Raw genomic sequence first — 55892 nt, forward strand, 5'->3', positions numbered from 1 at the left:
TCTCGCGCTCCAGCCGCTCTTTCTTGTCCGCGTCGGAGGGATTGATGTAGAGCGTCATCTCCTCGCCGGCCGCGAAATCCAGAGCGCTTCGTATGCACTTTACAAGAAAGGCATCATAGTCCGCTGTCTTCATAAACTCCCGGACAAGCTCCTCTGCCTCCGCAAAGAGTTTGTCCTTCAGCTCCTGCTGGACCTTGCCCTGCTTCCGCTTCAGATCCAGCTGAGCCTTTGCCATGGCCTGGTTCTTCTGCTGCCTGGCATTGGTGCTCTCCGCCCGCACCCGCGTCTCTGACTGGCGGACAGCCTCTCTTTTGTGATCCTCAAACACCTTTTCAAGGGCCGCCTTATAGGCGCTGATGATCTCATTTCCCTCCGCCCGGGCCTCCTCCATGGAAACTGCCTGTATGTGGGCGATTTTTTCTTCTACTGTCAAGAGGTATCCCTCCTTTGTTTATAGTTTCAGCCCGATGGCTTCCGTGATATAGGATGTGATAAAGTCCTTGCTGCGGCCGGTTCCGTGCCTGTCGGGTATCTCCACAAGAAGGGGCATCTTCCGCTCCAGCCGGAACTTGTCGATCATGTCCGGGAACTCCCGGCCCAGCCTCTCTGTGAGAAGCACAATGCCCACTGTCTTGTCCTGCAGGACATCCTGGAGCGCTCCGTAAAGCTCCTCCCTCTCGTGGACGACCACGCCGTCCACCCCTGCCAGGCGCATACCCGTGTAGGTATCCACATTATCACTGATGAGATACATTTTCATCCTACAGCTGTCCCAGGATCATGAAGGAGATGATAAGCCCGTAGAGGCAGACACCTTCCGCAAGTCCCACGAAGATCAGCGACTTGCCCAGCACGCTGGAGTCCTCGCTGATGGCCCCCAGAGCAGCGCTGGCAGCGCTGGCCACGGCGATACCGCCTCCGATACAGGATAAACCGGTTACCAGAGCGGCGGCGATATAGCCAAGTCCTGTGGCATTGGACGCCGCCTGGGCGGCCGCGTCCGCAGCCTGCACGTCGGCCCCATGGAACATCATGATGCTGCCGATGATGCAGGCGCCGAAGAAGAAAAATATGTTTGTCGCCAGGGCGGCCTTGTAGCGCCCCTTCTTCTTCTCCCCCAGCAGGTAGTACCCGAAGGGGATGATGATACTTAAGATCAGTGCTGCGATGAGAATGAGTCTGGATGCAAGAGTCATAATTAAGCTCCTCCTTTATTTTTGTTCTTTTTCGTATATGGATCAAACGCCCGGCCGCTTCCCTTATAGAAGCGGCTGAACATTTCATAGTACTCCAGACGGAGAACCTGGATTCCGACTACCAGGCCTTCCATCAGACACACAAACAGGTTGCCCAGGACGATGACGACCCAGTTGGGGCTTCCCTCCTCCGCTCCCGCCAGCATCAGCACCACCTCCATCATGGCGGCGTGGCTGACGGCAAAGGCTCCGATACGGACAAAGGAGAGGGTGTTGGAGAAATAGCTCAGCAGCGTCTCAAAGAGCTCGAAAAATCCCTGTACAAGGAACATCACCGCTCCCTCCTCCTGCTTCGCCTTCTTCTTTTTCAGCCTGTCTGTGATGGGCTTTCCAAAGAGGATGAGGAGCAGCGGCAGCCCGAACATGACTGCCAGCACCACCCCCGCCGGCATGCTGTGGCCGGTCATGAAGAGGATGATCACCGCCACCACCGAGGCGTAGAACACAAGTCCCGCCACCCCGTTGGCGTCAAACCAGGTTCCCTGGGTATCGTGCTCCCTCAGGCCGTTGACAATGTGCAGGATCATGGCTATGATGATGATCCCCATTCCAAAGGCCACGGACACAATGAACACCGTGTTCAGCTTGCCCACAAAGGGAAGGGTGGTCATATGGTCAATGGGCCTCAGCCACAGCGGCTTTATGATATCCTCAAATCCAAAAATACTCCCGAACATAAAACCAAAGATCGTGGAGAAGATCCCCGCCGTGGCGATGATCCCCGCCAGAGGCGCCTTTTTGAAATGGTAGATCAGCGCTCCCACTATGACCAGGAGAAGCCCCTGCCCCACATCTCCGAACATGACGCCAAAGATAAAGGAGTAAGTGATCCCCACGAACACGGTGGGGTCGATCTCCCCGTGAGCCGGAAGGCCGTACATCCGCACAAACATCTCAAAGGGCTTGAAGATCTTCGGGTTCTCCAGCTTGGTGGGAGGCTCGCCGAAGTAGCTGTCATGGTCATCCTCCACCACGATAAAGATCTTGTCGTCGTCCTTGGCCTCCTCCATGAATTTCTCCACGTCGTCGTCCGCCATCCAGCCGCACAGGATGTAGTAGTCCTCCTTCTTGTCCGCCACCCTGGCAGCCATCTTCCGGACGTCAAAGTTGTGCGCCAGCTCCTCCAGGCGGTTCCGGGCCGCCACCAGCCGGGGAGCCTTCTCGCCCAGCATCCTCGCGGCCTCCTTGTCTATGTCGTCCATCTCCCTCTGGATATCAAATATCTGCTGCGCCAGATCCCGGCAGGCCTGCTCCGGCGTCCCCTTGTACTGGGGCGGGATCTCGATCCGCTCAAAGTGGAGGGACCGGAATACGGCGTCCACCTTCTGAGCCTCCCCTGGAGAGACAAAATAGGCTCCGTACACGCTGCTCTCGTCCTGCTGCCCCTTCACAAAGATGGCTCCCAGGTCGTTCATGAGATATTTCTCCATCTTCTGGTACTGCTCCGACGGCAGCTTTCCGAACCGGCAGGTAATATACTTAAAGGAAAGGATTTTCCCCAGATCCCCGTCCATGGGCCGGAAGGGCTCAATCACCTTCTGCTTTGCCTGCAGCTCCTCCTGCCTGCGCTTCAGCACATCCTTCCGGGACTGAAAGGTGAGGTACTCCTCGTTGGTCACCCGGATCAGCTCAAATATGTCATCCAGCCCCATGGAGGTATCCGGCGTGATCTTCTCCGGCTCACTCAGATACCCCACATACTGCTGGGCCTTCAGAAGGGCGTCCCTGTAGGGGTTGATCTCCACAAAGGGCCGCAGGTTCTCCACGGTCTTCAGCTCGGAGAGGGCTGACTCGAGCTGGATCTCGTACCTGGACAGATACAGGTCCATCACCCGGTCAATGTCGTCTCTGGGCCCCGATATGTTGATAAATTTCATTTTCACGATCATAATTTGCGACCTCCCACATACTGTAGTGTCTCATCTGGCGAAACGCCGTAGCGGACGCACTCCATAGCTGTTGTCAGCTTCTCCAGCTCCTGCTCCTTCAAAAAGAGGTAGGTGTTGATGCAGGCAATGGAATACGGATTGCTCCTGCGGTCCGTCAGATAGAGATGATACAGGCAGTCCCCATACATTTTTTCTATTGTATATTCATCTGAAAAATGACTGTGCCGGGCGTAGGCTGTCTTTGCAACGGCCTTGTCAAAATCCTCCAGCGTCTCGGCCTCCACCATCTCCTGCACCAGCTCTGTCCGCAGCTTGTAGTGGATGGGTATGAGCAGCGCGTAGATGTCTGCCGGCGCCAGGCTGAAATACTTCTTGGCCCGGTAGATCCACTGAATGTTCAGAAGGTTGATCTTGGAGCCGCAGTCCCTGGTGAAAATCTCCAGCTCTTTCTTTTTCAGCACTTTTTTCCTGCCCTTCCACATCGTCGTAAAATAGTACAGGTTCAAAGCCAGGTCGTAGTCAAAAAGAGTCACCGCCCGCCCGTCCCGCATTTTTTTCAAAGTCTCATAGTACTCCGTGTCACGCAGGTTCTCGATGAGCTCATCCGTGGTCCTGGACCGGATCAGCCTTTCGATGGAAATCTGGGAATACCTGTCAAAAAATTCCTTCTTGTAGTTCAGGTCAAAGGGCTCCTGGTAGTGGTTGATGACAATGCGGAGGCAGTAGTTGATCAGCTCCACCTCATACCGTTTCAGATACAGCCGCAGGAACTTCCTCTGCTCCAGGCTGCAGAACCGGTAAATCTTCGTGTAGTCGTGATAGAGGGAGAGCTGCAGGAGCTTCTCAATATTTCCCCTGTGGATCAGCTCCGGATCCAGGCTCTCCAGCACCTCCTTGTAGGTGGAATTCTGGATCAGCCAGGAGACCACCTCCGGCACGCTCTTCATGGCTGCAATCTCCTCAAAATCCCCCGGTCCCAGAAGCTTCGCCTCCATAGCCCTCACCTTTGTGGCAATGCCGCTGTAAGCAAGTAAATTTCCCATAGGCTACACCTCTGTGATCCGCTCCAGGATCTCACTGGCATACCTTGTGTGGTTTGCCTCATACTCCTGCCGCAGGAGCTGGATAGAGTTCTGGCTTCCCGCCGACTGTCCGTGAAGGAGCCTCTTCTTTTCTCCCTCCAGCTCATCCCGGATCGCCTGCAGCTTTCGCTGTGTCTTCTCCTCCAGTTCCTCGTCAAAGGCCTTCCTCTTCTCTTCGTACTCCTTGTCCAGAGCCGCCTTCTGCTCCTCCGCATGGGAGACAATGGCAGAAGCGGCCTCTTCGATTTCAGTCAATTTGTTGATAACAGAGTCCATAACAAGCCTCCTTTTTGTACGAAATGCCAATTTACCCTAATGGTACACCTTTTGCGCAAAAAAAGCAAAGGATTTTGGAAATATTTCAGTATATTAAAAAAGCGCTGGTTCCATATCTGAAATCAGCGCCTTATCTTTATAAATACACTTTCAAATCCTTTGCGAACTGCTCCTCCAGCTTCACCAGCTTTTCCGCCACGGATCGGCTCTCCCGGGAGGCCTCCTTATACCTGTTGGCTGCCTCTGTGATCCCCTGGACGCCCATATTGCAGCCGTCCATGAGGAGCCCCGCGATCCTGCTGCTGCTCTCGTCCATCATCAGCTTCACGTTGGTAGTGATCCAGGACATGGCCGATGCGGCCAGCCCTGCCGGCGGCGCCCCCTCTCCTTCTTTTGCCAGAAGGGCTCCGCTCTCCTCCTCCAGATCTCTGTGCTTCTTTCTGTAGCCACTGATCAGCTCCTTAAGCTTCCTGTCCTTTACGTGCTCCTGGATCTGATCTATGCTGCCTATGGCCATCTTACACCCCTTGCTGCACTCCTCCAAAAGCTTTCTTGTCTGCTCACCCATACATCCACGACTCCTTTTTATCATATTTGCTTGCCGCACTGTCCCCGGCACCTGTCCTGCCGGCTCCGGCATGCCGGGCCGGCGAAGGTCCCCGATACAGATAGTATGGGCCAGAATACGCCTTTATATACTCTGTGCATGCTGCTTTTTGCCAGACCGCGCAGATTTTATACTTTTTCCGGGCCGGCTTTCCTGTCGGCGCCTTTCCTTTCAGCACCCTCCAGGCTCTCCTCCCGCTTCTCCTCCTTCACAGCCTCCTCCATGGCCTTTTCCAGAAAATCACGCTCCGCCTCCTTGGGCCTTGGGATCAGCCGTGAGGCAAATTTCCCTTCTCCTCTTTTCTTCACATAGAAGTAGCCGATAATGGAAAAGATCACTGCGCCCACAAAGTTGACAAAGAGATCCGCCATGGTGTCATAGAGGCCGATGTCCAGGTATCCGCCCAGCCCCAGGCTTTCCCCGTTCACCGCCGCATCCGTGATATCCCGGATGACGACCGTGTGATTGCCGCCTGTGGGATCCAGCATGACTGTGCTGATGGTATGCAACACAGTATCCTTCTGCATATCCAGCAGAAAGAACTTATCCATGGCAAACTCAAAGAACTCCCACACCACGCCGATGGTCATGGAAAAGCAGAAGGCCACGATGGACACAAAGACCGGAGAGAGCTGGATGGAAAATCTCTTATTCCGGTTCAGTATGTCCACAAGGGAAAAGCCGATAGCCGCCATCAGGAAGCCGTTCACCGTGTGGAGAGCCGTATCCCACTGGGGGATGCGTATGTAGTAGGCCTGTATCTCTCCTAATATCTCCGCCGCAAATATAAAGAGCAGCAGGATGATTTCAAGCCCGGTAGGCAGCTCGATCTTCAGGTTTACCTGTATGAAGCTGGGCACAATGAGCAGCGCCAGCGTCAGGGCGCACAGGAACACATTCTCAAAATTCCGGTTCAGGATCTGCAGCACCATCATGATGATGACAAGGGCCCTGAGGACCACATAGACCATAAAGGAGCTTTTGTGCTCCCGTATCTCCATGTGGAGCGCCCTTCCCATGACTCTCCAGCGCTTTCTCCACCGTCTTTTCTTTTTCATATCCACCTTCTCTTTCCGCCCCGGCTAAAAGTCCGTATCCGGGATCGCGTAGCCGTGGTCCATGGGGCCGCTCCCCTTTCCAAGGTCAAGGCCTGCCCGCAGAGCTCCTGAGATATAGGCCTTTGCCCTGCGGATGCTCTCCTCCATGGAAAAGCCCTTGGCCAGATTGCTGGCAATGGCCGAGGACAGGGTGCATCCGGTGCCGTGGGTGTTGGAGTTGTCGATGCGCTCTCCCCGCAGCCAGACCAGCTTTCCCTGATCATACAGCAGGTCGTTGGCGTCGCTGACCTGGTGTCCCCCCTTGATCAGCACCGCCCCCGGGTACAGCTCTCCCAGCCGGCAGGCCGCCTCCTCCATCTGCTCTTCACTGACGATGGACATTCCTGTCAGCACCTCCGCCTCCGGGATGTTGGGGGTGATCACTGACGCCAGCGGCAAAAGTCTCTCCATAAGCGCCGCCTGGGCATCCTCCTTGAGGAGCCTGCTGCCGCTTGTGGATACCATCACCGGGTCCACCACGATATTGGAAGCCTTCCACTTTGTAAGGCTGTCCCCGATCACCTGGATGAGGGGTACGGAGGAGACCATGCCGATCTTCACCGCGTCCGGAAAAATATCTGAAAAGACACAGTTAAGCTGGCTCTCAAGAAACTCCGGCGTGGACTCCATAATTCCGTACACGCCGGTGGTATTCTGGGCCGTCAGGGCCGTCACCGCGCTCATAGCATACACCCCGTTTGCCTCCATGGTCTTAATGTCCGCCTGGATGCCTGCGCCTCCGCTGCAGTCGCTCCCGGCTATAGTCAGCACACACTTCATTTTTCAATCTCCTTCATCTGTCTGTAGTCTGTAATGTACACATCCGCCTCCGCCCGGATCTGCTCCATCTCCTCCGCGGCGGACTTATCCTCCACGGCCACGGTGTAAAATCCGGCCTGTCTGGCGTTGCATATCCCCTTTAAAATATCCTCGAACACAATGCTCCTCTGGGGCTCTGTCCCCAGCCTTTTGGCCGCCAGGCAGTAGACCTCCGGCGTGTCCTTCCCGTGGGGCGTCTCCGACGAGAGGGCAAAGGTGTGGAAATAGTCGTAGACTCCGTTGTTTTTGAGAGCCGCCTCAAAGAGCACCGGCTCCGAGGATGTGGCCGCGGCGATCTTCACACCTGCCCGATGCAGGTACTCCAGATATTCCGCCGCGTGGGGCTTCAGGCCGATCTCCTTCTCGTACATCCCCCTGGCCAGGGCATACCACTCCTCCATGATGGCCGCCTCGCTCTCCGCCATGGCGTACCGCTCCTTTGTGTAGGCTGCCGCCTGGGGAAAATTCATATTGGTCAGGGCCTTCAGGTAGCTCTCCTCAACGGGAAGGCCGTGGTTTGCAAGAAACCTGCCGTCTACGCTCTCCCAGATCCACATGGAGTCCAGGATCGTCCCGTCCAGGTCAAACACTGCGCCCTCCCACATTTTTCCGTTGTACTTTATCATTCCCTGGTTCCTCTCCTGCCATTCTCGTTTCAACTGCGAAAGCCTTCTGACAGCTCCCTGGCCGCCTTTTCAATATCCTCCGCCGCGATCACTGCCGACACCACGGCCAGGCCGTCAATGCCAATGCCCTTAAAGTTCTGATAGGTATGCTGGTTGATGCCGCCGATCACCACGATAGGAATATCCACAGCCGCCCGGATCCGAAGAAGCTCCTCCCTGGAGGTGACATCCGCGTCCTCCTTTGTACTGGTAGCGTACATGGCTCCCACTCCCAGGTAGTCCGCCCCGTCTGCGGCCGCCTTCACAGCCTCCTCCACACACCCGGCAGATACGCCGACTACTTTGTCCGGTCCCAGGATCCGCCTGACCTCCTTTGCCGGAAGATCGTCCTGTCCCACGTGGACGCCGTCCGCATCCACAGCCAGGGCAATGTCCACCCGGTCGTTGATGATGAGAGGTACCTGGTACCTGTCCGTGATCTTCTTGACCTTTTTCGCGGTCTCATAAAACTCCAGGGACGTGCAGTCCTTCTCCCGGAGCTGCACCACGGTGCAGCCTCCTCTGACTGCCTGCTCTACCGCTTCTTCCAGAGTATCTGTGCTCATAAGGCCCCGGTCCGTGCACAGATATAATGTATAATCGATCTTATCCTTCTTCAATTTCTGCTCTCTCCCTTATACTTTTTTCGTTCAGGCCTCCCACGGCATCCAGGAGGGCTATATGAAAGCTGCCGCATCCTAAATGTCCTGCCTTCTCAAAGGCCGTCTCCCCGGCGATCCCCATGGATGCCAGAGCAGCCACAGCAGCGGGGAAGGCATCTCCTCTTTCTGCTCCGGCTCCGGCAAAAGCCCCTGCCAGGGCGCTGGTCATACAGCCGGTCCCGGTCACCCTGGCCATCATGGAGCTGCCGCCCCGGATCCTGGCCGTCCGTCTTCCGTCAGTCACCACGTCCACCTCGCCGGTCACTGCCACAGTGCAGCCAAGTCGCCTGGCCGCCGCCAGGGCCGCCTCTGTCCGGTCGATCCCCCGGTCCGCCTCGGATACGTCCACCCCCTTTTCACGGGAGGCAAGGCCCGCCGCAAAGGAGACTTCCGACACATTGCCACGCAGGATGTCCACTCTGACCTTCCGGATGAGGCTTTCTGCCATCTCTCTTCTAAGCCGGGAGGCGCCTGCCCCCACCGGGTCCAGGATCACGGGAATTCCTTTTTCATTGGCCCTCCTGCCGGCACGGATCATGGCCTCCAGCTTCCGCCTGGAGGGGGTTCCCATGTTGAGGACAAGGGCGGAGGCCGCAGCCGCGATCTCCTCCGTCTCCTCCGGGTCGTCCGCCATGATGGGGGAGGCCCCTATGGCCAGGAGGATGTTGGCGCAGTCGTTGGCGGTCACATAGTTGGTGATGCAGTGGACAAGGGGCCTTCTCCTTTGCAGTCTGTCCAGCAGCAGCGCCGCCTGCTCCGCCATGGACATACCGCCTCTCTCCCGTCTCTCTTCCCCGTTCATGCCGTTCTCCCTCCTCTTTCTTTTTTCCCGGTTGTACCGGAAAATTAGTTACAGTATAACGCCCGGCCTGTAAAAATACAAGAGCCGGGCGTTGTCATGCAGGAGCTATGCCTGCGTATTCTCTTTTCGCTCTGCGTCGATACATTCCGCCACACACAGCCCGTTGGCAGAGGCCTGCATCAGCCCTCTTGTGATGGATGCGCCGTCCCCCATGGCGTAGAGCCCTGGAAGGGAGGTGCGGAACTGTCTGTCCGTCACCACCTTGTTGGAGTAAAACTTCACCTCCACGCCGTAGAGCAGGGTCTCATCGCTGGCAATGCCGGGCGTCACCTTATCCAGAGCCTCTATCATCTCCTGGATGGCTGTCATGATCCGGTGAGGCAGCACAAGGGAGAGATCCCCGGGCACTGCATCCTTCAGGGTTGGCACTACATTGCTTCGCACAAGCCGCTCCTCGGTTGTCCGCCGTCCCCTCTTCAGATCCCCGTACCTCTGCACAAGGATCTTTCCACCGCTCAGCATATTTCCAAGCTGGGCAATGTGTTTTCCATATTCAATGGGGGACTTGAAGGGCTCGGTAAAATTCTTGGACACGAGGAGGGCAAAATTGGTGTTCCGCGTCTTCATGTCCCGGGACTTGTAGGCGTGTCCGTTTACCACAGCCAGTCCGCCGTCGTAGTACTCTGTGGCCACCTCCCCTGAGGGGTTGGTGCAGAACACCCGCACCTTGTCGTCAAATGTGGGGGTATAGTAGACAAGCTTGGCCTCGTAGAGCTTCTCGTTCAGCTCCTTCATGACCTCGTCCCGGACCTCCACCCGGACACCCACGTCCACTGTGCCGCTCTTTGTCTGGATCTGGTGGTTTTCACACAGCCTTGCAAACCATTCGGAGCCCTCTCTTCCCACGCCGGCCGCGATAGCCCCGGCGCGGTACTCCTGTCCGTCCTCCGTCACAACGCCCACGGCCCGGCCGTCCTCCACCAGGATATCCCGGACCATAGTGCGGAATAAAATCTCCACACCCGCGTCCAGCAGATGCTGCTGGAGCCTTGCGTAAATCTTGTAGCCTTCCTCTGTCCCCAGATGGCGGATGGGACATTCGATGAGCTTCAGATTGGCGCGGATGGCCTTTGTCCGTATGGTGTCAATGGCATCCGGGTCATCGATACCATAGACCTTTTTGTCCGCGCCGAATTTCAGATAGATCTCATCTGCCCTGCGGATCAGCTCCTGTGTCCTGTCATACCCCAGTATTTCCGGCAGGGTGCCTCCCACATCCGGGGAGAGGGACAGCTTTCCATCGGAGAAGGCCCCCGCCCCGGCAAAGCCGGTGGTGATGGAGCAGGGACGGCATCCCACACATTCCTTTGTCACCCGCTTGGGGCAGGAGCGGTCCTCTATGGACCGCCCTTTCTCGATCATCAGTATCTCTATGTCCGGATCCAGCTCTTTCAGGCGGCAGGCGCAGAAGATCCCGGACGGGCCTGCCCCGATAATGATCACGTCATATTTTTTCATAACTTGTCCTTTCCATTGTACAAATTAAATCAATATATATTTTATCAGCAGGATCGCCATGAGAATATACATCAGCAGTGTTATTCTTTTCTTTTTGGCGTTACCACATACGACATTAATTATAACATATGAAATAATACCCATTGCAATACCCTCTGAGATACTGTACATAAAAGGCATAGCGATTATAGCAATAAAACAGGGAATTGTCTCCGTCATATCCTCAAAATCCAGCTTGGTAATAGATGTCATCATCAGAAAACCAACAACAACCAGTGCCGGTGCCGTCGCAAATGACGGGATAGCCAGAAAAACAGGAGACAAGAAAAGTGCCGCCAAAAAAAGCAGGCCCGTTATGATCGCCGTCAGGCCCGTACGCCCTCCTTCTTCTACTCCTGAGGCACTTTCTATATAGGTGGTTGTAGTGGATGTACCAAATACGGCTCCGACTGTTGTAGCAATTGCATCAGCAGTCAGCGCACCTTTTATATGAGGCAGCTTTCCATCTTTGTCCAACAAATCGGCCCTCCCAGCTATTCCGATCAGTGCTCCCAATGTATCAAACATGTCCACAAAAAGAAACGCGGCCATAACAACTAAAAATTCCAAAGAGAAAACCTGCGAAAAATCAAATTTCATAAAAGTAGGCGCAAGACTCGGTACAGAGATACCACCTGAAAAATCCGGCAGCAGGCTGGGAGCGCCTTCACCTGGTGTATATACCCCCGTCAGCTGACAGATAATCCCCAATCCCCAAGTGATCAAAATTCCCCACAGAATATTTCCTTTCACCTTTTTTATCACTAAAACAGATGTAATCAGAATCCCTATCAGCCCCAGTACAACTGTAATTCCTTCACGGTTAAACATTCCCTCATCAATAGAATTTTTAAAAGAGTATATTTTAACAAGAGTCGTGCTATCCACAACAATCTTTGCATTTTGCAGCCCTATAAACGCAATGTAAATTCCTACGCCTACAGAAACCGCATTTTTGAGATTCTGAGGAATTGCATTAAACAAAGCCTCTCTGACATGAGACAAGGACAATATAATAAATATGATTCCTTCTATAAAAACTGCCGCCAATGCCATCTGCCATGTATATCCCATGCTTTGTACAACAGTATACACAAAATAGGCATTCAGTCCCATACCAGGAGCAAGGGCAACCGGGTAATTTGACAGCAATGCCATAGCCCACGTTCCGACAAATGCAGCCAGAGCAGTCGCCGTAAAAACAGCTCCTTTATCCATCCCCGTCTCCGAAAGAAGCGATGGATTAACCGCAAGAATGTATGACATAGTCATAAATGTAGTGATTCCCGCAACAAGTTCTGTCCTTATATTTGTATTATTGTCGCTCAGATGAAAAATTTTATCTAACTGCTTCTTCATTTTCTTCCTCTCTTCCACAATATCTGATAATCTATACAGAAACCAAGGTGCGACATACCTTTTCCTATACCGCACCTTGCTCTGCTATTATTTATCACTGTTAAATCTTCCTGCTGGAATCAAGATACCGATAACCAACAACGCTAATACTGAAATATATATAGCAATTCTCAGTTCCACATACTCTGCCACAAAGCCAAGCATATAGGGGAACAGTGCAGAACCCAGCGCAAAAGCTACACCCACAAAGGAGCTTGCACTTCCGGAATTCTGCGGGAAAAGAGAGCATCCCAACATAATAAACAGGGGAAACAAGGCTCCCGTCAGAATTCCAAGGCCAGCCACTCCTATCTGCCATAGGATCTGCGTTCCGCCCAGAATGGCCACAGCAAGCAGCACGCTTCCGAGGATAGATGTGACCATTATAAACACTGCCGCCTTTATCTTTTTAAAAACAAAAGTATATAATATGCGCCCGATCAGCACTCCGGTCCAGTATAGCGAAATCACACTGCCCATGAAAGCAGCTGAAAATTTCAGATCCTCTGTCAGATAGGTAGGGAACCACATTGTAATGGTTGTCTGGTGTCCCGTATATAAAAATGCCATGATCAGAATTAGAAAATATCTGTAATTGTGAAGCATTTTCCCAAGATGGGCCAGCGAATATGGATTTTTCTCCGCCTTTTCTACAGATGCCGCCTCCTCAATTCCGATATTATCAGGTTCTTTTAAAATAAGCTTTGACGCCAGAAACAATAATGATAATACACCGCTGGCAATCCCTATGATAAGAAATCGGGACGTCCACACATAATCTTCAAGCCGTATTGAGAGCTGTGAAGCAACTGTGGATCCTATGCTGTAAAAGGAAAGCAAAAATGTTACATAACCGCTCTGTTTTTCTGCACACACAATATCACATGTATACCCTGATGTAAGGATATTCAATATCTGTGTTGACATGCCTAGAGCAAATAAAATGATCAGGAGAAAAATATACGGCGGTACCAGACCAATGAGGCAAAGCCCTGCACTCATCACAATGGCCGCAGCTATAATAATATTGCTTTTTTTCGTCTTATCAGAAAAAAAGGCACCAAGTAAAAGAGATGCGAAGCCGCCAATCTGAAAAAACAGATTTATATTTCCCGCCTGTGAATAATTAAGGCCATAATGCTCAATAATATTGGGCGTCAGATTGCCAATAAATGTAGTCGTAACTGCCAATGCAATCATAAAAATAAGCATAAACACATAAAAAGCGTGCATCCTTATCCCATTACTCACAGTTTTTTCCATAGTATCACCTCTTTCTCAATCAGCTATCAATACTGCCATCCATTGTATTCAAAAGGCTCTGTTTCCGGCCTACCCTCCATCCTGTCTTTATCTTCCTTACAAAATTTGATATAGTCTGCCTTTATCTTTTTAAACTCCTCATCCTCAAGCTCTGGTGTAACACAGCTGGCATCTTCAAGGAAATGAATCACATCACGGCCCATTGCTTTCCCTTTCTGGGTATGCATATCATACGCATAATCAGGTATTTCCAGTGTTTTCCCGTGTTCAAACTCCGCCATAATCCTGCATTTGATATGATCCGAGGAACGTTCTTTTTTACATCTGCAAAGATACCTGATAGCCTGAATAAAAAACAGAGACCTGTCCCCGTCTGCATAGAGAAATTCTTTGCGGATCTGATTTAACGTCCATACATAGACGCAGGCATTTGGATCTCCGAATCCAATATCCTCTACACTAATGGCCAGCAGACGTCTCCACAGCTTTTCTTCCATTTGAGGACTTGTAATATACATCTCATAAGCCGCTCTGATCGCATTCTCTTCTTTTGCTTTTCTGATCGACTTTTGCAACATTGAGATAATCTCATCGCCTGCAAATCCATTTCTTGTTGTAATCTTAGCCCACGGATCATATTTCATAAATTCTGCCATCTCTATTTACCTCTTTCTTTTGTTTAGTTTGTGTAACATGCTACATATTATCCGGATCCTTTATATTTGCAATTATATCAATACATCTCCCTCTATTCAATTCGCATTTTTTACATTTAATTACATTTTATATGTGTAATAATACACAATTTTACATGTAATTTCATTCACTTTGTTACACTTCAACCGTTGGCTTTCGCAAGAGAGATATGATATAATAAATTAACAATTATAAAACAGATTATTCAGACCTTGGAGAGGGTCTATAAACACTACTACTTTGTATAAATGCAAGCGAGGTAAAAAATGGCAGCTACTATTAGGGATATCGCTCAGATGGCAGGCGTATCCGTTGCTACTGTTTCCCGTGTAATACACGGGAACGGATATGTAAAAAAAGAAACCAGAGATTTGGTGGAAGAAATTCTCATTCAGACAAATTATCAGCGTCCGAAAGGTCAAACAGTCAAGGTACAAACCTATAACACCATAGCCGTCCTACTCCCTAACATCACAGACAGCTTTTACGCCGAGATCCTGACCGGACTGAACGATCCTTTTGAAAAAGCGCATTTTAACATCATGTACTTTTCTTCTAACGAAGACGAAAAAAAAGAACTGGAGCTAATCAGAGAGCTCTCTCACCAAAATATTGACGGGATTATCATTTCTCCGGTCAATAATAAAGGGGCCTTTCTGCCTGCAACCATCTCTGCTCTGCAGGATTTATCTGTTCCCGTTGTAGTTGTAGGAAGAGATATGAAGTGTTCCAGTTTTGACAACATTTTCATGGCTGAACAGGAAGGCGCCTTTGATGCCACATCTCTTCTGCTCAGAAATGGTCATGAGAGAATTGCTATCATGTGCGGAAAACCCGAAATTCTCTATATGCATCAGCGTCATCAAGGATATATTGATGCTTTGACAAATTGCGGAAAACCCGTCAATTCAAATTATGTAAAATTTGGGCCTTCAAAAATTGATACCGCCTATGAAATGGCTTCCGACCTGTTTTCACTCAGCCCACCTCCAACAGCTATTTTCACTGCTGATACCATTTTTACCCTGGGACTTGTAAAATATCTTTTGACACATGATCTACAGATTGGAAAAGATATATCAATCGTGGCGTTTGGTGATGTAGAGCTGCTTTGGAGCCTGAATTTTAATATCACCTCCATAGTCAAAAGAACCTTTAGTATAGGTGAATATGCCGCCGAAACTATCTTAAAACGTATCTCCTCTTCAACAAATCACGAAAAAATCCGTACATCTTTGATTCCGGAAATACGTTTGCGGGGATCTGAAAAAATGTATACACAAAGATAATCAAAGGACAGGTAAATAAAGTGGAATTCCACCTCATTTACCTGTCCTTTATTAAATCTACGATTATGTTCCTGATATGGCAGCTCTTATGAACTTAATTCAAAAACGCCTCCACGATCACGCCTTCTGCCTCTTCCTCAGTCATTCCGAAGGTGCGCAGCTTGATGAGCTGCTCGTTGTTGATCCTTCCGATGGCAGCCTCATGGATGATTGCCGCATCCAGATGGCGGGCGTCAATCTCCGGGATGGAGCGCACCTGCGCCTCATCCATGATAATCGAGTCGCACTGGATGTGGGCGTGGCATTTCGCCTCTCCCACAGCTCTTGGATGGAAGACCTGGGTAGAGCTTCCCTTTGCCACAGACCGGGAGATAATCTGGGCGGAGCTGTCCTCCCCCTTCATGTAAACGGCCATGTTGGACTCCGCCTTCTGATTGTCGTGGGTCATCAGCTTCTCCACCACATAGAGCTTCGCTCCGGCTCCCATAGTCACCTCAGTCTCTCTCACGGTGGAGTCCACGCCCTTGATCTGGGCCGTATCCAGGGTAAACATGGAATCCTCTTCCATATAGATCTTTGTCACCGGATTCAGGACCCGGGCTCCTGTTCCCTCACCCTCACCGTAGTGCTTCTCCTCGTAGCGGACATTGGCCCCCTTCCCCACGTGGAAGGCATGGATACCGTCGTGACGACTCTCATCGCAGCCGCTGTTGTGGATGCCGCAGCCGGCTACGATCGTGACGTCCGCGCCGTCAGCAATATAGAAATCGTTGTACACAATATCCACCATGCCGGAGGCGCTCACCACAACCGGGATATGCACCTGCTCGCCCTTTGTGTCCCCGTCTATATATACATCTATACCAGGCTTGTCTTCCTTTTTCTTTATCTTAATATGCTCCGTGCTGCCGTGGCACAGGGAAATTCCGTTCTGGCGGAGATTGAAAGCGCCCTCCTGCTTAAATCCGGAGCCGCTGTCTATCTGCCGCAGCACCTGTTCTGTGATCTTATCTAATAATGCTGGCATCTGTCATCTTCTCCTCTCTTTTTGCTTTCTTCCGCTGCTTACGCCTGCTGATCCATACATGTGCAGGACGGCTCCTCCTTGAGGAGCGTGGGGAGCACTTCCTCCCTCGGGCCGATATTCTTGATCCGTCCATCGTCAATGACCATGATCCTGTCCGCCATGCGGATGATCCTCTCCTGGTGGGAGATCAGGATCAGCATCTGATCCTTCTTCTCGTGGATCCTTTCAAACTGCTGTATGAGCATGGAAAAGCTCCACAGGTCAATGCCCGCCTCGGGCTCATCGAAAATACACAGCTTATGGCTCTTGGCCAGCACTGTGGCGATCTCGATCCGCTTCATCTCTCCTCCTGAGAGCGTCCCGTCGATCTCCCTCTTTAAATACTCCTTCGCGCACAGTCCCACCGAACTGAGCATCCGGCAGGCCACCTGCTCCGGAAGCGGTTCACCTGCCGCCAAGGACAGCAGGCGGTCCACTGTCATCCCCTTAAATCGCGGGGGCTGCTGGAAGGCAAAGCCGATTCCCGCTTTTGCGCGGTGGTCGATATCATATCCGGAGATATCCTCCCCGTCCAGGATGATCTGTCCGGCATCCGCCTTCTCAATCCCCATCAGCACCTTTGCCAGGGTGGATTTCCCTCCCCCATTGGGCCCTGTGATCACCAGCATCTCCCCGTTCTCCACGGTAAAGCTGATATCCTTCACGATGCTTCGCTCCACACCGTTTTCATTCACTTTAAAAGTCAGGTTCTTTACTTCAAGCATGTTCCTGATCTCCTTTCTTTTGCTGCGTATTCATGTTCAGCTCCTCTGTGTTTCCCTTTCGTCTTGTCAGTTCCCGGTATTTTCCCGGCGAGATGCCGGCGCTCTCCCGGAACCGCTTCACAAAATAGCTCATGCTGTTGAACCCGCATGAAAAACAGATCGCTGTGATACTGTCATCCGTTGTCTCCAGCTGGCGCATAGCCTGTCTGATCCGGTAACTGTTCAGATAGCTCTTAGGGCTCTGCCCGGTGATCTTCTGAAAGCACCGGAAGCACTCTGTCCTGCTGATGTGGACCTGCTCCGCCACATCCTCCACTGTGATGTCCTCACAGTAGTGCTCCTGGATGAACTGCAGGATCCTCCTTGCCCTCTCCTCATAGATCATTTCCCTGGAAGGCTTTTCCGCCGCCTCGTCCCCCCTGGCATAGTTTCTGATAAAAAGCTCCCATGCCTGGGAGAGCTGGTTCCTAAGGCGCATCTCTGTCAGCCAGCCGTCCTCTCTGCTCAGACAGTACAGCCTGCGCAGACAGACGAGCAGCTCCTCCTGCCAGCCGCTTCCGCGGCGCAGAGGCTCTCCCCGCATCCCGGCATCCTCCATGACCGGCTCAATGAATTTATGAAAGATCAGATTCTCCGTCCCTCCTGAGAGAAACTGGGGGAGAAAGACAATGGATATGCTCTCACTGTCCTCGTATTTGCCAAGGGCGCGGTACATATGCAGCACGCCCGAATTCACAAATATACCTTCTCCCGCCTCGATCCTGTACCGCCTTTCATTCAGTCCGCACTCAAAGGCCCCCTTGAGCGCCACGGTAAACTCCATCTCGGCATGGCAGTGCCAGTCCTCAAGATGATCCCGAAAGTGCGGGAAATCATTAAAATATACCTGGAAGGGGAACTCCTTTGTCCCGTGCTTCTGTAGCTCGTACATCCTCTGGTCCACCCGGATCCTGTCCTGTGTCTGCAGATAGCTCACGCATGTCCCCTCCTTTATCATTTCTGGTACAAATATTATATGAATTGGTCTGAATTTGACAGACGCTGGATGTTTCCGGCACTATAATTATATAGTATACACCCGGTATGTCAAGTGGGGCAGCCCGATTACAGGACAGGCTGCCTCAAACCAGGCTGTTGGCGAGTCCTGACAGAAGCATTTCCGGTACTGCCTGTTCAATCGCAAAGGAGAGATAAAGTGATGAAAAACGAAAAGACAAGACGTATCCTGATGACTGTCTGCGGGATCACCCTGAACGGTATCGCCGTGGGCATGTTCAACTTCTCTGATTTCGGCATGGATCCCTTCCAGGTCTTTGCCCACGGTGTGTGGAATCTGACCTCCATAGGCTTTGGCACCTTTTATATGATCCTGAATCTGATCCTGCTGGCCGCCATGTTCTTCATGGATAGGGCAAAGATCGGTCTGGGCACCTTTATCAACCTCTTTCTCCTGGGCTATGTAGCCGAGTTCTCCGGATGGGTCTGGGACACTCTCTTCCCCCATCCCGGCCTCGCTCTGAAATGCGTCTTTCTTGTGGCGGGTGTCCTTCTCGTCAGCCTGGCTGCCGCTCTGTATTTCACAGCAGATCTGGGCGTGTCCACCTACGATGTCATCGCCCTGTACCTGGACGCCCACACCCGGTTCCAGTTCCAGTATCTTCGCATCACCACCGATGTAATCTGTGTTGTCATCGGCTTCTCCCTGCATGCCACGGTGGGAATCGGCACTGTGATCACAGCCTTTTTCATGGGGCCTGTCATTGCCTTCTTCCGCAGACATGTGTCGGAACCGCTGCGGTACGGGAAAAAAAGAGCCGCACGGGCATGAGGAAAACTGCCCGGCATAAAGGAGGCAGCGCCCTACAGCGCTGCCTCCTTGTATGTCTCCCCCGTCTCCACATCCTTCCAGGTGAACACGCCATCCTCCAGCATCATATAGCTGTGGGCACTGTTCTCCTTTGGAATGGACACGGATCCGGGATTGATATAGTATTTTCCATCAAACTCCTCAAGCACCGGCACATGGGTGTGCCCGTGCAGAAGAATGTCTCCCTCTTTCAGCATAGGGGGATGGGCTGTATTGTGCTGATGCCCGTGGGTTGCGAAGATCATCCTGTCTCCGGTATACAAAATGCAGTAATCCGCCAGGATTGGGAACTCCAGCACCATCTGATCCACCTCCGTGTCACAGTTCCCCCGGACGCACAGGATTTCCTCCTTCACCTTGTTGAGCATAGCCAGCACTTCCTTGGGCGCGTACTCGCGGGGCAGGTCGTTCCTGGGGCCGTGATAGAGGATATCCCCCAGAAGGAGCAGCTTATCCGGCTTCTCCTCCCGGTATCTCTCCAAAAGGCAGCGGCAGTAATAGGCGCTCCCGTGTATGTCAGATGCGATCAGTATCTTCATTTCCTGCTCTCTCCTTCTCTCAGCTTATTGTATATTTTATCTACGTCATAATCCGGCGCATAGTCCGCGGCGGCCTCACAGATGAGGCGGATCTTTTCCTCCGGCTCCTCCAAGGCCTCAGAAATCTCAGACACCCCTCTGTTTTTCTCCAGCTTCTTACACACGACGGAAATGATCTGCTTCTCCGCTCCAGCATCTTCCGACTCCTGAAGCTCATCCGCAAACAGTTCTCTTAACGCTTCGCACATATCCTTCTCCTCCTTCACTTTCTCCCAGTTGGCCCGGACGATCAGATCCATCGCCGACTGATACCACCGGGAATGACTGTGTTCCTCATACCTCTCCATCAGCTCTTCAATCTCTCTGCCCCTGCGCAGATTGCCCCGCAAATGCTTCAGCAGCTTTCTCGGAAAACGGGTGCACACAAATGTCAGCGTCAGCTCCTGCGGACGGATCTCCATCACCCTGTCCGTGTCAGACTGGTAAATACATGCATAGCCGTATACTTTATAGAAATCGTTTACACTCAGGCTATCTCCCGGCGACTTGTACTCAATGATATTGTGCTTCCTGAAAATGCGGCCAATATTCTTTTCGATTGGCTTCTCCCCGTCCTTTTTGATGAGTAGCACATCCATCTGCAGCGGTTTTTTCGTCAGCTGGACCTCATCTTCAATCTCCAGCCGGTCAAGCTCCTTCTCCAGCTCAATCCTGAGAACAGCTGCAAACGCCGGGTGCCACTGCAGCCTTGTCTTCTGTTCCATAGGCCCTCCTCCTTTAATTTTCGCAGGAGGCCTCAGAAGACATTCAGAAATATTTCTCTCCTTCCTTTGAAACCTCTCTGCTTACTCTGATTGTGAAAATAAGCATTAAGATTTCTGACAGGAACGCCGGAGATACTCCCGGCCCTTCTTTGACACGGCAGATGCCACATAAGAATATGAGAAAAATAATGCCTGTCAACAGGATAGCATACTTCCACCGCCGCCGCAAGAATATGTGACATAGAAAGGGGGACGTAATACTTTTTTAAAGCATTACGTCCCCATATACTAATCCAACGGCTTTGTCTCATCGGCGATGTACTCGAAGAAATCAAAATCCGCACAGTGCTGGTGCCTCACCCTGTCCGCGCAGGTCAGGCCTACCATCGTGCCGGTGAATTCCCCGTACTGGCAGTACTCGTCAGAGAATTTCGCCGTCTCAAAGATCCGGCCGATCTTCGTGTAGTGTTCCCCATCGTAGCTCCACTCGAACCAGGACTTTCTCCCCTGGATCCAGAGACGCAGGTAAATGGGACAGTCCTCCACAGCAGTCCTGGTATTGAGGAACTCCGTCTTCACGCCGTTCTCCAGGTGGATGATGGACAGGGCGCCTCCTCCCAGCGTCTCGCTGTAATATTTCCGGAGATTGATGTAGTTCATATTGTCGTAGTAGAGGATGAGGCCCGCACTGTGCTGGTGCACCTCAGGCAGGAACTCCATCTTCGTGGTGATCCGGGCGTAGACACTTGTCAGCTTTCTGGCAAGGATGCTGACCCTGTTGAGGGACGTCCTGGACTCCTGTCCCCGGAGGCGCACCCAGCCGGGCCTGGCTTTCACATCCGCAAATCTCCGGGGAATGATCCTGGGGGCATAGTACCAGTTTCCCAGCTCCCCACTGTCAAAGTCATCAAAATCCGGCGTCTGCGGCAGCGGGCGCTCCGGCAGAGAGCTCTCCTGCGTCTCCTCCTGGGCCATGTTGCTTCCGGAGGCAGACCGGAGCCACCCGTCCTCGGTCCACATCATCTTCTGGATCGCCGTCTCCCGTCCCAGAGTGCAGCACAGCTCCGGGACAAAGGGCCTGGACACGTGAAAGACCATGTAGACCTCCCCCGCCGGCGTCTCCACATAGCTGCCGTGCCCCGCCTTCTGAAGGACGGAGTCCGGGTTATAGTATTTGGGCTTTAAATGATCCGGGTTGTGTCTCTCGTAGGACTCTCCTGGCACAGAGGTAAGGATGGGGTTGGTGGGATCCTTCTCGTAGGGGCCCCACACGCTGCGGGATCGGCCCATGGTGACACAGTGGTTATAGCCAGTGCCACCCTCCGCGCACATAATATAGTAATAGCCGTTTTTCTTGGTCAGGTGAGGAGCCTCAATGCAGCCCCGGTCTGTTCCCCCGTTCCAGATCCGCTTCGGATACCCTTTGATCTCCTTCTTCTCCGGGTCATACTCCACCATGCAGATGGCTCCCGGCTTCTCGTAGCCCTCTCTTGTCTCCCACTCCAGGGCCACCACGTACTTGCGTCCGTCATCGTCGTGGAAGAGAGAGGCGTCAAAGCCTGAGGAATGGAGATACACGGGCTCGCTCCAGGGGGCCCAGATCCCCTTGGCGGATGGCAGCTTCTTTAAGTCCACCTTCTCATCGTCGGTGATCACATGGGTGTACAGCTCCCAGTGCTTCAGGTCTCTGGAGTGGTAGACCGGAAGGCCCGGCATCCACTCGAATGTGGACACCGCCAGATAGTAGTCCTCCCCCTTCCGGCATATACATGGATCGGGATTAAACCCGGGAATAATTGGATTTGTTATCATGTCTGTTCTCTCCTTCCAGTCTCTCTCATGCTTCTCTTTCTTCTTTGATCACGCAGCTGGCGATAGCCCTTGGCTCCAGTTCGATAGGACAGAGTTCTCCCTCCATGCGGATCACCGCCGGCAGCGTTTCGTCTGACTTGTTCATGAAAATGCAGGCAATGTCACCGGAGGGATTTTTCCAGGCCGTCATATCCAGCTTCTCCGTGTACTTCGTGTGGGCGATGCGGACAGCCCCGGCCTCGATAAAGTGGGCGAAATGCCAGTAATACCGGCAGATCCTCCTCTCCTCCAGGCGTCCCTCCTCCTCGTGGTAGAGATAGGGCGAGTCACAGAAATTGTCCTGGTGGTTGGGGCCGCCCTGGCCGTCCAGCAGGATGTTCCAGTCATAAAAAGCGGACATGCCGTGGTTCAGGTTCCCGATCATATCGTGGGAGAGGCGGATGGCGTTCTCCGTCTCCAAGTCCTTGTCGTATTTTCCGAATTCCAGACAGCTCTCGGACAGGATCAGCTTCTTGTCCGGGTACATCTGCCGCACCAGATCCAGGGCCTCAAAATGATCCCCGCTGTACCAGTGAAAGGCCAGCCCTGTGATCATGGAGTCCGTCCTCTCATCGATGAGCCCCCGGGCCCTCTCAAAAAGCCGCTCCTTGTTGTGGTCCCAGCCAAAGATCTCCACGTGTTCCAGCCCTCTCTTCTTCATCTCCGGGAAGAGGTGATCCCGCAGAAATATCTTTTCCTCCTCCACCGTGTAGACGCAGGAGTCCCATGTCTGCACGGCGGCGGGTTCGTTCTGGAGGGACATGCGCTCCACCTCATAGCCCCTCTTTTCAAACTCCTCAATGTAGCGGCACAGATACCGGGCCCATCTCCCGTAGTACTCCTTTTTCAGGGAGCCGCCTCCGATGCGGCTCCCGTTTGTCTTCATGAACTCCGGCGGAGACCAGGCGGAGAGCATGATCTTCAGCTTTTTCCCCGCTCTCTTCTGGGCCGCCTCCAGGAGAGGAATCATGTGTTTTTCCGTGTGAGCAAAGGAAAAAGTGTCCAGATTATCGTCTGTCTCGTCCTCCACGGCTGAGTAGAGCCGGGTGGAAAAATCGCAGCTGTCCATGTGGAGGCGCACCCGGTTGTAGTGCATGCCCTCCTCCCCGAAATACATGTCCAGCAGCTCCTCCTGCCTGGCTTTGTCCATCCTGGAAAACACATATCCGGCCGCGTCTGTGACAGCCCCTCCAAAGCCCTCCATAGTCTGGAAGGTGACGTCAGGATACAGATTGACCACCTCGTTCTCTGTGCCGTCCTCCGGGATAAATGTATACTGTTCTTCTCTTCGCTCCGGATAAAGTCTCTCCGGGCTCTCTGCCATATATAAATGCAGCATTTCCTCTCTCCTCCACGCTTTTACTTCCGTCTCTCCTCCAGGATCACCACATCCCAGTCCTTCAGATGGATCGGAGCCTGCCTGTCATAGCTTTTCCCTGTCAGAATGTCTGTCCCGTGATCAAAGGGGCAGGGGATTGTCCGCTCCTCCTGGCTGTAGTGGAGGATAAAGTGCAGCCTTCTCCCGTCCTCTGTCTCACTGCTTCTGAGAGTGACAGGCCACTCACAGGATGGCAGGGAAATTCCCGCGTCTGCCGCTGCCTGCCTGTACACATCCTTCAGAAGCCTCTTCTCCGTGCAGCAGCCCACGTACCAGGCAGCTCCGGCTCCGCAGCGGTTCCTCGTGATCCCCGCGTACTGCCCCCAGTAGGGGTGCGCATAGGATGCCTTCGCCTCCGCTGTCTCCGGCTTTAGAAGCTCCATAAAATACCGGACCTTCTCTCCTGCGATGGAAGTCCTGCCGGGCTCTGTGAACTGATTGTAGGTCATTCCGAAGCAGTCCGTCAGTCCATGGGGCTGGACATCCGGGTACACGCTGGAGTGCTCATCCGCCACAAAGGAGCGAAAGGAGCTGACAAGGACTCCGCCCCGCTTTACAAAGGCGTCAAGGCGGTGAATGAGCTCCTCCCCGGCGCAGTAGAGGGCCGGGGTGACGATCATATCGTAACGGTCCTCCTCCAGGGCGTGGGCGTCCACCACGTCGCACTCCAGGTTCAGCTCATAGAGGCTGTCGTACATCCACCGGACCACATCGTTGTAGCTTAAGTCCCTGTCAATGGGGAACCACTGAAGAGCAGTCAGTGAGCGGTTGTCCACAAGGAGAGCAATCCGGTTCTTTTTCTTCAGCCCGGCCAGCTCCGCCCCGTGTTCCTTCCATTCCCGGCCGATATCGCATATCTCTGTGTAGGCCGGATTTGGAAGCAGGTCATGGCTCAGTATGCCGCGCCAGTAGGTCTCATACCCGTTGTGGATAGAGTGCCAGTTCCAGTAGAGCTCCCCTATAGCGCCGCTGGCCAGGTGGCTGTAGGCGTGGAGCCGGAGCTGTCCCGGATAAGGAGTCCAGTACTTGAATGCCTGAGCCTGGCTCTCCAGCACCAGATAATTTTCATTCTTCAGGCTTCGTATGGAGTTCCCGCCAAATGCTGCCTCCGTTCCGGTCAGCTCATCCTGGGTGGGAAAGTAGATATCCGTGCCCGCAAGGTCTACGCACTTCGATGCCTCATAGTGATTGAGATCCGGCTGTACGCAATAGGAATACCCGTCCTGGGCAATGTCTGCCCCGGAGTGCGAGTTCTCCGACTTCACCTCCCATGTGCTCCTCGTCTACAACCTGCTACACACCAGCTTCCTCTCCCGGGACGACCTGGTGACCGCCAACTGCATGGACAGCTCCATGGACGACGCCATCATGGAGGACTTCTCCTCCCTGGTCTTTGACCGGAGGGAGCAGGAGCAGCCCCACAATCCTTACGACCAGGAGCTGCGGGAGTTCTCCAGCATCGAGCACGGGGACATCGGCATGCTCCGGCGCAGCCTGCAGGAGGACTACACGGGAAAGATCGGGACACTGGCCAAAGACGAGGTCCGCCACATGCGCAACCGGGGCATTGTGGTGGTCACGCTGGCAAGCCGTGCAGCCATCAGAGGCGGCCTTCTCCCGGAGGTATCCTTCTCCATGAGCGACGTCTTCATCCAGAAGCTGGAGGAGGAATCAGACACGGCTGTCCTGCTGAACATGATGCACCAGTTTGAATTCAAATATGCAGAGATGGTGGCGGACTTAAATTCCCAGAAGGCAGGCCGGCCAAGGAAAGACCAGAACCCCAGGGTGGACCAGTGCAAGGACTATATATTCAAGCATCTCCATGAAAAAATCCGCATCCAGGACATTGCCGACGAGCTGTACCTGAACGCCAATTATCTGTCCGAGATCTTCCGCCAGCACGAGGGTCTCACCATCACGGATTTTATCCTGCGCGAAAAGGTCGGGCTGACAAAAAACCTGCTCTCCTACTCCCCCTACTCCTACAGTGAGATCGCCGCCTACCTGGGCTTTTCTTCTCAGAGCCATCTGGGAAAGACCTTCAAGAAGCACACCGGCATGACGCTGAAGCAGTACAGGGATCAGTACGGCGTGCGGGAATTCTGAGCTTCCCGCACGGCCACGGAAAAGGCAGGCTTACGAAAGCCTGCCTTTAAAATCTTCATAGCCGAACCGGCGCACCAGCTCCCTGCTCCCGTCCTCCCGCTCAAGGACGATGTCCGGAAGGGCCATGCCGTTGAATGTATTGTTTTTTACCATGGAGTAGATGGCCATATCCTGGAACTCCAGCACATCCCCGGTCTCTAAGGGCCGGTCAAAGGAGTAGTCTCCGATCACATCCCCCGCCAGACAGGTGGGGCCTGCCAGGCGGTATGTGAAAGGTTTCTCCCCTGGAAGGCCTGCCCCGGAAAGGGGCGGGCGGTAGGGCATCTCCAGCACGTCCGGCATATGGCAGGCGGCGGAGGCGTCCAGGATGGCTGTCTGCACGCCGTTTTCCGTGATCTCCAGCACACTGGTCCGAAGCGTCCCGGCCTGCAGCGCCACCGCCTCCCCGGGCTCCAGATAGACTGTCCCTCCGCAGAGCTTCTGCACCCGGCGGATGCACTGCTTCAGCGTCTCCATGTGGTACCCCGGGCGGGTGATATGATGTCCTCCGCCCAGGTTCACCCACTTCATCTTCGCCATGTACACACCGAACTTTTCCACCACTGCATCCAGGGTAACTGCCAGGGCGTCCGCGTCCTGCTCGCACAGAGTGTGGAAATGCAGCCCCTCTATCCCCTCCAGCAGGTCCGGCGTCTCCGCAAGGGCCCTCTCAAGCTGGGAGAGGGTAGTCCCCAGCCGGGAGCCGGGGGCGCAGGGATCGTAGATGGCGTGGCCCTCCTGGGTGGAGCACTCCGGGTTGACACGAAGTCCCACGCTTCTGCCCGCCGACAGGATCTGCCTCTTGTATCTCCGTATCTGCTGGGGGGAGTTGAGGACTACGTGTCCGCAAAGGGAGAGGATTTCGCCCATCTCCTCCTCCCGGTAGGCGGGGGAGAAGATGTGGTTCTCCTTCCCCATGCACTCCGCCCCCAGCCTGGCCTCGTAGAGGCCGCTGGCTGTGGTCCCTGCCAGATAGTTTCCTATGAGGGGGTAGACCCGGAACATGGAGAAGGCCTTCTGAGCCAGCAGGATCCGGCATCCCGTCTCCCGGGCCAGGCCGGCAAGCTGCTCCAGATTTTCCTTGAGCGCCCGCTCCTGCACGATGTAGCAGGGCGTATGTATCTTGCTTTCTCTCATCTTTCTCTCCTAGTCCACCAGCTCCGGGTCCTCGCTGACCTTCCAGGGAAGTCCCCACTTGTTCAGCGCTTCCATGAACGGATCCGGGTCAAACTCTTCCATATTATACACGCCCGGCTTCTTCCATGTGCCGTTTAAGATCATCATGGCGCCGATCATGGCCGGCACGCCTGTAGTGTAGGCCACTGCCTGGGAGCCCACCTCTTTGTAGCACTCCTGGTGATCACAGGTATTGTAAATGTAGATCTTCTTCTCTTTTCCGTCTTTCTTTCCCACAAAGATGCAGCCGATGTTTGTCTTTCCCTTTGTCCGCGGTCCCAGGGAGGAGGGATCCGGCAGTACGGCTTTTAAGAACTGCAGGGGCACGATCTCTTTCCCCTCAAACATAATGGGTTCAATGGAGGTCATCCCCACATTCTCCAGGCACCGCAGGTGAGTGAGATAGCTCTCCCCGAATGTCATAAAGAAGCGGATCCTCTTGATGCCAGGGATATTGAGAGCCAGCGACTCGATCTCCTCGTGGTGGAGAAGATACATATCCTTCGGGCCGATCTCCGGGAAGTTGTAGACCCGCTTGATCTCCATGGGCTCTGTCTCCACCCAGTGTCCGTCCTCCCAGTAGGAGCCTTTGGCGGACACCTCCCGGATGTTGATCTCCGGGTTGAAGTTGGTGGCAAAGGGATAGCCGTGGTCTCCCGCATTGCAGTCCAGGATGTCGATATAGTTGATCTCGTCAAAATAGTGCTTCAGCGCGTAGGCGGAGAACACACTGGTCACTCCCGGATCGAAACCGCTTCCAAGAAGAGCTGTAAGGCCTGCCTTCTCGTAGGCGTCCCGGTAGGCCCACTGCCATTTGTACTCAAATTTTGCCGTGTCCTCGGGCTCGTAGTTGGCCGTGTCCACATAGTGTACGCCGCAGGCCAGGCAGGCGTCCATGATATGAAGATCCTGGTAGGGCAGGGCCAGGTTCAGCACCACCTCAGGCTCCACCTTTCTGATGAGAGCCTTCAGCTCCTCCACATTGTCCGCGTCCACCTGGGCAGTGGTGATCTTTGTCTTTGTAGTTCCCTCCAGCTTCTCCTTCAGCGCGTCACACTTGGACACTGTGCGGCTGGCGATGCAGATCTCTGAAAACACCTCGCTGTTCTGGCAGCATTTCTGGATAGCCACGCTGGCCACTCCTCCGCATCCGATGATCAGTACTTTTCCCATTTCTAATATCCTCCTTTTCTTCTCTCTTTTCTATTTTGTTCCAAGGGCGATGAGCATCTCCCTTATGATCTTGCATGCCGCGGCCGTGGAAGCCCCTGTGGGGTCAAAAGGCGGGCTCAGCTCTGTCACGTCGCACCCGATGACCTCTGCCTTCCGGCACACTTCCGTCACGGCTCTCTGCAGCTCCATATAACTTACGCCTCCCGGCTCCGGCGTTCCCGTCCCGGGAAAGACGGAAGGGTCCATCACATCCAGATCTACTGTGAAGTACACCGGGACGCCCTTCAGTTTCTCCAGCGTCTCCCCCAGTCCCTCCAGGGTGAAAGGATGAAGATCCGTGTGTCCCTCCCGGGCCCAGCCAAACTCCGCCCTCTCCCCGGAGCGGATGCCGAACTGGTGGATGCGGCCATCCCCCAGCAGCTCCCAGCACCGCCGAAGGACGCAGGCGTGGGACAGCTCCACCCCCAGGTAATCCTCCCGCAGGTCCGTGTGGGCGTCAAAGTGCAGGATGTGAAGATCCGGATATTTCCGGGCCGCCGCCCGGACACTTCCCAGGGTCACCAGGTGCTCTCCCCCGATGAGGAAGGGCAGCTTCCCGTCCCGGAAGATCTCCCCGGCCGTCTCCTCAATCTGATCCAGCACCTTCTCCGAACTTCCGATGGCCAGCTCCAGATCTCCCATGTCAAAGACCCGGCACTCCTCCAGGCTTCTGTCCTGGTAAGGGCTGTAAGTCTCCAGCCCGTAGGAGTCCGCCCGGATGGCGCCTCCGGCAAAGCGGGTCCCCGGCCGGAAGGAGGTGGTGGAGTCAAAGGGCGCCCCGTAAAGGACAATGTCCGCCTCCTCGTATGTACAGTCACATCCCATGTAATCTACAATATTTTTATTCAACATCTTCCAGCAGCTCCTCCACATAGACCGGCAGGGCGAACACCCCTGCGTGCAGTCTCGGTTCATAGTATCTTGTGCGGATCCCCTTCAGCTTCCAGGCCACGCCGTTTAAGTCCTCCAGGGGATGGTATTTCTTTGACGCAAAGCCAAAGAGCCAGTGCCCCGACGGGTAGGAGGGCAGGTGGGCCTGGTAAACCCGGCAGATGGGAAAGGTCTCCACGATCCTCTTGTGCATCCGCTGGCACTGGAAGGCCTCCTCCGTATAGAAGGGGCTCTCATTCTGGTTGATCATGACGCCGTCCTCCCGGAGGGCATTGTAGCAGTTCCCGTAAAACTCCTTTGTGAACAGCCCCTCCCCGGGTCCGAAGGGGTTGGGGGAGTCGATGATGATAAGGTCGTACTTATCTGTCTGGGATCTGATGAACCGCAGCCCGTCCTCGTGGAAGATCTCCACCCGCTCGTCGTTCAGGCTGCAGGCGATCTGAGGGATGTACTTGCGGCACACCTCCACAAGAAGAGGGTCCATCTCCACCACGTCGATGTGGCGGATGTCCTCGTACTTGATCAGCTCCCGCACCACGCCGCCGTCGCCTCCACCGATGACAAGCACGTCCTCCACATGGGGATGCACCGCCATGGGCACGTGGGTGATCATCTCGTGGTAAATGAATTCATCCTTCTCCGTCAGCATCAGGTCCCCGTCCGCCACAAGGATGCGGCCAAACTCCCGGGAGTCCAGCACATCGATCCGCTGGAACTCGCTCTGGGCGCTGAAAAGCTGCTCATTGATGCGTATGGACAGCTTCACGTCCTCTGTGTGCTCGTCTGAAAACCACATTTCCATCGCTCTATACCTCCTTCCGGTCTGTGACCACATTCAGCTTCTCAATCCTCTCGTCCTCCGGCCCGGTCATGGAGCAGCCCTTCTCCTTTGCGTAGAGGATGTACTCGATGATCTCGTCCGTGATCTCCTCCCCCGGCGCCAGGATGGGGATGCCCGGCGGATAGCACATGACGAACTCGCTGCAGATCCGCCCCTTTGCCTCCCGGATGGGAAGCTGCTCCTTTGGCGCGTAGAAGGACTCCTGGGGCGTCATCACCACCCGGGGCGGTATGTACTCCTGGGAGAGCATGCCCGTCTTGTCCTTCTGGTACCTGCGCTTGATGTCCGCCAGGGCGCTGACAAGCCGCTCCACCTCCTGCTTCCTGTCGCCGATGGACAGGTAGGCCAGCATGTTTCCCAGATCCCCGAACTCAATCTGGATGTCGTACTCATCCCGCAGGATATCGTACACCTCAATGCCGGCCAGGCCAATGTCCAGGGTGTGGACAGACAGCTTTGTGGGGTCGAAGGCATAGACGCTGTCCCGGTTCACCAGCTCATCGCCAAAGGCGTAGTAGCCGCCGATCCGGTTGATCTCCTCCCGCGCGTACTCTGCCAGCTCCGCTACCTTCGCGAAGGCCTCCCTCCCCCGCAGGGCCAGATTTCTCCTGGAGATGTCCAGGCTGGAAAGCAGCAGGTAGGAGGCGCTGGTCGTCTGGGTCAGATTGATGATCTGCCGCACATAGCCGGGGTGCATGTCCTTCCCCACAAGGAGGAGGGAGCTCTGGGTCAGGCTCCCGCCGGACTTGTGCATGCTCACCGACGCCATATCCGCCCCTGCGGCCATAGCTGTCACAGGGAAGTTTTCCCCGAAGTAAAAGTGGGTGCCGTGGGCCTCGTCCACCAGCACCTTCATGCCGTGGCTGTGGGCCGCCTCCACAATGGTACGAAGATCGGAGCAGATGCCGTAGTATGTGGGGTTGTTCACAAACACGGCCACCGCGTCCGGGTTGTCGCGGATGGCCTGCTCCACCTGCTCCACTTTCATGCCAAGGGAGATCCCCAGATGCCGGTCCACATCCGGGTTCACATACACCGGCCTTGCGCCGCACAGGACAAGGGCATTGATAATGCTCCTGTGGACATTCCTCGGCATGATGATCTTATCCCCCTTTTTACAGCAGGCCAGGGCCATGCTCTGGACTGCCGATGTGGTGCCGCCCACCATGAGAAAGGCGTGGGCCGCCCCGAAGGCCTCCGCCGCCAGCTCCTCCGCCGCCTTGATCACAGAGACCGGATGGCACAGATTGTCCAGCGGCTTCATGGAGTTTACATCGATATTGACGCACCTGTCCCCCAGAAGCTCTGAGAGCTCCGGGTTCCCTCTTCCCCTCTTGTGCCCCGGCACGTCAAAGGGCACGATCCGCATCCTCCGGAACTGCTCCAACGCCTCGTAGATGGGGGCATCCTCCTGTACATATTTTTTCATGCTTCACTCACTCCTTCCTGCAGCGCCTGCGGTCCCGCCGGAGGACTCTTATCCTGCCCGGGCGTCCCAGGGACTTTCCGGCAGAACAAAAAAACGCAGGCAGAAGGGCACCTTCCACTTGCGTTTCATCACTCTATCACAAATATACATACAGACACACCCGCAGAAAAATCCTTTCGCGTTTTCTGGTGTCATGTTATGGACAGATATGGGACCTTTTAGAGTCTATATAGCAAATATTTTTACTTTTACTACTCTTATTGACCGTTTCACAAGTTTTGTATGCCTTTTTGCACACTGGTTATAAAGTAACCAACTTATAAAATTTGAGCTTCTAACTCAATCAATAAGGCAGCCTGTCTCTCTGCTGCCGAAAAAATATTTGCATGGAAGCCATATCTGTTTTCCATACGTGTTTACTTATATCACATTTTTTGTAAACATGCAAGAAATATTTTCAGAAAAAACCGGTCTAGGAATTTTTCATCACAACCTCTTCCACCACGTCCGCCACGTGCTCGCAGGCGTCCGCGCACTTCTCCAGGTAGGTGTAGATCTCTCTCCAGGCCAGGATCTCCAGCACATCTCCTCCCTCCGTATGGAGCGCCCTCATGCTGGCAAAATAGATCCTGTCCGCCTGCTCCTCCAGGGAGTTGATGCGGATGATACTCTCATTCAGCTTTTTGGAGCGGCGGAAATCCGGGAACTCCTTCACAAGGGCGCACACTTCCTCCGTGCAGGCGATAACGATGTCCAGCATCTTGAGGGCATCCGGGCGTATGGCCTGCACATTGTTCATGTAGATGCGGATGAAGACCTCCTCCGCCTTGTCAGTCAGCTCATCGATATTGTAGCTTAAGGATATGATATCCTCCCTCTCAATGGGGGTGATGAAGGCCTTGGCCAGCCGGTCTGTGAGCTGATGCTTCTTTTCATCCGCCTCGTGCTCGATCCGGTGGATCTCCTCCATATTCTCCTCCATTTTCGCCGGGTCAAAGGCCGTCAGCTTCTCCTTCAGAAAATGGGTCGCTTTTCTTGCAAGCTCCGCACACGCGGCAAAATTATCATAATAAAACGCGTCCTGTTTTTTTGACATTGTTCTTTTCTCCTTTTCTCCTGTATTTTACCTAAAAGACAGCCATGAATATCTTTGCCATCACAAAGCTGATAATGCCGCACCCCGGGAATGTGAAGATCCAGGTGAGCATCATGTCCTTCACCACATTAAAATTAATGGCGGACAGCCGCTTCACCGCACCCACGCCCATGATGGCGCTGGTCTTTGTGTGGGTGGTGGATACAGGGATGCCGAACACGCTGGAGAGGAGCAGACAGAAGGCACCTGCCAGGTCGGCAGAAAAGCCCTGGTAGCGCTCCAGCTTCACCATGTCCATGCCCACGGACTTGATGATCTTCTCTCCTCCCACGCTCGTCCCAAGCCCCATGACGATACTGCACAGGAGCATGAGCCACACCGGGATCTCCATGCCGCTGACCGAATTCTGTCCGTTGCAGAAGGCGATGCCAAGGAACAGCACGCCGATAAATTTCTGGCCGTCCTGAGCCCCGTGCATGAAGCTCATGGCGGCGGCGCCCACGATCTGGGCTCCCCCGAAGAACCGGTCCGCCCTGCGCCTCTCCATGTTCTGACAAAGGACCGTGATGGCCCGGCAGATGACCCAGCCGGTGATAAATCCGAGAGCCAGGCTCAGCACAAGGCCGTAGATGACCTTGACCCACTCCGCCCCGTTGATGCCGCCCACGCCGCCCTGGATGGCGATGGCGGCGCCGGATATGCCCGCAATGAGACTGTGGCTCTCACTGGTCGGAATGCCAAAGACCGAAGCGGCCACACTGTACACCACGATGGAGATGAGGGCCGCGCACAGGGCCACCAGAGCCTCCTGGGTATTGCTGCCGAAGTCCACCATGTTGCTTATGGTGGATGCCACGGAGCTGTTGATCTGGGTCATGACAAACACACCCAGAAAATTGAAGGCCGCACTCATCATGATAGCCGTGCGGGCCGGCAGACATCTCGTCGTCACGCAGGTGGCGATGGCGTTGGGCGCGTCCGTCCATCCGTTGACGAAGATCACGCCCAGCGTCAGGAGCAGCGTGATGACAAGGACCGGGCTGCCGGACATGGCATCCAGGAAATAACTTAACGAAACATCCATAAACCTTTTCCCTCCCGCCTGCTGTTTACAGGCTTTCCTCAAATGTATTGATATTGTCAGCCTTTCCGATGACTACGATGATGTCGCCGTCCTTAAGCTGGTAATCAGGCTGCACCTCTATGGTAGTCTCGCTGCCGCTCTCTATGGCAATGATGTTCAGGCCGTATTTCCGCCGGAGCTGGATCTGCTCCACGGTTTTTCCCACCATCCTCTCCGGGATGCGGATCTGTGTGATCTGCACGCTGTGGTCCAGGGGGATATAGTCCAGGAAATTCCCGGACAGAAGCCGGCGTCCCAGACGCAGTGCCATATCCCGCTCCGGGTAGACCACCTCGGCGCCCAGCTTTTTCAGCACAGCGCCCTGCTCCGGCGACAGCGCCTTGGCGATGACCCTGGGAACTCCCATCTCTATCACGCTCATGGTAGTCAGGACGCTGACATCCACCTTCTCGCCAATGCAGACGATGACCACGTCGCAGTTGTGGATACCCGCCTCCCTCAGCGCCTCCATGCTCAGGTCATTTGTCACAAAGGCATAGTCTGTATAATTTCGCATTTCCCGTATGGAGCTCTTCTCCCGGTCCATGACGATGACGTCATTGTCGGACTCTGCCAGCGTCACGGCAAGTGCCATGCCGAAGCGTCCCAGACCAATGACTCCGTATGTTAATTTCGATTTTTTCCTCATGATTTTTTCTCCTCTATCAGCCGATGGCAATATTCTCCTCTGAGTAGCGTATCTTCGGTTCCGGATGGCTGATCCAGATAGTGAGGAGCGTAAACGCTCCCAGCCTTCCGATAAACATGACAAAGATAATGACGATCTTGGCCGCCACACTTAAGCCAGGCGTGATGCCCGTGGAAAGTCCTACCGTTCCAAAAGCGGACACCACCTCAAAGAACACCTGGATAAACGTGCGGTCCGGCTCCAGCACACACAGAAGGAAGGTGGCCACGCACACCACCATCATGGACAGCACAGTGATCATGCTGGCTTTTGAAATATTCTGCCGGGAAATACTTCTCCGGAACGCGCAGACATTTTTCTTCACACATGCGCTCCTGGCCGCCTGGAACAGCACAAAGAAGGTGCTGGTCTTGATACCGCCTCCGGTGGATCCCGGCGAAGCGCCGATGAACATGAGCACGCACAGGACGAAAAGTCCGGCGTTCGTGAAATCTCCGATGGCATAGGTGGAAAATCCCGCCGTCCTGGCCGACACGCTCTGGAAAAACGCTCCCAGCCAGGAAATATCCTCCGTGGCCTTTAAAAGCAGCGTGCCTGCGATGATCAGCACAATGCTGGTGGAGATGACCACCTTGGAGTGGAAGGACAGCTTTTTAAAGCACCTTTTCTTTGCAATGTCCAGAATGACCAGAAAGCCCAGGCCGCCGAATATGATCAGCCCGGCCGTGGTCAGGTTCAGAAGGACGCTGTCCTGGTAAATGGTCAGGTTCCGAAGTCCTCCCAGGATGTCAAATCCCGAGTTGTTGAAGGCCGCAATGGAGTGGAAAATGCTGATCCCCACCGCGTGGAGCGGCTCATGGTCCCGGCTGAACACAGGGTAGCTTAAGATAGCCCCGGCCGCCTCAAAGAGAAGCGTCATCAGGAGGACAGACCGTATGAGGCGCACCATCCCCTTGTAACTGTCCACGTTCAGGGCTTCCTTCACGAGAAGCCTTGTCTTGATACTCACCCGCTTTCCTGCCGCCAGCATCAGTCCCACGCCCACCGAGGTCACTCCCAGGCCGCCGACCTGTATCAGCAGAGCCACCAGTCCCTGCCCGAAGGCCGTAAAATGGTCCGCCGTGTCGATGGCGATCAGCCCCGTCACACAGACAGCGCTTGTGGATGTAAACAGCGCGTCGATGAAGGACACATGCGCTCCGTCCTTCACAGATACAGGCAGACACAAAAGCACGGCCCCCAGAAGGATCACTGAGGCAAAGCCTATCGCTATCAGCCGCCCGGCAGGCTGTCTCTTAAAAAATCCGATAAGTGTTATTCTGCTTTTCATTTTTTACTCCTGTTTTCTGCAAGTGATGTCACATTGTCAGCAAAACAGCTTCTCTCTTTTTTCCATCTTTCTGATACAGGATAAATAGATCGCACAGAAACCGTGCAGGAAGATATGGGTCCGGTTTCAGGAGCACCGCCTTTTTCCTCATGCGGGCGCACAGGAACAAAGCTGCCAGAGCAGGACAGCACAGCCATGTCAGCCACTGCCCTCTGCCAGCGCCATGCTTTGTCCGCCCTGCCGCCGCGCTCACCAGGGTCCCCCTTGTCTTATGGCGGGCGCTGTCGTCCAGACACACGTCATACAGGCTCATCCCGCAGGAGTTGTCTATATGACAGATACCGGCGTGTGTGCCGGTGGGCGGTACATCTGAAGCCTCTCCTCTTAGAAAAAGGCTGGAAGGCGCGGCCACACAGATGATGGCCATTGCTATAATCAACATGACTGTTCTGAATTTGCGGTGCATCTTTTACAGCCCTCTCTTACAAGAAATTTTACATTCATTTTACAGTAGCAAACAATACTTCTTATATCATTAATTTTCCCGGCTGTCAAGCACCAGAACAGAAGAACGGCCGGGCACCGCGTTCCGCAGCGTCCGACCGCTCAAAAAATAAATGCGGATGACAGGAATCGAACCTGCACACCGAAGTACCAGATCCTAAGTCTGGCGCGTCTGCCAGTTCCGCCACATCCGCAGGATGAATAAAAAAACGCAGCCATCCGGCTGCGTGTCAGTGAGCGTGCGGGGATTCGAACCCCGGACAACTTGATTAAAAGTCAAGTGCTCTACCACCTGAGCTACACGCCCGCACATATAAACTGGGCTAGTTGGATTCGAACCAACGAATGCAGGAGTCAAAGTCCTGTGCCTTACCGCTTGGCGATAGCCCAATAGCCCTTTCGGGTAAAGGTGGATACAGGGATTCGAACCCTGGGCCTCCAGAGCCACAATCTGGCGCGCTAACCAACTGCGCTATACCCACCATTTTCTATTCTTTCCATACACCAGGCCTCTTATCAAGGCATTATGGACTGACCCGCCACAACCATGACACTTTGTCTTATCTGTGAACGTGTCAACGAGCCTGGGGGGATTCGAACCCTCGACCTACGGCTTAGAAGGCCGTTGCTCTATCCAGCTGAGCTACAGACTCAAATACAAATCTCAAGGCATGTCCACTTGATCGCCTCAAGAAAGCGGGTGATGGGAATCGAACCCACGTATCCAGCTTGGAAGGCTGGTGTTCTACCATTGAACTACACCCGCACACATGATCGGGGTGACAGGATTTGAACCTGCGACCTCCTGGTCCCAAACCAGGCGCTCTAGCCAAGCTGAGCCACACCCCGAAGGCCTATTCGTCCGTGCGCACTCACGTGGCACGATAATAATTATATCTGAACAGGCTGCCGATGTCAACAACTTTTTTTATTTTTTCAGATTGGGCTCCCGCGCGGCTGTCACCCGCGGTTCCCGTCCACAGCTTTCTTCCCCGGTTCTCACCCCAGGTAGCGTATCTCACAGGAGACCTTCCCGTCCTGGTCCACCTCCATCAGGATGTAGCTGGGCTTTCTCCCCTTCTGCCTGGGGTAGGAGATGCTCCCCGGGTTCAGGGTGATCAGATCCGGCTCCACCGTGAGGGCGGGCATATGGGTGTGGCCGTACATGACAATGTCAGCCCCCCGGCCCCTGGCCTCGGCCTTCAGCCGGTCCTCGTTCATACCTACAAAGTAGCCGTGTCCATGGGTGATGAAGACATGGTGGTCCCCAATAAAGAACTCCTCCTCCCAGGGCAGGTCGGAAAAGAAATCATTGTTCCCGCTCACCATATGTACCGGGCAGCCGGCCACCGCCTCGATGTAATCTGCCTTTCCCTCCACATCGCCCAGATGGATCAGCATATCCAGGGGGCCTTCCTTCTCCAGCGCCCTCTCCAGATTGCCGTGGGCCTTGTGCGTATCACTTACGATCAGTATCCTCATTTGACAGCCTCTCTTCCATGATCTTCCTCATCTTCCTCAGTCCCTCGCCTCTGTGGCTGAGAGCGTTCTTCTCCTCCGGCGGAAGCTGTGCGCTGGTGCAGCCGTACTGGGGCAGAAAGAAGATGGGATCATAGCCGAAGCCGTTTTCCCCGATGATCTCATGACCGATGCGGCCTTCCATGGTGCCCCGCACTACTTCCTCCGTCCCGTCCGGGAACTCCGCCGCGATGGCGCACACAAACCTGGCGGTCCGCTGCTCATCGGGGACTCCCTCCAGCCGCTCCAGAAGAGCGCTGTTCTTGATGTCATAGGATGTGTCCGTCCCCATGTAGCGGGCTGAGTAGATGCCCGGCTCCTTGTTCAGGTAATCGATCTCCAGGCCGGAGTCGTCGGCCAGGACGATCGCGTCCCGGTTCTCCTCCATCCCGGCGGCGATCCTGCGCACCGCCCTGGCCTTGATGAGGGCGTTCTCCTCAAAGGTGGATCCGTTCTCCTCCGGGTCCGCCTCGATCCCGGCTTCCCTCTGGGAGAGGATCTCCATGCCAAGATCCGAGAGGATCTGGCGGATCTCCACCATTTTATTTGCATTGCCTGTGGCAAATATGATTTTTTTCATTGCTGCTGTGCCTCGCTTTCCTGTGCTGCGCCGCGCTTCCTTTCGCGCCGCGCCTTCTCGTTACAGATTTTTCCTGGGCGGCTTCGGCCCCGGAAACTGATAGAAGTAGGTCTTCAGCATCCCGTTGTAGATCTTTCGATTTTTCTGGGCTTTCCTGCCAAAGTACCGCTCCGCGTCCTCATAGCTTGTGATCATATAGGCGGACCAGCTGTCCAGCCTCCGGAAGCTCTCCCCAAAGGCCCGGTACAGATCCGGGAGATCCCTCTTGTCCTCCAGCCTCTCCCCGTAGGGCGGATTGGTGATGATGAAGCCGTACTTCTTCGGGTGGCTTAAGTCCCTCACGTCCCGCTCCTGGAAATGGATCAGATGGTCCACTCCCGCCTCCCGGGCGTTCCGCCTGGCCACCTTTATGACAGAGCCGTCAATGTCGTAGCCCTGGATGTCCGTCTCCACATCGTCCCGTATGCGTGAGGAGGCCTCATCCACCGCCTCATACCATGCCTTCCGAGGGATCAGGTTGGTCCACTCCTCCGCCGTGAAGGAGCGGTTCATGCCCGGCGCGATGTCCGCCGCCATCATGGCCGCCTCTATGGGAAATGTGCCGCTGCCGCAGAAGGGATCCACCAAAATCCGGTCTCCCCTCCAGGGCGTCAGCATAATCAGCGCCGCCGCCAGCGTCTCCGTGATGGGTGCCTTTCCCGACACCTCCCTGTACCCGCGCTTGTGGAGAGACACGCCGGAGGTGTCGATACCCACTGTGACCACGTCCTTCTTCAGGAACACCCGCAGGGGGTAGGCCGCTCCGTCCTCCTGAAACCAGTCCGTGTGGTAGTGCTCCTGGAGCCTGCGGACCATGGCCTTCTTCATGATGGACTGAATGTCCGAGGGGCTGAACAGCCGGCTCTTCACAGAGGCCGCCTTGGCCACCCAGAATTTCCCGTCAGCGGGTATGTAGCGCTCCCAGGGAATCTCCCTGGTTCTCTCAAACAGCTCGTCAAAGGTCTCCGCCCTGAATTCCCCCGCCTTGAGCAGCACCCTCTCGGCTGTCCGCAGGAAAATGTTGGCCCGGCAGATGCCGGCCGTGTCCGCGTAAAATGTCACTCTGCCGTCCTCTGTCCCGGAGATCTCGTATCCAAGATCCTGTATCTCTCTTTTCAGCACCGCCTCCAGGCCGAAATGGCAGGGCGCGATCAATTCTATTCTTTCCATATTTCTCTCCATATACTGATCTATAACTTACATCTTATGGTCAAAAAAGGGATTTGTCAATGAAAAAGCGGGGATCCCGCCTGAGATCCCCGCCCTGGTTCCTGCTGACAGCCCTCTAGTAGTTGTCTGTCGTGTCGCTGTAATTGTAGCTGTCCGTTGTCTTGTTTTTGGATGCGTTCTTTCCGGATGCATTTTTCGTGGACGCGTTTCTGTCATAAGAGTTTTTAGACGCGTTCTTGTTGTACCCGTTCTTCTTGGACTCATATGCATTTTCAGAATTTCCCATGTTGTTTGAATTATTGCAATTCTTTGCCATATTTCATTCCTCCTGTTCATTTGGTACACTGTTAGTGTGTCCGAAAACAGGCTTTCTATGTGTCTTTTTATATATTAAGTTTTTTTTAATTTTTTTCTTGCTTTTTCCAGTTCAGTATATTATACTTATGCATGTAGAAAGAATACTTTCTACAACCCCTTATTAATTATTTATACTCCCCTCAAAAGACCGATGGCTCCCCCATCGGTCTTTTACTTTTGTCTTTTATTTTCAACCGCCCCAAATCGGGCCTTTTCTCCGAGCCTGTTCTCACCGCCTCGTACCGCCCAGCAGCCGCAGGATGAGCACAACCGCCAGCACCGGCACAAGAATGGGCATCAGCAGGGAAAAAATCCCACCGATCACCGCGATCACAATGAGGAACACGCCGATAATGCCCAGGACAAAAAGCGCCTTCTTCCACCAGGCCCCAAGGATGGAAGCGCTGCCCTCCTGCCTGCTCTGCCTTCCGCTGTCCCGGCCTCTCCCGGCGCCGGGGTCCCCATCATAGGCAGTCCCGGCCCCCAGCCCGTCACTGGTCATGCCGATGACAGAGCGGGCGATCACCCAGGGATCTCCCAGCTCCGCGATCACATCGCTCTCCTGTCTTCCCTTTGCCGTCTCTTCTATAATATAGGAATTGTAATAGTCCACATTTTCCTGCACAGTCCTTCGGTCCAGCTCGCTCTCCAGAGCCTCCCTCAGCCTTGTCAGAAATTCCTGTCTTGTCATGCGCCTGTCCTCCTGCCCTTTTCTTCCTGCATGTGCCGGTCCTTTCCCGGGCACAAAATACCCTGCACCTAGGATAGCATATCTGTCATGCTATTCCAAGTGCAGGGCTATGAACATTTTATTATAACTTTATGAATTATTGTTTTATAAAGTACTGTTCCGGGAAGTCACACTGTACCTCTACACCTCAAACATGAGGTCGCCGTAGGACGGCATGGGCCATGCCTCTTTGTCCACGATCATCTCCAGGCTGTCCACCGGAGCGCGGAGCGCCTCCATAGCCGGGAACACGGTGTCGTGGTAGAATCTGGCCTGGGCCTCGCCCTCCTCCATGGCTGCCGCTGTCTCTGTCTCCTTCACCAGCACGTCCAGAGCCTTCTTTGTCTCCGCCAGAAGCTCTGAGATCTGGCCCAGGAGCTGGGCCTGCACGGAGAAGTCCGCCCCGGCCTCACGCACAGAGTTCACTGTGTCCGCCAGGGTCTTCGTGTACCTGATGATGGCCGGGATGATCTGCTTGCTGGCCATGTCGATCATGGTCCTTGCCTCAATGTTGATGGCCTTCGCGTAATTCTCGTACTTGATCTCCGCCCGGGACTCAAGCTCTGCCCGGGTAAATACGTGGTATTTCTCAAAGAGGGAGATGGTGTCCTCTGTCACCAGAGCCGGGATGGCGTCCACCATGGAGCGGATGTTGGGAAGCCCCCTTCTTGCGGCCTCCTGGATCCACTCGTCCGCGTAGCCGTTTCCGTTGAACACGATGCGGTAGTGCTCTGTGGCGTACTGCTTGATCAGGTCGTGAACCGCCTTCTCAAAATCCTCCGCCTTCTCCAGGATATCGCAGGCCTGGGCAAAGGCGTCCGCCACGATGGTGTTGAGGACAATGTTGGAGGCTGCCACGGAGTCTCTGGAGCCAACCATACGGAACTCGAATTTATTTCCTGTAAAGGCAAAGGGTGAGGTCCTGTTCCTGTCAGAGGTATCCTTTGCCAGATCCGGCAGGGTGCGCACGCCGGTCTGCAGCTTTCCGGTGTTCAGGCTGTGGGTGGCCTCACCGGTGGTGATCAGCTGCTCCAGCACGTCCTCCAGCTGCTCGCCCAGGAAAACGGACACGATGGCCGGAGGCGCCTCGTTGGCTCCCAGTCTGTGGTCATTGCCCGGGTCAGCGGCGGATTCCCGCAGAAGGGCCGCGTGCTCGTCCACCGCCTTCAGGATGCAGGTGAGGACGAGAAGGAACTGGATGTTCTCGTGGGGTGTCCGCCCCGGATCCAGCAGGTTCTTGCCCTCGTCCGTGGTAAGGGACCAGTTGTTGTGCTTACCGGAGCCGTTGACGCCGGCAAAGGGCTTCTCGTGGAGGAGACACTTCATGCCGTGCTCAGAGGCCACCCGCTTCAGCGTCTGCATGATGATCTGGTTGTGGTCCACCGCCACATTAGCCTTGGCGTAGATGGGAGCCAGCTCGTGCTGGGCCGGCGCCACCTCATTGTGCTGGGTCTTGGCTGTCACGCCCATCTTCCACAGCTCCTCATTGACGTCCTTCATGAATGACGCGATCCGCTGGCGGATGGTGCCGAAATAGTGGTCGTCCAGCTCCTGCCCCTTGGGCGGCATGGCGCCAAAGAGGGTGCGGCCTGTGTAGATCAGGTCCTTCCTCTCGTGGAACTTCTTGGCGTCCACCAGGAAATACTCCTGCTCCGCGCCCACGGAGGGAGTCACCTTCTTCGCTGTATTGTTGCCGAACAGGCGGATCAGCCGCAGAGACTGCTCATTGATCGCCTCCATGGAGCGCAGAAGAGGGGTCTTCTGGTCCAGGGCCTCTCCTGTGTAGGAGCAGAAGGCTGTGGGGATGCACAGCGTGGCCCCCGCCGCGTCTTTGCGCACAAAGGCGGGAGAGGTGCAGTCCCAGGCTGTGTAGCCTCTGGCCTCAAAGGTGGCTCTCAGTCCGCCGGAGGGGAAGGAGGAGGCGTCCGGCTCGCCCTTGATCAGCTCTTTTCCGGAAAAGCTCATCAGGACCTTTCCGCTCTCCATAGGAGCGGAGATAAAGGAGTCGTGCTTCTCCGCCGTGGTCCCTGTCAGAGGCTGGAACCAGTGGGTGTAGTGGGTGGCTCCCTTCTCGATGGCCCACTCCTTCATCTCATGGGCAATGACGTCCGCGGTGGCAAGGTCAAGCTCCTTGCCCTCCTCGATCATCTTCTTCAGATCTTTATAGACCTTCTTCGGCAGGCGCTCCTGCATGGTTGCGTCGTCAAATACATTTTCTCCAAAGATCTCCGCAATATTAATCAATTCGCTCATATTTTATTTAGTATCCTTTCTTTCCCTGTATGACCAGAAAAAGGCACTCCGGCCCTCACCGGACCGGAACACCTTTGCTCTTCTTACTATATGGCCGGCTCTTCTTAGGCTTTGCCTACGGAACCGAATAACTCCATCTTCTCTTTTACAGTTGCCATGATCGCGTCTGCGCCCGGTTTCAGAAGCTTGCGGGGATCGTAGCCCTTGCCCTCAAGATCCTTGCCTGCCTCGATGTATTTACGTGTAGCGTCAGCAAAGGAGAGCTGGCACTCTGTGTTTACATTGATCTTTGCAACGCCAAGGCTGATAGCCTTCTTGATCATATCCTCCGGGATACCTGTGCCGCCGTGAAGTACGAGAGGCATCTTGCCTGTCAGCTTCTGGATGGCGTCCAGAGTCTCAAAGCTGAGTCCCTGCCAGTTTGCCGGATATTTTCCGTGGATGTTTCCGATGCCGGCTGCCAGCATGGTAACGCCCAGGTCAGCGATCATCTTGCACTCCTGGGGATCTGCGCACTCGCCCATTCCCACAACGCCGTCTTCCTCGCCGCCGATGGAGCCTACCTCTGCCTCCAGAGACAGTCCTTTCTCTGCGCATACGGCAACAAGCTCTTTTGTCTTAGCTACGTTCTCCTCGATGGGATAGTGGGAGCCGTCGAACATGATGGATGAAAATCCTGCCTCGATGCACTTGTAGCATCCCTCGTAGGTTCCATGGTCCAGATGAAGGGCAACCGGAACTGTGATGTTCAGCTCCTCGATCATAGCCTTCACCATGGCAGCAACTGTCTTGAAACCTGTCATATATTTTCCTGCGCCCTCGGACACGCCCAGGATCACGGGAGATTTCAGTTCCTCTGCTGTCAGAAGGATGGATTTTGTCCACTCCAGATTGTTGATGTTGAACTGGCCTACCGCATAGTGGCCTTCTACTGCTTTTTCAAGCATTTCTTTTGCTGATACTAACATGATAGTCTCCTCCACTTCCTTATTTTGCACTGCCGGGAGTACTCCCACAAAGGCAGTACAGGCTTCGCTTTTTTTATTATAGCTCAATCACATAAAAATGACAATCTTTTTTAACACAGACCTCCCAGGTACGCAAAGGGTCCCAGGGTGCCAAAGGCCCCGGGACCAAAAATGTCATATGTACTGTTTGTTGTTGTCTGATCAGCTGTCTCTTTAGCTGTTGTATACGTCCAGGTTGATCTCTTTTTCCTTGGCGTTTACGATGACGTTTGTGGCAGCGTCGCCGATCACGTTCAGAGGCAGGAGCGCCATCTCAACAGGACGGTTGATAGCTACGACAAGGGCGTAGGCGATCATGCACAGATCGGAGGTCCAGCCCATACCGGAGAGGATGGTCACGATCAGGGTCGTTCCTGCGATCGGGATAGCCGGGCAGCCCATAGCCGCGCAGATGGAGAGGAAGGCCACAACGACCAGGTTGGCCGGTGTCACATCGATGCCCGCGCTTGTGGCGATGAAGGTCACTGCGAACATGTGCATAACAGTGGTTCCGTTCATGTTGATAGTCATACCTGTGGGAAGCACGAAGCTGGTGATCTCGTTGCTGCAGCCCAGCTCCTCCAGGTTTGTCTTTGTGTTCAGAGGCAGAGTCGCCGCGGAGGAGTTTGTGGAAAATCCGAACACACCTACCTTGGCGATCTTCTTTAAGAACTTGAAGGGGTTCAGCCTTGTTGTCAGCCAGATACCGATGGGGTAGATGGTCACAACCAGAATGAACAGGGTGATCATAGCGCCCACGATGTAGGCCGCCGCCGGCGCCAGGTACTCAGCGCCGTAGATGGCGAAGGTACGGGATACCAGACAGAAGATAGCCACAGGGCCCACCTTGTTGATGAGGAAGGTCAGGTAGAAGTTGATGACCTCGCTTCCCGCCTCCAGCACATGCTTCAGGGGATCTGTCTTCTCTCCCAGCACGTTCATGCAAAGGCCGATGACGATGGACACTACCACAACTGCCAGGATGCTGTTGTTGCTGCTCATGGACTCGATGATGTTGGACGGTACGGCTGTCACGATGGTGGCCAGCGGGTTGAACTGGTCGATGGTGGCCGCGTCTGTGACCGCCTCAGCAGGCAGGTCTACATTGAAAAGTCCGGCTGTCTTCATAGCGTAAGCCACAAGGCCTGCAAAGAAGGCGCCCACGATGTAGAAGCAGACAAAGCCAAGGACTGTGCGCCCTGCGATCCTTCCCAGCTTGGAGGAGCTGGAGATACTGCACATGGCAAGGCTCAGGGAGCAGAGCACCAGCGGTACGATGGCTGCCTGCAGACCCCTCATAAAGAGCTGTCCGATGATGTAGAAAAGACCAAGCGCCGCGGTTCCGTCAGCTGCTGTGATATCCTGGAACAGGATCTTGTTGATAATGTCCCATGTGCCTTCATTTCCGGAGTCCAGCAGGGAGCTGCGGATAAACATGAAGATCAGTCCGACTACAAGTCCGCCGACCAGGGCGATGATCATCTTCTTGACAACGGACATTTTTTCCTTTTTCTGTGTATTGCTCATTTGTTCTTCACTCCTTTACGATACGTCTTTTACAGATGTTTGATCTCAATCCCCTCTTGTGCAAATCTTTCACGGATCTTCTGAACGAACGCCAGAGCCTTCGGCCCGTCGCCGTGTACGCACAGCGTGTCGCCCTTGATGTCCAGATCCTTTCCGTTGATCGATGTAACCTTTCCTTCCTTGATCATGCGCACGCATCTGTCAATGGCAATGTTCTCGTCTGTGATCATGGAGCCCTCCATCTTTCTCGGGACGAGGGAGAGATCGTCCATATAGGCTCTGTCAGCGAAGATCTCGGAGGCTGTGCGAAGTCCTCTGCTCTCAGCGATCTGTCCTAAGACAGCGCCTGCGCAGTAGTAGACGATAAGGTCCTTGTCCACCTCGCAGATGGCGTCCACGATCGCTGTGGATACTTCCTCGTCATACTGGCACTGATTTCCCATGGAGCCGTGGGGAGCCACATGCTGCAGCTTCATTCCGTAGCTCCGTGTGAAGGCGGAGAGAGCTCCGATCTGATATTTCACGTAGTTCTTGATCTCAGCGGGAGCCAGGACCATTTTCCGGCGTCCAAAGCCCATCAGATCCGGATAGCCCGGATGAGCGCCTACCATAACGCCCTGCTCCTTTGCCATGCGGACTGTCTTGTCCATTACCATGGGATCTCCTGCATGCCATCCGCAGGCCACGTTTGCTGTTGTCACGTACTTGATGATCTCCTCATCGCCGCCCAGCTTATAAGCGCCGAAGCTCTCACCCATGTCGCTGTTCAAATCCACCTGATACATAGTTTTTTCCATCCTTTCTTTTTTGTTTTGCTGTGTTTGCATCCGTCTTGAAATTATTTATGCATTTACGACATTCTGCGGTTTGCCGTCCACGTAGCACTTCAGGTTGTCAACCGCGATGTCCATCAGCCTCTGTCTTGACTCCTTGGGAGCCCAGGAAATGTGGGGGGTGATGATCACGTTCTTCGCTCCGATCAGCGGGTTGTCCATCTGGATGGGCTCTGTGGATACAACGTCCACGGCAGCTCCTGCCACCTTTCCGCTGTCAAGGGCGTCCCGCAGATCCTGCTCTACAATGAGCGGCCCTCTGGAGTTGTTGATGATCATAACGCCGTCCTTCATCTTTGCGATAGTGTCTTTATTGATAATGCCCTCTGTGTCCGGGAAGAGCGGGCAGTGAAGGGCGATCACATCGGACTCCCCAAGCACTGTGTCCAGATCCGCGTAGTGGCAGGTCTCGCTCTCCAGCTCTTTTTTCGGGAAGGAGTCGTATGCCAGCACCTTCATGCCGAGAGCCTGGGCGATCTTTCCTGTGTCCTGTCCGATGCGGCCAAATCCGATGATACCCATTGTCTTGCCGTCCAGCTCCACAAGGGGATATTTCCAGAAGCACCAGTCCGGATTGCTTGTCCACTCGCCGGCCTTTACCGCGTCAGAGTGCTCTCCGATGTGGTGGCACAGCTCCAGGAGAAGTCCGATGGCGAACTGGGATACAGCCGCTGTCCCGTATGTAGGGATATTGGATACCGGAATACCCTTTTCCTTTGCAGCCGCCGTGTCCACGATGTTGTAGCCGGTAGCCAGCACGCCGATAAATTTCACATTAGGGCAGGCGTCCAGCGTCTCTTTTGTGATGGGAGTCTTGTTTGTGTAGACAACCTCCGCGTCGCCGATGCGCTCTGCCACGTCCTCGGCCTTTGTCCTATCATAGACTGTCAGGTCGCCAAATGCCTCCATCCCCTCCCAGGAGATGTCTCCCGGATTTAATGTGTAGCCGTCTAATACTACGATCTTCATACTCATTTCTTCCTTTCTTGTCTTGAAACTTTGCCGGCCCGATGTCCGGCCTCTTGTTGATAGTGACTCTATATCCTACAGCTCATAGTGTCTCTCTATGAAGTCTGTACTGAACATACCGCTCTGGAAATCCGGATGATTGAGCACATCGTAGAGGAAATCCAGGTTGGTGGTCACGCCCCTGATCCTGAACTCTCCCAGAACGCTGATCATCTTCCGGATGGCGCTCATCCTGTCCCTGTCGTAGGCAATGATCTTGACGATCATGGAGTCATAGTAGGGCGGGATCGTGTAGCCGGGGTAAATGGCCGTGTCCATCCGCACCCCGTTGCCTCCCGGCAGGTAGAGCTTCTCCACTGTCCCCGGGCAGGGCATGAAATTATGTATAGGATCCTCCGCGTTGATCCTGCACTCCAGGGCATGTCCCCGGAACAGGATATCCTCCTGCTTGACGCTCAGCGGAAGTCCTGCAGCCACATGAATCTGCTCCCTTATCAGGTCCACGCCGGATACCAGCTCGCTGACCGGGTGCTCCACCTGGATCCTTGTGTTCATCTCCATAAAGAAGAACTCGCCGGACTGATCCAGAAGGAACTCGATGGTCCCCGCGTTCTCATAGCCCACAGCCTTCGCCGCCTGCACTGCTGTGGCGCATATCCGCTCCCTCGTCTCCGGGGAGATGAAGGCGCAGGGCGACTCCTCTATCATCTTCTGGTGCCTTCTCTGCACCGAGCAGTCCCTCTCGCCCAGGTGGACCACATTGCCGAATTTGTCGGCCATGATCTGGACTTCAATGTGGCGGGGAGACTGTACGTACCGCTCCAGGTACATGCTGCCGTCCCCGAAAGCGTTCACCGCCTCCTGCTTTGCCGCATGGAAGAGGGCCGGGAATTCCTGGCTGTTCCAGGCAAGGCGCATACCCTTGCCGCCGCCCCCCGCGGAGGCTTTGATCATGACCGGAAAGCCGATGATCTCGGCAGCCTCCAGGGCCTCCCCCGCCTCGTACACCGGGCTGTCGGTACCCGGCACCACCGGGATACCCGCCTCCTTCATGGTGTGCTTGGCCTCGGATTTATTTCCCATCTTGTCGATCAGTTCACCGGAGGGTCCGATAAACGCGATGCCAAACTTGGCGCATTTGTCCGCAAAAGCCGCGTTCTCCGAGAGAAAGCCAAATCCCGGATGGATGGCCTCCGCCTTTGTGGCCAGGGCCGTGCTGATAAGCCGGTCCATATCCAGGTAGCTGGCCGAGGGCGCCGCCGGCCCGATGCAGACCGCCTCGTCCGCCAGCCTCACGTGCATGGCGTCCTCGTCCGCCTCGGAGTACACCGCCACAGTGCGGATGCCCATCTCCCGGCAGGCCCGGATGACGCGCACGGCGATCTCGCCCCTGTTTGCAATCAGTATTTTTCGAAACATCTTTTCCCTGCTCCCTATCCTTCAATGACGAAGAGAGGCTGTGCGTACTCTACCAGGTCTCCGTCCTTCACAAGCACCTCGGACACAGTTCCGTCGCATCCTGCCACCACGTCGTTCATCATCTTCATTGCCTCGATCGCTCCCATTACCTGTCCCTGCTCGACTCTGCTGCCCACTGTCACAAGGGGCTCCGTGCTCTGGCTGTCGGAGGCGTGGAAGATGCCTACAAGAGGCGAGCGGATAATGGTCCCTTCCTGGATGGACACCGCCTCCTGCTCCCGGGGCGCCTCCTGCGGGCTCACAGCCCCGGAGGCCGTCTGGCATGTGTTCTCCCCATCCGCGGCCGCCGCCGTCTTCCGGATGGAGAGGCGGAAGTCCCCGTCCTGTACCTCAAATTCTGTCACGCCTGTCCTGTCCACCTCGTGGAGCAGGGCCGTGATCTTCTCAAGCTTCATTTCCTTCTTTCCCTTCTATGTGTCTGCCGCTATGCGGCGGCAGTGTCCGTCAGCTTCTCTGTCCCAGATATCTCTCCAGATTTTTCAGCTCCTTTAACTGGCGCAGGTACAGCTCCTGTGCCAGCTGGATGCCCACCCTCACAAAGTGTACCTTGTATCCCGGCACGCTCTGGGTCAGCTTGGGCAGATCCACAGAGATGACGGTTCCGATCTTTGTGTATCCTCCGGTCGTCTGCCGGTCCGCCAGCATGATGATGGGCTGCCCGTTGGTGGGCACCTGGATGGAGCCGAAGACAATACCGTCTGAGATGGTGTTTCCATCCTTGATGTGGTGCAGCGGCTCCTCCCGCTCCAGCCTGCATCCCATCCTGTCAAATTCGTTGGTGATAGTGGCGCTGTACCAGAAGAATTTGCGCACCTCCTCCTCTGAGAAGGCCGTGTCCTGAGGGCCTGTCACCACCCGCAGGGTGATGTCCTTCTGGGGGAATTTCTCCGGCTCCAGCTTTCGCAGCTCCATCTTCGGAAGACTGGTCTTGGGGTTCACAAAGCCGATGGCATCTCCCTTTTCCAGCTTGCGGCCCTCCACGCCTCCGATCTTGTTCCTCATCAGAGTAGCCTTACTTCCCATCACAACCGGGACGTCCAGCCCTCCCGCAAATGCTATGTAGGCTCTCGCCCCGCCGGTGGCCACGCCGAAGGCGACGGTGTCTCCCGCATGGACCGGTACCGCCTGGTACATGGGGATCGGCTCCCCATTCACAGTGGGGGACACATTGGCGCCTGTCACCGCAATGATATTGTCTTTCTCAAACTTTAATGTGGGTCCCATAAAGGTCATCTCAAGGGCGCTCTCCCCTCTCTTGTTTCCCACTAAGATATTGGCAAGGAAAAAGGACTTTGTATCCATAGGCCCTGCCGGCGACACGCCGTACTGCTGATATCCGAAACGTCCCTCATCCTGTACGGTCGTCTGTATTCCTGGATTTTCAACAACAATTCCCATCTTTTATTTCACCGCCTTTTTCGCATATGTTTCCAGCTTATAGGTTCCTCTTTCCACATCCGCCTTGATCTGGTCGTACTCCTTCCTGCTGACAGGCTGATATTTCACCCAGTCTCCGGCATGTGCCAGGAAGGGATCCTCCTTTGTGTAGTCACAGACCTTCAGGGGCGTGGCGGCCACCACGTTCCATCCGCAGGGCTGGTCAAAGGGGATCAGGTTGGACAGATTTTCGCCCACCACAATAGAACCGCCGTTGATCTTCACACGCGGCGATTCTCTCCTCTTAAAGTGGAAGGGCTCCTCAAACCTGGCCATGTAGGCATGTCCCGGCGCAAATCCCAGCATATACACGTAATACTCGTGCTCTGTATGCATCCGGATAAACTCCTCCACAGAAACATTCTCAAATTTAGCGCAGTCCTCCAGATCCAGCGCGAATTCCTTGTCGTAACAGATGGGCACCACCTTTACGATCTGGGACGCCTCGTCCGCCTCCCCGGTATCTGCCATGCGCTTTTTCACTTCCTCCACAAGCTGATCGTAGAGAATCTTCTCGGGTCTGTAGTGAATGAGCAGCGCCGCATAGGTAGGCACCATCTCAACTACTCCCTCAATGGGGTTTGCCTCCAGATTGTGCATCAGGCCGCGCACCTTCTGGTTGACATCCAGACTGATCTCGTCGCCGAGCTGAACGTACACCGATTTGTCGCCGCCCATCAGAAATTTAGCCTCCATCTCCTCCGCTCCTTTCGTTTGTTTACGTTTTGCTTTCTTTCGGTAAATTGTCTTAATTTCTCGTTCAATTTACACGTTTCTTTATTAATTATTTACAGTATAGCACAAGGGTTTTATTTCATAAAATAAATTATTTTTGTGGAATATATTAATTTTTTCTATATTTCTCCCTCTATTTGCCCACAAAGCCCCAGTCCTTTGTCCGCAGATAGGCGCTGATCTTCTTCTCAAAGGCGTTCACCGCCTTCAGAGTGGCCTCGTTCGGATACTTGTGCTTGATCTTGTAGGTGATCCTCTCCGGGGGAGGGCTGCTGTTGGCAATCTCGCTGATATGGACCGGCCGCAGGCTGGCGATCCGCTCCGCTACGGAAATGGGCACGATGGCCCACAGCGTCTCGTCCGACAGCAGGTGGAAGAGGAGTTCAAAGGTGTCCACCTGGATCCTGGGCCACTCTCCTTTGCTGATGGTCTGGTCATGCCAGATCTGATAGTTGGCCTCCCAGCTCACAAAAATTTCTTTCTGGGGATCCAGGTCGTCCGTGTGGATAGCGTTTTGCTGGGACGCCATCCGCGGGGACTGGAGGATGTACATTTTCTCCCTCATGATGGGCTCTGTCACGATATTTTTAAAGTGGAGATGGTGATACACAAAACCGATGTCGATCTCGTGGTTCTCCAGGAGACCATAGAGCTCATAGGAGTAGTGCGTTTTAATATGAAGGTTTATCACATGATCCTTCTCTTTTAAGATCTGCCTGTACAGGTCAAAAAAAATGGCGCTGTTCATGGTATCCGTACACCCCACTGTCAGGTACAGCCTGTCCTGGGTATGCTTCAGAAGCTGCATCTCCTGCCAGATAGAGACCCACCGCTCCGCAATGGGGATAAACTCCTCCCCCTGGGTGGTCAGCTCAATCTGCTTATAGCCCTTCTTTCTTGTGATGAGCTTGACGTCCAGCTCATCCTCCAGGGATTTCAGCCTGTGGCTCACGGTGGGCTGGGACAGGAACAGATTTTCCGCTGTCTTTGTAATGTTTTTTGTCTTTACGATCATCAGGAACGTCTCAATCTCCGCCAAGTTCATGTTCTTCCCCTCCTTTTGCGCCGGCAAATATAAATTTTTTCAATATTATACAACAAAAATATTCATTTCACAATTTTTTTTGTGCATGATATGATAAAGGCAACAAACAAAGGGGACTTAATCCTGATGAAAAGGAGGAAAAACTATGAACGCAGAACATGGAATTTTATTCCCGGAAGACTATCAGAAACACCTGAAAGCTCAGTTCTGTTACGCTGATGCGGATCCGCTCTACGGACCCCGTCTTTTCTTTGAGAACTCCGGCGGATCACTTCGCCTGAAAGCAGCCGTTGAGGCCAAGATGGCTGCAGAGCAGTTTCCGGACTGCCCGGAGAGGAACTATGCCAGAGGGCTGAAGCTGGCTCACTATGTATCCGAGGGAACAAAGGAAATACTGGAGGTTATCTTCGGCGCGAAGAGCGGCGCTCTCGTGACAGAGCTGTCCGCTTCCCAGACTATGTTCCAGATCGTGGATGTCATCTTAAGCAATGTAAAATGGGGAACAAATGCTGTTACATCCTGCCTGGAGCACCCGTCAGCACACGATGCTGTCGAGTACGCCTGCACAAAGACAGGAAGAGAGTTCCGGGAGGTTCCGGCCAACAGGACCACCGGCGGAATTGACGCGGACGAAGTGATGAAATATGTAGACAAGGACACCTGTCTTGTCAGCATCATGGCCGCCTCCAATATTTCCGGAAACATCATGGACATCAAGGAGATCGTTCGCAGGGTAAAGGAAGTCAACCCGGAGTGCTATGTGATCACGGATACTGTGCAGCACGCGCCCCACGCTGTCATCGACGTGGAGGACTGGGGCGTGGACGCCGCCAACATCGCGCCCTATAAATTCTTCGGCGTGAGAGGCTGCGGATTTGCCTACGTATCTGACCGGGTAGCTACCATGATGCACCACAAGCTGACCTTCAAGGACGCCAACGTGTGGGCGCTGGGAACACCTACCCCCGGCAACTTTGCCGCCATGATGGCTGTCATCGACTATGTATGCTCCATCGGCGAGCATTTCATCCACAGCCAGGACAAGCGCGAGCTCTTTGTGGAGGGCATGACCCGCATCCATATGCAGGAGCGTGCTCTTCTGTACCGTATGCTGGAGGGAACCCCGGGGACCCCGGGCCTTCGCCACATCCCGAACGTGGAGGTTTACGTGGACATGGAAGACCTTACATACAAAGACCTGATCGTTGCCATGGGCATCAAGGGGATCGACTACCCCGACTGCGTGGTCGAGTACATGAAGCGCGGCGTCACCGTATTTGAGCGCGTGAGAAGCAGCATGTACTCCAAGAGGATCGTGGATACGCTGGGGATTCCCGGAGCGATCCGCGTATCACCGCTTCACTGCCACGGCACAGAGGACATCGACAAATTCCTGAGGATCACAAAGGAGATTGCCGAGTCCGTATAAATATGCTCCACTCTTTACTCATTTCATGATATACATTGAGAGGCCCGCAGACATTCACAGTGTCTGCGGGCCTCTCGCCGTATTATTCCGCAAGCTGAGAAGTGCAGTGCGGGCAGCGGGTTGCCGCAATATCGATCTCGCTCATGCAGTAGGGGCATTTCTTTGTTGTCGGCGCCGTCTCCGCCTCCGGCTTTTTCCCAAGGCTCATCAGCTTATTGACTCCCTTCAGCAGGCAGAACAGCACAAACGCCATGATAAAGAAATTGACCAGAGAGGACAGAAAGGCAGAGGCAAATCCTGCCACATCCTGCAGGCTGTACAGCTGTCCCCCTGTGACCACATTCAGGATGGGGTTGATAAAATTGTCCGTGAGCGATGTGACGATCCCGGAAAAGGCACCGCCGATAATGACACCAATGGCCATATCCATCATATTTCCCCGGAGGGCAAATGTCTTGAATTCCTCGATAAACTTCTTCATTTTCTTCCTTTCTTCTTTTGTCCTGCCCGCCTCTGAGGCGGAGCGTTTTCCGCAGGGGGCGAATGCCCCTTACAACAAAAAAAGATCTTCGAGACTGCATGACTGCACTTCGAAGATCCTTCAGTGACTCCGAGGGGAATCGAACCCCTGATTCCAGCGTGAGAGGCTAGCGTCTTGACCTCTTGACCACGGAGCCGTATTGCTTGCTGCCTGATTATAATATCAAACATCCCGACAGATTGCAAGCATTTTTTTCATTTTTTTCAAAAATTTTTTCAGTCGTGAAAAAAGCCGCAAAAGAGGGGGGAAACCTCTACGGTTCCTTCCCCTTCTCTTCCACCTGCTCCTCCGTCGCTTTCCCGGCCTCTGACAGCTCGGCTATATGCTTTGCCGGCACCATGATCTGAAGCTGCTTCTGGAGATTGTGGATCTCCACCACATCGTGGTCTCCTCCAAACTCCCCGTCCAGTGTCCAGGGGATCTCCTCCAGGGACTCAAAGACCAGATGGCCGCTCTTGAAGGAATACATGTGCTTGCCGTTGGTCTGCTCGGTCAGAAGAGCTGTGATGATCTCCTGCAGCTCAATGGGGTTTTTCGGCATCTTGATCAAGGTCACCTCAAAGACGCCGTCGTCAAAGGACACGTTCTTTCCCACCATGTTCCGAAAGCCTCCCACAGAGCGGGAGTTGGTCACCATGCCGTAAATAAACTCATCCTCGATCACCTCTCCGTCGTGAGTCACCTTGATCCGGTAGGAGGGTATGTTGAAGAGCCGCTTTGTCCCCTCCAGCACATAGGCCAGATGCCCCAGTATGTTCTTGGCCGTCTGGTTGGTCTGGTAGGAGACATCCGTGAACAGGCCAAAGGCCGCAATGTACACGAAAATGCCGTCGTTAAACTGTCCCACATCACAGGGAAACGCCTGCCCGTTCACAGCGTTGTCCGCAGCGGCCAGTATATCCCTGGGGATCTTAAGGCTGTGGGCAAAATCATTGGTGGTCCCGGTGGGGATATAGCCCACGGGCACCCTGTCCTCCCTGGCCATCATGCCGGTCACCACCTCGTCGATGGTGCCGTCGCCACCGCTGCACACCACCAGGTCATAGTGGTCCGTGAATTCCCGTATCTTCCTGTAGGCATCGTGGTAGGCCTGGGTCGGATAGGCCGTCACCTCGTAGCCCGCCTTCACGAAAATATCGATAATATCCGATACCTTGGGCTTCAGGAGCCCCTTCCCCGCATGGGGGTTGTACACAAACAACAGTCTCTTCATCTCTGTCTCCCCTTCCGCTGTCTGCATAGGCCAAAAAAGGGCATTTACAAAATGCCCTTTCCCTTTACAGATCTTTTATTTCATCTATTTCTGCTCCGAGAGAAATCTCTCCACGCCAGCTACTGCCGCTTCCTCGTCTTCGCCATCCGCGACAACTGTAAACTCATCGCCCTCGCCCATGGTCAGGCTCATCATACCCATAATGCTCTTGGCGTTCACCTTCTTGTCAGCCACCTCTATGTACACATGGCTGGAATACTGGCTGGCTTCCTGCACAAGCAGCGCGATCGGTCTTGCGTCAAGACCGTCCCTAAGTTTAATTGTCACTGGTTTCTTGATCATATTGTACCTCCTTGCTATCCCTTAACTTATCTGCCATTTCACTTAACTTCCTGAGCCTGTGGTTCACTCCGGATTTCCCCACCGGGTTCTCCAGGAGCTCTCCCAGCTCCTTCAATGATGCATCGGGATATGCGAGGCGTGTAAGGGCAACGTCCCGCAGTCCGTCCGGCAATCCTGAAAGTCCCACCGTGTCGCGGATGTATTCAATATCATCCCTCTGCTTAACTGCGGCAGAGACTGTCTTGTTGATATTGGCTGTCTCACAGTTTACCTTCCGGTTCACATTATTGCGCATATCCTTCAGGATCCGGACATTCTCCAGCTCCATCAGAGCCACCGGAGCGTCCATCACGTTCAGGGCGTCCACGATGCGGTCACCCTCCTTCAGGTATACGATAATGTTCTTTTTCCTTCTCACAATGCGGGCCTCCAGGCCGAAGTCCTGCATAAGCTGCTGAAGATACTGCGCTTTTTCCAAAGTATTACAGACAATCTCAAAGTGATAGGATTTTCCGGGGTCGCTCATGGATCCTGAAGACAGGAAAGCGCCGCGCAGGTAAGCCCTCTTACAGCAGACCGCCTGCACGTCCGCGTGGCGCACAGCCCGCAGACATTCCCCGGACGCACACAAATAGTATACGCTGCTGTCCTTGTGCATATTTCTGCGCACCGCTGTCTGGACAGCAATTTCATTACCTATATTAAAGGTTTTTTCGATCAATGTAAAGCATTTTCTCACGA

The 55892-nt window shown here is 54.3% G+C and carries 57 protein-coding genes and 8 tRNA genes (2 of these 65 only partly in view); 4 read left to right on the plus strand and 61 right to left on the minus strand.

Going from position 1 to position 55892, the window contains the following annotated elements:
* The 16 genes from H7U36_RS02870 to H7U36_RS02945 form a co-directional block, all read right to left on the minus strand.
* Positions 1-433: the 5' portion of a V-type ATP synthase subunit E gene (locus H7U36_RS02870; RefSeq protein WP_243426676.1), read on the minus strand. It extends 155 nt beyond the left edge of the window; only the first 433 of its 588 coding nucleotides appear in the window; its start codon is at positions 431-433; the stop codon falls past the left edge of the window.
* A gap of 18 nt (positions 434-451) precedes the next feature.
* Positions 452-760 (minus strand): V-type ATP synthase subunit F, encoded by a 309-nt coding sequence (locus tag H7U36_RS02875; RefSeq protein WP_191493614.1) that lies wholly within the window; start codon positions 758-760, stop codon positions 452-454.
* 1 nt (position 761) lies between these two features.
* A complete protein-coding gene (locus H7U36_RS02880) occupies positions 762-1196 on the minus strand; it encodes an ATP synthase subunit C (RefSeq protein ID WP_033124725.1) in 435 nt (144 codons plus the stop codon).
* A gap of 2 nt (positions 1197-1198) precedes the next feature.
* Complete coding sequence (locus tag H7U36_RS02885) at positions 1199-3145, minus strand: V-type ATP synthase subunit I (protein ID WP_191493615.1); 1947 nt, start codon at positions 3143-3145, stop codon at positions 1199-1201.
* Complete coding sequence (locus H7U36_RS02890; protein ID WP_191493616.1) at positions 3142-4188, minus strand: V0D/AC39 family V-type ATPase subunit; 1047 nt, start codon at positions 4186-4188, stop codon at positions 3142-3144. Before H7U36_RS02890 ends, H7U36_RS02885 begins: the two co-directional genes overlap by 4 nt.
* Positions 4189-4191: 3 nt before the next feature.
* Positions 4192-4503 carry a hypothetical protein gene (locus tag H7U36_RS02895; RefSeq protein ID WP_191493617.1) on the minus strand — a complete coding sequence of 104 codons (312 nt, stop codon included), beginning with the start codon at positions 4501-4503 and terminating at the stop codon, positions 4192-4194.
* 136 nt (positions 4504-4639) lie between these two features.
* Positions 4640-5071, minus strand: a complete 432-nt coding sequence (locus H7U36_RS02900; RefSeq protein ID WP_033124721.1) for a hypothetical protein — start codon at positions 5069-5071, stop codon at positions 4640-4642.
* 167 nt (positions 5072-5238) lie between these two features.
* Positions 5239-6168 carry a DUF2238 domain-containing protein gene (locus tag H7U36_RS02905; protein ID WP_205155681.1) on the minus strand — a complete coding sequence of 310 codons (930 nt, stop codon included), beginning with the start codon at positions 6166-6168 and terminating at the stop codon, positions 5239-5241.
* Positions 6169-6192: 24 nt separating this feature from the next.
* Positions 6193-6987 carry a bifunctional hydroxymethylpyrimidine kinase/phosphomethylpyrimidine kinase gene (gene thiD, locus H7U36_RS02910; protein ID WP_205155682.1) on the minus strand — a complete coding sequence of 265 codons (795 nt, stop codon included), beginning with the start codon at positions 6985-6987 and terminating at the stop codon, positions 6193-6195.
* Positions 6984-7685, minus strand: a complete 702-nt coding sequence (locus H7U36_RS02915) for an HAD family hydrolase (RefSeq protein WP_138302795.1) — start codon at positions 7683-7685, stop codon at positions 6984-6986. Before H7U36_RS02915 ends, thiD begins: the two co-directional genes overlap by 4 nt.
* The gene (gene thiE, locus H7U36_RS02920) at positions 7682-8311 is read right to left on the minus strand and encodes a thiamine phosphate synthase (RefSeq protein ID WP_033124718.1); all 630 of its coding nucleotides are present in this window, start codon (positions 8309-8311) and stop codon (positions 7682-7684) included. The genes H7U36_RS02915 and thiE overlap by 4 nt, the downstream gene beginning before the upstream one ends.
* The gene (thiM, locus tag H7U36_RS02925; protein ID WP_330637009.1) at positions 8298-9155 is read right to left on the minus strand and encodes a hydroxyethylthiazole kinase; all 858 of its coding nucleotides are present in this window, start codon (positions 9153-9155) and stop codon (positions 8298-8300) included. The genes thiE and thiM overlap by 14 nt, the downstream gene beginning before the upstream one ends.
* A 105-nt stretch (positions 9156-9260) precedes the next feature.
* Positions 9261-10673, minus strand: coding sequence for an NAD(P)/FAD-dependent oxidoreductase (locus H7U36_RS02930; RefSeq protein WP_033124717.1), 1413 nt, complete (start codon positions 10671-10673; stop codon positions 9261-9263).
* Positions 10674-10697: 24 nt separating this feature from the next.
* A complete protein-coding gene (locus tag H7U36_RS02935; RefSeq protein WP_033124716.1) occupies positions 10698-12071 on the minus strand; it encodes an NCS2 family permease in 1374 nt (457 codons plus the stop codon).
* Between the two features lie 87 nt (positions 12072-12158).
* Entirely contained in the window at positions 12159-13373 is a 1215-nt protein-coding gene (locus H7U36_RS02940; RefSeq protein WP_205147702.1) for an MFS transporter, read from the minus strand.
* 26 nt (positions 13374-13399) lie between these two features.
* Entirely contained in the window at positions 13400-14029 is a 630-nt protein-coding gene (locus H7U36_RS02945) for an AAA family ATPase (RefSeq protein ID WP_033124714.1), read from the minus strand.
* Between the two features lie 306 nt (positions 14030-14335).
* Between H7U36_RS02945 and H7U36_RS02950 the strand changes: the two genes are divergently transcribed.
* On the plus strand, positions 14336-15358 hold the full coding sequence (locus tag H7U36_RS02950) for a LacI family DNA-binding transcriptional regulator (RefSeq protein WP_205147700.1): 1023 nt from the start codon (positions 14336-14338) through the stop codon (positions 15356-15358).
* A 94-nt stretch (positions 15359-15452) separates the two neighbouring features.
* Here H7U36_RS02950 and H7U36_RS02955 read toward each other — a convergent pair whose 3' ends face one another.
* The 3 genes from H7U36_RS02955 to H7U36_RS02965 are packed head-to-tail and all read right to left on the minus strand — an operon-like array spanning position 15453 to position 18125.
* Positions 15453-16385 (minus strand): SufB/SufD family protein, encoded by a 933-nt coding sequence (locus tag H7U36_RS02955; protein WP_033124712.1) that lies wholly within the window; start codon positions 16383-16385, stop codon positions 15453-15455.
* Positions 16386-16423: 38 nt separating this feature from the next.
* Positions 16424-17149, minus strand: a complete 726-nt coding sequence (locus tag H7U36_RS02960; RefSeq protein ID WP_033124711.1) for an ABC transporter ATP-binding protein — start codon at positions 17147-17149, stop codon at positions 16424-16426.
* Positions 17142-18125: an AraC family transcriptional regulator gene (locus tag H7U36_RS02965; RefSeq protein ID WP_033124710.1), complete on the minus strand. Its 984-nt coding sequence runs from the start codon at positions 18123-18125 to the stop codon at positions 17142-17144. Before H7U36_RS02965 ends, H7U36_RS02960 begins: the two co-directional genes overlap by 8 nt.
* Positions 18126-18347: 222 nt before the next feature.
* On the opposite strand from H7U36_RS02965, the gene H7U36_RS02970 reads away from it, so the two are divergent.
* A complete protein-coding gene (locus tag H7U36_RS02970) occupies positions 18348-18977 on the plus strand; it encodes a YczE/YyaS/YitT family protein (protein ID WP_052083828.1) in 630 nt (209 codons plus the stop codon).
* A 32-nt stretch (positions 18978-19009) separates the two neighbouring features.
* On the opposite strand, the gene yfcE is transcribed toward H7U36_RS02970, so the two are convergent.
* The 5 genes from yfcE to H7U36_RS15360 all read right to left on the minus strand — a co-directional run bounded on the left by yfcE (position 19010) and on the right by H7U36_RS15360 (position 24813).
* Positions 19010-19555, minus strand: a complete 546-nt coding sequence (gene yfcE / locus H7U36_RS02975; protein WP_033124708.1) for a phosphodiesterase — start codon at positions 19553-19555, stop codon at positions 19010-19012.
* On the minus strand, positions 19552-20319 hold the full coding sequence (locus H7U36_RS02980) for a 3-isopropylmalate dehydrogenase (protein ID WP_191429124.1): 768 nt from the start codon (positions 20317-20319) through the stop codon (positions 19552-19554). Before H7U36_RS02980 ends, yfcE begins: the two co-directional genes overlap by 4 nt.
* A gap of 288 nt (positions 20320-20607) precedes the next feature.
* On the minus strand, positions 20608-22131 hold the full coding sequence (locus tag H7U36_RS02985; protein WP_205155683.1) for a glycoside hydrolase family 43 protein: 1524 nt from the start codon (positions 22129-22131) through the stop codon (positions 20608-20610).
* Positions 22132-22156: 25 nt separating this feature from the next.
* Positions 22157-23509, minus strand: a complete 1353-nt coding sequence (locus tag H7U36_RS02990; RefSeq protein WP_242842798.1) for a glycoside hydrolase family 30 protein — start codon at positions 23507-23509, stop codon at positions 22157-22159.
* 20 nt (positions 23510-23529) lie between these two features.
* On the minus strand, positions 23530-24813 hold the full coding sequence (locus H7U36_RS15360; RefSeq protein ID WP_205155684.1) for a beta-galactosidase: 1284 nt from the start codon (positions 24811-24813) through the stop codon (positions 23530-23532).
* On the opposite strand from H7U36_RS15360, the gene H7U36_RS03000 reads away from it, so the two are divergent.
* On the plus strand, positions 24779-25657 hold the full coding sequence (locus H7U36_RS03000) for a helix-turn-helix domain-containing protein (RefSeq protein WP_081957951.1): 879 nt from the start codon (positions 24779-24781) through the stop codon (positions 25655-25657). The genes H7U36_RS15360 and H7U36_RS03000 overlap by 35 nt on opposite strands.
* A 30-nt stretch (positions 25658-25687) precedes the next feature.
* On the opposite strand, the gene nspC is transcribed toward H7U36_RS03000, so the two are convergent.
* The 32 genes from nspC to H7U36_RS03160 all read right to left on the minus strand — a co-directional run bounded on the left by nspC (position 25688) and on the right by H7U36_RS03160 (position 51626).
* Complete coding sequence (gene nspC / locus H7U36_RS03005; protein ID WP_205155685.1) at positions 25688-26833, minus strand: carboxynorspermidine decarboxylase; 1146 nt, start codon at positions 26831-26833, stop codon at positions 25688-25690.
* Between the two features lie 9 nt (positions 26834-26842).
* Positions 26843-28045, minus strand: a complete 1203-nt coding sequence (locus tag H7U36_RS03010) for a saccharopine dehydrogenase family protein (RefSeq protein ID WP_033124703.1) — start codon at positions 28043-28045, stop codon at positions 26843-26845.
* Positions 28046-28075: 30 nt separating this feature from the next.
* Positions 28076-28936 (minus strand): agmatinase, encoded by an 861-nt coding sequence (gene speB / locus H7U36_RS03015; RefSeq protein ID WP_191428833.1) that lies wholly within the window; start codon positions 28934-28936, stop codon positions 28076-28078.
* Positions 28926-29777 (minus strand): polyamine aminopropyltransferase, encoded by an 852-nt coding sequence (gene speE / locus H7U36_RS03020; protein WP_205155686.1) that lies wholly within the window; start codon positions 29775-29777, stop codon positions 28926-28928. The genes speB and speE overlap by 11 nt, the downstream gene beginning before the upstream one ends.
* Before the next feature lie 4 nt (positions 29778-29781).
* Entirely contained in the window at positions 29782-31245 is a 1464-nt protein-coding gene (locus H7U36_RS03025) for an aminotransferase class I/II-fold pyridoxal phosphate-dependent enzyme (protein WP_191428831.1), read from the minus strand.
* A 472-nt stretch (positions 31246-31717) separates the two neighbouring features.
* On the minus strand, positions 31718-32341 hold the full coding sequence (locus H7U36_RS03030) for a DUF47 domain-containing protein (RefSeq protein WP_205155688.1): 624 nt from the start codon (positions 32339-32341) through the stop codon (positions 31718-31720).
* 31 nt (positions 32342-32372) lie between these two features.
* On the minus strand, positions 32373-33425 hold the full coding sequence (locus H7U36_RS03035) for an inorganic phosphate transporter (protein ID WP_076780411.1): 1053 nt from the start codon (positions 33423-33425) through the stop codon (positions 32373-32375).
* 25 nt (positions 33426-33450) lie between these two features.
* Positions 33451-34113: a potassium channel family protein gene (locus H7U36_RS03040; RefSeq protein ID WP_076780409.1), complete on the minus strand. Its 663-nt coding sequence runs from the start codon at positions 34111-34113 to the stop codon at positions 33451-33453.
* A gap of 16 nt (positions 34114-34129) precedes the next feature.
* Entirely contained in the window at positions 34130-35443 is a 1314-nt protein-coding gene (locus tag H7U36_RS03045; protein ID WP_033124696.1) for a TrkH family potassium uptake protein, read from the minus strand.
* 28 nt (positions 35444-35471) lie between these two features.
* The gene (locus H7U36_RS03050; RefSeq protein WP_205155689.1) at positions 35472-35885 is read right to left on the minus strand and encodes a hypothetical protein; all 414 of its coding nucleotides are present in this window, start codon (positions 35883-35885) and stop codon (positions 35472-35474) included.
* 176 nt (positions 35886-36061) lie between these two features.
* Positions 36062-36141: transfer RNA gene (locus H7U36_RS03055), tRNA-Leu, on the minus strand.
* Positions 36142-36181: 40 nt separating this feature from the next.
* A tRNA-Lys gene (locus tag H7U36_RS03060) sits at positions 36182-36254 on the minus strand.
* 11 nt (positions 36255-36265) lie between these two features.
* Positions 36266-36337: transfer RNA gene (locus tag H7U36_RS03065), tRNA-Gln, on the minus strand.
* 18 nt (positions 36338-36355) lie between these two features.
* Positions 36356-36429, minus strand: a tRNA-His gene (locus H7U36_RS03070).
* Between the two features lie 97 nt (positions 36430-36526).
* Positions 36527-36600: transfer RNA gene (locus H7U36_RS03075), tRNA-Arg, on the minus strand.
* A gap of 42 nt (positions 36601-36642) precedes the next feature.
* Positions 36643-36713 (minus strand) — tRNA-Gly (locus H7U36_RS03080).
* An 8-nt stretch (positions 36714-36721) separates the two neighbouring features.
* Positions 36722-36796: transfer RNA gene (locus H7U36_RS03085), tRNA-Pro, on the minus strand.
* A 150-nt stretch (positions 36797-36946) separates the two neighbouring features.
* A complete protein-coding gene (locus H7U36_RS03090) occupies positions 36947-37429 on the minus strand; it encodes a metallophosphoesterase family protein (RefSeq protein ID WP_033124694.1) in 483 nt (160 codons plus the stop codon).
* Positions 37407-38045, minus strand: coding sequence for an RdgB/HAM1 family non-canonical purine NTP pyrophosphatase (gene rdgB / locus H7U36_RS03095; RefSeq protein WP_033124693.1), 639 nt, complete (start codon positions 38043-38045; stop codon positions 37407-37409). Before rdgB ends, H7U36_RS03090 begins: the two co-directional genes overlap by 23 nt.
* Positions 38046-38105: 60 nt before the next feature.
* Positions 38106-39254, minus strand: coding sequence for a THUMP domain-containing class I SAM-dependent RNA methyltransferase (locus H7U36_RS03100; RefSeq protein ID WP_033124692.1), 1149 nt, complete (start codon positions 39252-39254; stop codon positions 38106-38108).
* Positions 39255-39369: 115 nt separating this feature from the next.
* Entirely contained in the window at positions 39370-39570 is a 201-nt protein-coding gene (locus H7U36_RS03105) for a hypothetical protein (protein ID WP_033124691.1), read from the minus strand.
* Between the two features lie 270 nt (positions 39571-39840).
* Positions 39841-40302, minus strand: a complete 462-nt coding sequence (locus tag H7U36_RS03110) for a DUF1700 domain-containing protein (protein ID WP_033124690.1) — start codon at positions 40300-40302, stop codon at positions 39841-39843.
* Between the two features lie 180 nt (positions 40303-40482).
* The gene (locus tag H7U36_RS03115; RefSeq protein WP_033124689.1) at positions 40483-42594 is read right to left on the minus strand and encodes a glutamine synthetase III family protein; all 2112 of its coding nucleotides are present in this window, start codon (positions 42592-42594) and stop codon (positions 40483-40485) included.
* Between the two features lie 104 nt (positions 42595-42698).
* Complete coding sequence (fba, locus tag H7U36_RS03120; protein WP_033124688.1) at positions 42699-43562, minus strand: class II fructose-1,6-bisphosphate aldolase; 864 nt, start codon at positions 43560-43562, stop codon at positions 42699-42701.
* A 213-nt stretch (positions 43563-43775) separates the two neighbouring features.
* On the minus strand, positions 43776-45128 hold the full coding sequence (locus tag H7U36_RS03125) for a dicarboxylate/amino acid:cation symporter (RefSeq protein ID WP_205155691.1): 1353 nt from the start codon (positions 45126-45128) through the stop codon (positions 43776-43778).
* A gap of 29 nt (positions 45129-45157) precedes the next feature.
* Entirely contained in the window at positions 45158-45913 is a 756-nt protein-coding gene (locus H7U36_RS03130) for a LamB/YcsF family protein (protein WP_087174792.1), read from the minus strand.
* A gap of 57 nt (positions 45914-45970) precedes the next feature.
* Positions 45971-46930: a D-2-hydroxyacid dehydrogenase gene (locus H7U36_RS03135; RefSeq protein WP_087174791.1), complete on the minus strand. Its 960-nt coding sequence runs from the start codon at positions 46928-46930 to the stop codon at positions 45971-45973.
* Positions 46931-47005: 75 nt separating this feature from the next.
* Positions 47006-48349, minus strand: coding sequence for an acetyl-CoA carboxylase biotin carboxylase subunit (gene accC / locus H7U36_RS03140; RefSeq protein WP_087174790.1), 1344 nt, complete (start codon positions 48347-48349; stop codon positions 47006-47008).
* 14 nt (positions 48350-48363) lie between these two features.
* Positions 48364-48804 (minus strand): acetyl-CoA carboxylase biotin carboxyl carrier protein, encoded by a 441-nt coding sequence (gene accB, locus H7U36_RS03145; RefSeq protein ID WP_087174789.1) that lies wholly within the window; start codon positions 48802-48804, stop codon positions 48364-48366.
* Between the two features lie 49 nt (positions 48805-48853).
* Positions 48854-49807 carry a 5-oxoprolinase subunit C family protein gene (locus H7U36_RS03150; RefSeq protein ID WP_205155692.1) on the minus strand — a complete coding sequence of 318 codons (954 nt, stop codon included), beginning with the start codon at positions 49805-49807 and terminating at the stop codon, positions 48854-48856.
* A 3-nt stretch (positions 49808-49810) separates the two neighbouring features.
* Positions 49811-50542: a 5-oxoprolinase subunit B family protein gene (locus tag H7U36_RS03155; RefSeq protein WP_191429249.1), complete on the minus strand. Its 732-nt coding sequence runs from the start codon at positions 50540-50542 to the stop codon at positions 49811-49813.
* Between the two features lie 172 nt (positions 50543-50714).
* Entirely contained in the window at positions 50715-51626 is a 912-nt protein-coding gene (locus H7U36_RS03160) for a LysR family transcriptional regulator (RefSeq protein ID WP_205155693.1), read from the minus strand.
* A 145-nt stretch (positions 51627-51771) separates the two neighbouring features.
* Between H7U36_RS03160 and H7U36_RS03165 the strand changes: the two genes are divergently transcribed.
* Positions 51772-53055 carry an aminotransferase class V-fold PLP-dependent enzyme gene (locus H7U36_RS03165; protein ID WP_087174785.1) on the plus strand — a complete coding sequence of 428 codons (1284 nt, stop codon included), beginning with the start codon at positions 51772-51774 and terminating at the stop codon, positions 53053-53055.
* Positions 53056-53137: 82 nt separating this feature from the next.
* Here the strand turns inward: H7U36_RS03165 and mscL are convergent, their stop codons facing one another.
* From mscL to whiA, 5 genes are all read right to left on the minus strand, one after another.
* Complete coding sequence (gene mscL, locus H7U36_RS03170; protein ID WP_205155694.1) at positions 53138-53536, minus strand: large conductance mechanosensitive channel protein MscL; 399 nt, start codon at positions 53534-53536, stop codon at positions 53138-53140.
* Positions 53537-53660: 124 nt separating this feature from the next.
* Positions 53661-53732 (minus strand) — tRNA-Glu (locus H7U36_RS03175).
* A 117-nt stretch (positions 53733-53849) separates the two neighbouring features.
* On the minus strand, positions 53850-54809 hold the full coding sequence (locus H7U36_RS03180; protein WP_205155728.1) for a YegS/Rv2252/BmrU family lipid kinase: 960 nt from the start codon (positions 54807-54809) through the stop codon (positions 53850-53852).
* 84 nt (positions 54810-54893) lie between these two features.
* Entirely contained in the window at positions 54894-55151 is a 258-nt protein-coding gene (locus H7U36_RS03185) for an HPr family phosphocarrier protein (protein ID WP_033124671.1), read from the minus strand.
* Positions 55126-55892, minus strand: the 3' portion of a protein-coding gene (gene whiA, locus H7U36_RS03190) for a DNA-binding protein WhiA (RefSeq protein WP_087175516.1). Its footprint extends 160 nt past the window's final position; only the last 767 of its 927 coding nucleotides appear in the window; its start codon lies off the right edge, out of view; its stop codon occupies positions 55126-55128. The genes H7U36_RS03185 and whiA overlap by 26 nt, the downstream gene beginning before the upstream one ends.

This window comes from Faecalicatena fissicatena, from assembly GCF_016900595.1.
Classification (GTDB): Bacteria; Bacillota; Clostridia; order Lachnospirales; family Lachnospiraceae; genus Claveliimonas; species Claveliimonas intestinigallinarum.

Excerpts from the sequence above, each read along its gene's own strand:
- H7U36_RS02875 (WP_191493614.1), bottom strand. The coding sequence starts at position 760 with ATGAAAATGTATCTCATCAGTGATAATGTGGATACCTACACGGGTATG.
- H7U36_RS02985 (WP_205155683.1), bottom strand. The coding sequence starts at position 22,131 with ATGATAACAAATCCAATTATTCCCGGGTTTAATCCCGATCCATGTATA.
- H7U36_RS02935 (WP_033124716.1), bottom strand. The coding sequence starts at position 12,071 with ATGAAGAAGCAGTTAGATAAAATTTTTCATCTGAGCGACAATAATACA.
- H7U36_RS02895 (WP_191493617.1), bottom strand. The coding sequence starts at position 4,503 with ATGGACTCTGTTATCAACAAATTGACTGAAATCGAAGAGGCCGCTTCT.
- H7U36_RS03000 (WP_081957951.1), top strand. The coding sequence starts at position 24,779 with ATGTCTGCCCCGGAGTGCGAGTTCTCCGACTTCACCTCCCATGTGCTC.
- fba (WP_033124688.1), bottom strand. The coding sequence starts at position 43,562 with ATGTTAGTATCAGCAAAAGAAATGCTTGAAAAAGCAGTAGAAGGCCAC.
- yfcE (WP_033124708.1), bottom strand. The coding sequence starts at position 19,555 with ATGAAGATACTGATCGCATCTGACATACACGGGAGCGCCTATTACTGC.
- speB (WP_191428833.1), bottom strand. The coding sequence starts at position 28,936 with ATGTTGAATAAAAATATTGTAGATTACATGGGATGTGACTGTACATAC.
- H7U36_RS03040 (WP_076780409.1), bottom strand. The coding sequence starts at position 34,113 with ATGAGGAAAAAATCGAAATTAACATACGGAGTCATTGGTCTGGGACGC.
- H7U36_RS03135 (WP_087174791.1), bottom strand. The coding sequence starts at position 46,930 with ATGAAGATCGTAGTATTAGACGGCTACACATTAAATCCGGGAGACATC.
- H7U36_RS02950 (WP_205147700.1), top strand. The coding sequence starts at position 14,336 with ATGGCAGCTACTATTAGGGATATCGCTCAGATGGCAGGCGTATCCGTT.
- H7U36_RS03115 (WP_033124689.1), bottom strand. The coding sequence starts at position 42,594 with ATGAGCGAATTGATTAATATTGCGGAGATCTTTGGAGAAAATGTATTT.
- speE (WP_205155686.1), bottom strand. The coding sequence starts at position 29,777 with ATGGAAATGTGGTTTTCAGACGAGCACACAGAGGACGTGAAGCTGTCC.
- H7U36_RS03025 (WP_191428831.1), bottom strand. The coding sequence starts at position 31,245 with ATGAAAAAATATGTACAGGAGGATGCCCCCATCTACGAGGCGTTGGAG.
- H7U36_RS03030 (WP_205155688.1), bottom strand. The coding sequence starts at position 32,341 with ATGTCAAAAAAACAGGACGCGTTTTATTATGATAATTTTGCCGCGTGT.
- thiM (WP_330637009.1), bottom strand. The coding sequence starts at position 9,155 with ATGAACGGGGAAGAGAGACGGGAGAGAGGCGGTATGTCCATGGCGGAG.
- H7U36_RS03035 (WP_076780411.1), bottom strand. The coding sequence starts at position 33,425 with ATGGATGTTTCGTTAAGTTATTTCCTGGATGCCATGTCCGGCAGCCCG.
- H7U36_RS03155 (WP_191429249.1), bottom strand. The coding sequence starts at position 50,542 with ATGGAGGCTAAATTTCTGATGGGCGGCGACAAATCGGTGTACGTTCAG.
- H7U36_RS03165 (WP_087174785.1), top strand. The coding sequence starts at position 51,772 with ATGAACGCAGAACATGGAATTTTATTCCCGGAAGACTATCAGAAACAC.
- H7U36_RS02940 (WP_205147702.1), bottom strand. The coding sequence starts at position 13,373 with ATGGAAAAAACTGTGAGTAATGGGATAAGGATGCACGCTTTTTATGTG.
- H7U36_RS02945 (WP_033124714.1), bottom strand. The coding sequence starts at position 14,029 with ATGGCAGAATTTATGAAATATGATCCGTGGGCTAAGATTACAACAAGA.
- H7U36_RS02905 (WP_205155681.1), bottom strand. The coding sequence starts at position 6,168 with ATGAAAAAGAAAAGACGGTGGAGAAAGCGCTGGAGAGTCATGGGAAGG.
- H7U36_RS03160 (WP_205155693.1), bottom strand. The coding sequence starts at position 51,626 with ATGAACTTGGCGGAGATTGAGACGTTCCTGATGATCGTAAAGACAAAA.
- H7U36_RS02885 (WP_191493615.1), bottom strand. The coding sequence starts at position 3,145 with ATGATCGTGAAAATGAAATTTATCAACATATCGGGGCCCAGAGACGAC.
- H7U36_RS03185 (WP_033124671.1), bottom strand. The coding sequence starts at position 55,151 with ATGATCAAGAAACCAGTGACAATTAAACTTAGGGACGGTCTTGACGCA.
- nspC (WP_205155685.1), bottom strand. The coding sequence starts at position 26,833 with ATGAGAGAAAGCAAGATACATACGCCCTGCTACATCGTGCAGGAGCGG.
- H7U36_RS02955 (WP_033124712.1), bottom strand. The coding sequence starts at position 16,385 with ATGCCAGCATTATTAGATAAGATCACAGAACAGGTGCTGCGGCAGATA.
- H7U36_RS03010 (WP_033124703.1), bottom strand. The coding sequence starts at position 28,045 with ATGGGAAAAGTACTGATCATCGGATGCGGAGGAGTGGCCAGCGTGGCT.
- H7U36_RS03045 (WP_033124696.1), bottom strand. The coding sequence starts at position 35,443 with ATGAAAAGCAGAATAACACTTATCGGATTTTTTAAGAGACAGCCTGCC.
- accC (WP_087174790.1), bottom strand. The coding sequence starts at position 48,349 with ATGTTTCGAAAAATACTGATTGCAAACAGGGGCGAGATCGCCGTGCGC.
- H7U36_RS02880 (WP_033124725.1), bottom strand. The coding sequence starts at position 1,196 with ATGACTCTTGCATCCAGACTCATTCTCATCGCAGCACTGATCTTAAGT.
- H7U36_RS02980 (WP_191429124.1), bottom strand. The coding sequence starts at position 20,319 with ATGGAACAGAAGACAAGGCTGCAGTGGCACCCGGCGTTTGCAGCTGTT.
- thiD (WP_205155682.1), bottom strand. The coding sequence starts at position 6,987 with ATGAAGTGTGTGCTGACTATAGCCGGGAGCGACTGCAGCGGAGGCGCA.
- H7U36_RS03180 (WP_205155728.1), bottom strand. The coding sequence starts at position 54,809 with ATGAAGAGACTGTTGTTTGTGTACAACCCCCATGCGGGGAAGGGGCTC.
- H7U36_RS02890 (WP_191493616.1), bottom strand. The coding sequence starts at position 4,188 with ATGGGAAATTTACTTGCTTACAGCGGCATTGCCACAAAGGTGAGGGCT.
- rdgB (WP_033124693.1), bottom strand. The coding sequence starts at position 38,045 with ATGAAAAAAATCATATTTGCCACAGGCAATGCAAATAAAATGGTGGAG.
- H7U36_RS03050 (WP_205155689.1), bottom strand. The coding sequence starts at position 35,885 with ATGTTGATTATAGCAATGGCCATCATCTGTGTGGCCGCGCCTTCCAGC.
- H7U36_RS03150 (WP_205155692.1), bottom strand. The coding sequence starts at position 49,807 with ATGGGAATTGTTGTTGAAAATCCAGGAATACAGACGACCGTACAGGAT.
- H7U36_RS02970 (WP_052083828.1), top strand. The coding sequence starts at position 18,348 with ATGAAAAACGAAAAGACAAGACGTATCCTGATGACTGTCTGCGGGATC.
- H7U36_RS02900 (WP_033124721.1), bottom strand. The coding sequence starts at position 5,071 with ATGGGTGAGCAGACAAGAAAGCTTTTGGAGGAGTGCAGCAAGGGGTGT.
- H7U36_RS02960 (WP_033124711.1), bottom strand. The coding sequence starts at position 17,149 with ATGCTTGAAGTAAAGAACCTGACTTTTAAAGTGAATGAAAACGGTGTG.
- H7U36_RS03130 (WP_087174792.1), bottom strand. The coding sequence starts at position 45,913 with ATGTATCAGGTGGATTTGAACAGCGACATGGGTGAGAGCTTCGGCGCT.
- H7U36_RS03105 (WP_033124691.1), bottom strand. The coding sequence starts at position 39,570 with ATGGCAAAGAATTGCAATAATTCAAACAACATGGGAAATTCTGAAAAT.
- H7U36_RS03090 (WP_033124694.1), bottom strand. The coding sequence starts at position 37,429 with ATGAGGATACTGATCGTAAGTGATACGCACAAGGCCCACGGCAATCTG.
- H7U36_RS03125 (WP_205155691.1), bottom strand. The coding sequence starts at position 45,128 with ATGAGCAATACACAGAAAAAGGAAAAAATGTCCGTTGTCAAGAAGATG.
- accB (WP_087174789.1), bottom strand. The coding sequence starts at position 48,804 with ATGAAGCTTGAGAAGATCACGGCCCTGCTCCACGAGGTGGACAGGACA.
- H7U36_RS03100 (WP_033124692.1), bottom strand. The coding sequence starts at position 39,254 with ATGGAAAGAATAGAATTGATCGCGCCCTGCCATTTCGGCCTGGAGGCG.
- H7U36_RS02930 (WP_033124717.1), bottom strand. The coding sequence starts at position 10,673 with ATGAAAAAATATGACGTGATCATTATCGGGGCAGGCCCGTCCGGGATC.
- H7U36_RS03110 (WP_033124690.1), bottom strand. The coding sequence starts at position 40,302 with ATGACAAGACAGGAATTTCTGACAAGGCTGAGGGAGGCTCTGGAGAGC.
- H7U36_RS02990 (WP_242842798.1), bottom strand. The coding sequence starts at position 23,509 with ATGCTGCATTTATATATGGCAGAGAGCCCGGAGAGACTTTATCCGGAG.
- mscL (WP_205155694.1), bottom strand. The coding sequence starts at position 53,536 with ATGAAGAAGTTTATCGAGGAATTCAAGACATTTGCCCTCCGGGGAAAT.